Raw genomic sequence first — 54,602 nt, forward strand, 5'->3', positions numbered from 1 at the left:
GCCGCCGCCCGCCGCCACGCCGCCGCCCGCTGCCGCGCCGCCGCCCGCCGCCACGCCGCCGCCCGCTGCCGCGCCGCCGCTGTCCGGCCCGTTGCCCTCCGGCCCGTTGCCCTCCGAGCCTCCGCCGCTCTCGTCGACCCGGCAGTCCGCCGCACCGGCCCCGTCCGGGCCGTCGCGCCGCCGCTTCCTCGCCTGGGCCGCCGCGAGCGCGGTCATCGGCGTGCTCGCGACCGGTTTCGCCGCCGCAGGTCGGGCCGGATCCGTCGCCGCCGGGGCCGCGCGCCGGGCGCTGCGACTGCCGTCCCCGGCCACCCCGGCTCCGGCGATCCCGGCAGGCGCGTCGCTGAGCGGCGCACCGGGCCTCACACCCGTGATCACGCCGAACGCCGACTTCTACCGCATCGACACCGCACTCGTCGTGCCGTCGATCGATCCGTCCTCGTGGCGGCTGCGCATCCATGGCATGGTCGAGAACGAGGTCACGCTGACCTGGGACCAGCTGCTCGCGCTGCCGCTCGTCGAGGCCGCCGCGACCCTGTCCTGCGTGTCGAACGAGGTCGGCGGAGACCTCGTGGGCAATGCGGTCTGGCTGGGCTACCCGATCCGCGAGCTGCTCGCGCAGGCGCACCCGTCCGCCGACGCCGACATGGTGCTGTCCACCTCCGTCGACGGCTTCACCGCGGGCACCCCGCTGGAGACGCTCACCGACGACCGGAACGCCCTGCTCGCGATCGGCATGAACGGCCTGCCCCTCCCCGAGGAGCACGGCTTCCCGGTCCGGATGGTGGTGCCCGGGCTCTACGGCTACGTCTCGGCGACCAAGTGGGTCACGGATCTCGAGGTCACCCGGTTCGACAAGGCGACCGCCTACTGGACGTCGCGGGGCTGGTCCGCGCGCGGTCCGATCAAGCTCGAGTCCCGGATCGACGTGCCGGGCGGGAACCGGTCCGTGACCGCCGGCGACACGATCATCGCCGGCGTCGCGTGGCAGCCGCACGTCGGGGTCTCGGCCGTCGAGGTCCAGGTCGACAACGGACCGTGGCAGGCCGCCGAGCTTGCGGCGGCGATCTCCGACGACACCTGGGTGCAGTGGCGGCTGCCCTGGCACGCCACCGCCGGCCATCACCAGATCCGCTGCCGGGCGATCGGCAAGGACGGCACGACCCAGACCGGCACCGTCGCCCCGCCGGCCCCGGACGGGGCGACCGGCTGGCACACGATCACCGTGACCGTCGGGGCCTGATCCGCCCTCACTCTCCCGGCGCTGCCCGGTTTCGAGGCGCAGTTCGATGTTTTGGGGCGCGCCCCGGCAGGAATTCGGCACATCTGACGCCCCAAAACGACAGAAGGCGCCCCAAAGCGACAAGAAGGTCTCCTCACGGGATCCTCACGGAACCCATGCGCTTCACTTACTTCACGAATTTGTGAAATCGGCGTAGCATCGCCGCCATGAACACGATCATCCGCACCGACGGCCTCACCAAGCACTACGGCCGCGTGCATGCGCTCGACGGGCTTGACCTCCGTGTCGACGCGGGTCAGGTGCACGGCTTCCTGGGCCCGAACGGCGCCGGCAAGTCCACCACCATCCGGATCCTGCTGGGGCTCGCCCGCAAGACCGGCGGCTCGGCCACGGTCTTCGGCGAGGAGCCCTGGCACTCCGCCGTGCAGATCCACCGCCGCGTCGCCTACGTGCCCGGCGACGTCAGCGTCTGGCCCAACCTCTCCGGCGGGGAGTCGATCGACTTCCTCGCGCGCCTGCGCGGGGCGAAGACGAAGGATCCCGCCTACCGCGCCGAGCGGGAGCGGCTGATGGCCGCCTTCCAGTTCGATCCGCGCAAGAAGGGCCGCGCCTACTCGAAGGGCAACCGGCAGAAGGTCGCCCTCATCGCCGCGTTCGCCGTCCCCGCCGACCTCTACATCCTCGACGAGCCGACGAGCGGCCTCGACCCGCTCATGGAGGTGGTGTTCCGCGACGAGATCCAGCGGCTGCGTCGTGACGGCGCGACCGTCCTGCTGTCCAGCCACATCCTCTCCGAGGTCGAGCTCCTCTGCGACCGGGTGAGCATCATCCGCGCCGGGCGGATCGTCGAGTCCGGCACGCTCGCGGAGCTGCGCCACCTCACCCGCACCGAGGTGTCGTTCGAGGCGACCGACGGCTCCGTGCTCGCCGGGATCCCCGAGGCGCACGACGGGTCGATCGACGAGGGCCGCGCCCGGTTCACCGTCGACAGCGACGCGATCCCCTCCGTGCTCCCGGTCCTCGCCCAGCGCAACGTGTCGGGCCTGCGGATCGAGCCGCCCTCGCTCGAGGAGCTGTTCCTGCGGCACTACGGCGACGACCTCGCCGCCCTCCGCGCCGCCGAGGAGGAAGGCGACACCCGCGCGTCGCGGCGCGTCGCCGTGAAGGAGTCGAGATGAGCGTCCTGCTCCGCCAGCGCCTGCGGCGCGACTGGCTGCAGGTGCTCCTGTGGATCCTCGCGACCGTGCTCATGGCCTACGCCGGCTACGCGGGCGTGACCCAGTCCTACGCGACGACCACCGACCGCGTCCAGGTCCTCGCCGCGGTCATGGCGAACCCCGTCATCATGATGTTCCGCGGGCTCCCGTCCGGCGCCTCGGAGGGGCAGTTCCTGTCGTTCGAGATCCTGCCCTGGCTGACGATGCTCGCCGGTCTGATGAGCACGTTCCTCGCCGTCCGGCACACCCGCGGCGACGAGGAGGCCGGGCGGTCCGAGCTCGTCGCAGCCACGCCCGCCGGGCGCGCACTCCCCACCGTCGCGACGATCATCCACGGCGTGGGCGCCAACGTGATCCTGGGTGTGCTCGTGGCACTGGCTCTGATCGGATCGAAGCTCGACCCCGCCGGATCCTGGCTGATGGGCGCGACCTCCGCGACGACCGGCATCGCGTTCCTCGGAATCGGCCTGATCGCCGCACAGCTCATGCGCACCTCGCGCGGGGCCAACGCGCTCACCGTCTGGATCCTCGTCGGCACGTTCCTCGTCAACGGGATCGGCAACGTCGCGGGCACCCCGAGCAACGACCTCACCCGGATCACGAGCTCGGGGCTCGTCTGGCTCTCGCCGTTCGGCTGGGCCGAGCAGGCGCGCCCGTACGACGCGAACGACGCCGGACCCGCCCTGCTCGGGCTCGTCTTCGGGCTGGTCCTCGCGGTCGCCGCGGTGGCCCTGCAGTCGGTGCGCGACATCGGCGAGGGCTTCATCCCCGCCCGCCCCGGACGGACCCATGCACGGCCGGCGCTCTCCTCGCCGCACGCGCTCGTGTGGCGGCTGACGAACGGCGCCATCATCGGCTGGGCCGTGGGCGGGGCGCTCACCGGCGTCCTCGCGACCAAGCTCTCGGGGCTCGCCGGGCAGATCTCCGGGCAGAACCCCGCGGTCCAGCAGATCCTCGACAAGATCGGCAAGGCGGGCAACCTCGAGGAGACGGTCGTGTCGGTGTTCTTCACGATGATGGGGATCCTCGCCGCGTGCGCCGCGGTGCAGATCCTCGCGCGGGCGCGTCAGGAGGAGGCGCACGGCACGGCGGAGAACGTGCTGTCGCGTCCGGTCGGCCGGGTGCGCTGGCTGCTCGACTACCTGCTCGTCGCGACCTTCGCGATCGCGATCATCGTGGCCGCCGCGATGCTCGCCGCACTCGGCGGGCTCTCCGGGAACGCGCACGCGTCGTCCCTGTCGAAGGTCGTGATGGTGGTCGGGCTCGGACAGGGGCTCGCCGCGTGCGTGTTCACGGTCGTGACCGCGCTCGTGTTCGTGCTGATCCCCCGCGGGACCATCGCCGTCGCCTGGTCGCTCCTGCTCCTGGCCACGATGTTCGGCCTCTTCGGCCCGCTGTTCGGGCTGCCGGAGTGGACGACGCGGTTCTCGCCGTTCGCGGTCACCCCGATCGTGTCCAACGGGACCGCGGACCTGCGCGGAACGTGGTGGCTCGTGCTCGTGGTCGCGGTGGGTGCCGTGGCATCGCTCGTGCTGATGCGTCGCCGGCAGCTGCAGACGTCGTCCTGACCGGGTGCGCGGGATGGCCGCCCGGATCCGCGAGAAACCACTCCCGGCGCGAGACACCATCACAGGGCAGGTGTCTCGCACGGCAAATGGTTTCTCGCGGGAACCCGGCGGTGTCTCTGTGAGGGGCGGCAGTGGCGAAGCCGCGATGATGGAACAGGAAGGATGGCCGATGACGAAGGATCCGGATCCCGTGCCGCGTCCGCATCGCGGCATCGACGCCGCGGAGGAAGCCGCCGCGATGATCGCGGGCGTCGGGTTCCCCCGCATGCCCGGTCGCGTGCTGATGGCGCTCATCGCCGCCCCCGCGGACGGCTACTCCGCCGCGGAGCTCGCCGAGCGGCTCGGGATCAGCCCCGCCGCCGTCTCGGGCGCGGTGCGCTACCTGCAGACGATCCAGGTGATCCGCCGGGTCGCCCGGCCCGATCGCCGACGCGACCACTACCTCATCGTCCCGGACACGTGGTACGGCCTGATGACGAACAACGGCCCGATCTACGACAGCCTGGCCGCGCACATCGAGGCGATCGGTGCCGAGCACTCGGACGACGACGCCGCCCGCGCCCGCGCCACCGAGATGGCTGACTTCTTCCGCTTCATGGCCCGCCGCATGCCGCAGCTGGTCGAGGAGTGGGAGGCGCACCGCGCGGGGCTCGACGCACTCTGACGCCTGCCCTCCGCTCTCGCCTCCCCCCCTCTCCCCCAACGCGAGAAACCACTTCCTGCGTGAGAAACACCGCCGGGCCTGGTTTCTCGCGCGGGAACTGGTTTCTCGCGGAGGAACTGGTTTCTCGCGGAGGGCGGAGACGGATCCCGTCAGCCCCCGAGCACGTGCCGGAGCTGCTCCAGCGCCCAGTCCAGCTCGGTCGCGCGCACCACGATGGGCGGCGCGATCCGGATGGTCTGACCGTGCGTGTCCTTCGCGAGGACGCCGCGCTCGAGCAGCCGCTCCGCGATCTCGCGCCCGGTCCCGCGGGCCGGGTCGATGTCGATGCCGGCCCAGAGTCCGGCCACGCGGACCGCGGTCACCCCGTGGCCGAGGAAGGCCTCGAGGCCCTCGCGCAGATGCGCGCCGAGCGCCTTCGCGCGCTCCTGGAACTCGCCCGACTCCAGCATCTCGACCGCGCGCAGTCCGACGGCCGCGGCGAGCGGGTTGCCGCCGAACGTGGATCCGTGCTCACCGGGACGGATGACCCCGAGCACGTCCTCGTTCCCGACGACCGCGGAGACGGGCAGGAGCCCGCCGCCGAGCGCCTTGCCGAGCAGGTACAGGTCGGGCACGACGCCCTCCCGGTCGCAGGCGAAGGTCTCGCCGACGCGGCCGAGGCCGGACTGGATCTCGTCGGCGAGGAACAGCACGTTGTTCTCGGTGCAGATCTCGCGGATCCGGCGCAGGTAGCCCTCCGGCGGGATGATGACCCCGCCCTCGCCCTGGATCGGCTCGACGAGCACGGCGACCGTGTCGTCCGTGATCGCCGCGGCGATCGCATCGGCGTCGCCGTACGGGACCGGGTCGAAGCCGGGCGTGAACGGGCCGAACCCGTCGCGGGCCGACTCGTCGTCGCTGAAGCCGACGATCGTGGTGGTCCGGCCGTGGAAGTTGCCCTGCGCGACGACGATGCGCGCGGCGTTCGGGGTGACGCCCTTGACCCGGTAGCCCCAGGCGCGGGCGACCTTGATGCCGGTCTCGACGGCCTCGGCGCCGGTGTTCATCGGCAGGACCAGATCCTTGCCGCACAGCCGCGCGAGCGCGGCGGCGAACGGCTCGAGGCGGTCGCTGCGGAACGCGCGGCTGGTCAGCGCGACCCGGCCGAGCTGCTCCTCGAGCGCGGCGACGAGCGCCGGGTGGCGGTGACCGAAGTTCACCGCGGAGTACGCCGCCAGCAGGTCGAGGTAGCGCTTGCCCTCGACGTCGGTGACCCAGGACCCCTCGGCGCGGGCGATCGTGACGGGCAGCGGGTGGTAGTTGCGGGCGACGTGCGGCTCGACGTCGGCCCGCTCCGGTCCCTGGGCCTGTCGAAGGACGGCCGTCACTTCGCGCCCCGCAGTTCGAGGGTGCAGCACTTGATGCCGCCGCCGCCGAGCAGCAGCTCGCTGAGGTCGACCGTGATCGGGTTGTAGCCGCGCTCGCGCAGCTGCTTCTCGAAGCCCTTCGCGCGCGGCGAGATGATCACGTTGTAGCCGTCGCTCGCGGAGTTCAGGCCGAACACGGCGCCGTCCTCGTCCGAGACGAGGATCGCGTCGGGGAAGCGCTCGGCGAGGATCCGCTGCGAGGCCTCGTCGAAGGCGTGCGGCAGGTAGGCGATGTTCGCCGCGGCCGGTCCGCCGTTCTCCACGCCGACGACCGGGTCGAGCACGGCGAGCGCGGTGTCCAGGTGGTAGAAGCGCGGGTCGACGAGGGTCAGCGAGACGACCTCGCGGCCGAACACCTCGCCCACCTCGCGGTGGCTGTCGCCCGTGGAGCGGAATCCGGTCCCGGCGAGGATCACGTCGCCCGCGAGCAGGAAGTCGCCCTCGCCCTCGTTGACCTCCTCCGGCATGACGGTGTCGAAGCCGTTCGCGCGGAACCAGTCGGCGAACGCGGGCGCCTCGCCCTGGCGCTCTACGAAGCGGAACTCCGGGACGTACGCGCGGCCGTCGATCACGAAGCCGCCGTTGGCGGTGTAGACCATGTCGGGGTAGCCGTCGAGCGGGTCGATGAGCTCGACCTCGTGGCCCAGCTCCAGGTACAGGTCGTACAGCTTCTGCCACTGCGCGAGGGCCTTCGCGGTGTCGGTGGGGTTCGCCGGCTCCATCCACGGGTTGATGCTGTAGTTCACCGTGAAGTGCTCGGGGCGGCACATCAGGTAACGGCGGTGGTGGGCGGTCCGGGCCGGGACGGTCACGGTGGCGGTCTCGGGCGTCGACATGGGTGGCTCCTCGAAAGGCAGGTGCGGCGGACGCTGTCCTCGGGCCCGGCGGTCCTTCGATCCGGGCATCGGGGATGCGGGGAGAAGATGCGACACGGGCACGCCGATATCCATTCTCTCATCCGAGGCCGAACAGTGCCAGGATCAGCGCGATCGGGCGACGACACCCCGGCGCCGCGGCGTCCGTCGAAGATGGTTTTCGTCGCCGCGCGCGTCCTCCGCGCAACGTTTTCCATCCGCCCGGATCCGGCCGCGCACGTCGGAGATGCTTTTCGCCTCCCGGTGCGTCCCGCGCGCAGCGTTTTCCATCTCTGACGTGCGCGCCGCTCAGATCACCTCCGCGCTCCAGTCGTCCGGGTTGCCGTATCGGTGCGCCGTGATCGCGATCGCCTGCTCGTGCAGGAACGGGAGCAGCTCGATCCGGCCGACGGTGGTCACCTCGCCGGCGTGGATCGCGAGGTCCGGATCGCCGTGCACCGCCTCGGCGAGCGCGAGATGCAGGGTGGCGACGTCGTCCGCGGTTCCGACGATGCGCACCCGGTTCGGCCGCGGCGGGGCCTCCTGGGCTGGCTCGTCCGCGCCGTCGGCGTCCTCCGTGGTGCGGGGCGTGAAGCGCTGGATCCACTCCGCGTCGCTCTCCACGAACACCGGGATCTCCGTCTCGCCGAGCACGCGCCGCACCGCCGCCGGAAGCCCGGTCGACGTCGACAGCATGAACTCGCCGCCGGCGCGGATCGCGGCGATCGCGACCCGCAGCAGCTCCCGCAGCGGCGCCTCGCCCGTGGCCCGCACCGCGACCGGGACCGATCGGTAGCGGAAGAGATTGCGCTCGATGCCGAGCCGCGACACATCGCGCACCCGGCCGAACTCCTTGTCCCAGGCGAGGGCGTCGGAGAGCGCGGCGCGGCGCAGCCACTCGAACGCGGTGTAGTCGAGCGAGGGCTGGGCCGCCTCGATGAGCGAGGTGATCCGGGTGTCGAGGCCGCGCAGGTGCAGCGTGGTCGATCCGCCGGCACCGCCGGTGCTCCGCCACGACCCGAGCCCGACGAGGTAGTTCGGGCCGCCGGCCTTCGTGCCCGTGCCGACCGAGGAGCGCTTCCAGCCGCCGAACGGCTGCCGCTGCACGATCGCGCCGGTGATCCCGCGGTTCACGTAGAGGTTGCCCGCCTGCACGCGCTGCAGCCACAGCGCGAGGTCGGCCGGATCCTGCGTGTGCAGCCCCGCGGTGAGCCCGTAGTCGACGCCGTTCTGCAGCTCGATCGCCCGGGCGAGGGACGGCGCGTGCATGATGCCGAGCACCGGCCCGAAGAACTCCTCGCGGTGGAACCGGGATCCGGCCTGCACGCCGGTGCGGATCCCCGGTGTCCACAGCCGCCCGTCCGGCCCCTCGAGCGGCTGCGGCTCGAGCAACCACTTCTCGTCGCGGTCGAGCTCGGTGAGCGCCCAGCGCAGCTTGCCCTGCGGGGGTTCGATCACCGGCCCCATCTCGGAGAGCGGATCCGCCGGCCAGCCGACCTTCATCGACCGGGTCGCGTCGACGAGCTGCCGGGCGAAGCGGTGCGATCGGGCGACCGGGCCGACGAGGATCGCGAGCGACGCCGCCGAGCACTTCTGCCCGGCGTGCCCGAAGGCGCTCTTCACGAGGTCGGCGACGGCGAGATCGAGATCCGCCGAGGGCGTGACGATGAGGGCGTTCTTGCCGCTCGTCTCGGCGAGCAGCGGCAGGTCGGGGCGCCAGCCGCGGAACATCGCCGCGGTGTCCCAGGATCCGGTGAGGATCACCCGGTCCACGTCCGGGTGCGCGATGAGCTCACGACCGAGATCCCCCTCGAGCTGGACGAGGGCGAGCAGGTCGCGCGGGATCCCGGCGTCCCAGAGGGCGGCGGCGATCACGGCGCCCGAGCGGCGCGCCTGATGCGCGGGCTTGAACACGACCCCGGACCCCGCGGCGAGCGCGGCGAGCACCCCGCCGGCCGGGATCGAGATCGGGAAGTTCCACGGCGGCGTGACCACGGTCAGCCGCGACGGCACGAACGCGGCACCGGGCACGGCGTCGAGCTCGCGGGCCTTCGCGGCGTAGTACCGCGCGAAGTCGACGGCCTCGCTCACCTCCACGTCGCCCTCCGCGACGACCTTGCCGGTCTCGGCGGCGGCGACCTCGATGAGGTCGGCGCGGCGCGACTCCAGCACGGTGGCGGCGCGCAGCAGCACCTCGGCGCGCTCCGCGGCGGGCCGCGCACCCCAGAGCGCGGCGGCCGCGCGCACCCGGGAGATCGCCTTGTGCAGCGCCTCGGGATCCTCGATCCGCGCGGTCTGCAGGATCCCCTCCCCCGCGACGGATCCGGGGATCTTGGCGAGGATCCCGCGCGCCCACTCCCGGTTCGCGGGCAGCGCCGGGTCGGTGTCCTCGGCGTTTCGGAAGCCGGGCGCCCCGACGGCGACCTCGGACTCGTCCTCACGGATGGCGAACACGGCGGTCTCGACGTAGGTGTCGTCCTGGTGCCCGGGCCCGGAGATGCCGAGCACCGCCTGGGTGAGCGCGCCGTCGGCGTCGTCGGGGTCGGCGCGCAGCGCGGCGGACTCGTGCACCGGGGCGAGCCGGTTCTGGCGGCGGCGCGGTGACCGGCGCAGCGACGGATCCGCGGAGCGCTCGAGAGAGGAGGCGAACCGCCCGACCTCGCGGTCGAGCAGATCCGGGTCGTCGTGCAGCCGGAACGCGGCGGACAGGTAGTTCTCGCTCGACGCGTTCTCCTCGAGCCGGCGCACGAGGTAGCTGATCGCGACGTCGAACTCGGCGGGCCGGACCACGGGCACGTAGAGCAGCACGTGCCCGACCGCGCGGCTCACCGCCTCGACCTGGCCCTGCGCCATGCCGAGCAGCATCTCGAACTCGATCGGCGACGACGCGTCGGGCGATCCCGCCTCGGGCCGCACCCCGCGGTCCCCGGCGAGCAGCCAGGCGTAGGCGATGTCGAAGAGGTTGTGCCCGGCGATGCCGATCCGCACCGCGCGGATCGCCTCGGGCTGCAGCGCCTCGTTCAGGCAGCGCAGGTAGTTCGCGTCGGTGTCGACCTTGGCGTCGTAGGGCGCCGGGGTCCAGCCGTGCATGGCCGCCTCGACCCGCTCCATCCCGAGGTTGGCGCCCTTCACCATGCGCACCTTGATCGGGGCGCCGCCGCGGTCGACGCGGTCGCGCGCCCAGGCGGTGAGCTCGCGCAACGCGGGCAGCGCGTCGGGCAGGTAGGCCTGCAGCACGATCCCGGCCTCGAGGTGCTCGAGCCGCGGATCCTCCAGGATCCGGGTGAACACCGCGATCGTGAGGTCGAGGTCGCGGTACTCCTCCATGTCGAGGTTGATGAACGTTCCGCCCCCCGAGCCGGCCGAAGGGCCGGCCGCCGTCAGATACAGCGGCAGCAGCCGTTCGGCGACCTTCGCCACGACCTCGTCGAAGGCCCACATCGAGATGCGGCTGACGACGGCGGAGACCTTGACCGAGACGTAGTCGACGTCGTCGCGACGGATGAGCTCGTGGATCCCGTCGAGCCGACGCAGCGCCTCGGCCTCGCCGAGCACCGCCTCGCCGAGCAGGTTGAGGTTCAGACGCGCGCCGCCCTCGCGGAGCTTCGCGATCGTCGGGCCCAGCTTGGCCGGCCGGGCGTCGGCGACGAGGTGTCCGACCATCTCCCGCAGCACCCTCCGCGCGATCGGCACGGTCGGGGTGGGCAGGCCGGGGGCGACGACGCCGCCTGCGCGCACGGCGGCGCGGAGATACCAGGGCAGGAAGCCGGGAACGAGAGGAGCGACGCGGTTGAGGCTGGCGGCCGCCGCGCCCAGGCTCTCCGGCCGCATCACGCCGTCGACGAAGCCGAGGGTGAACGGCAGCCCGTCCGGATCCTGCAGCACGGCGGCGAGACGTTCGGCCGCGGGATCCGCGTGCGCCTCGGCGGCCTCCTCAATCCAGCGCTGGGCGAGGTCGACGGCCCTGCGGGCCCGTTCGGTCTCCTCGTCGGTCAGCCACTGCGGCATCGGCATCGCCTCTCTGCTGCGCCCGTCGGGTCGGGCGTGGAATCCACCTCCTCCCAGCATGCCGTCGTCTGCCGAGCAGGGCTCCGTGCCACGCCCTTCACGGGCCTCAGCGACAGCCTCTGCGGGGCTCGCCCGCCCCGCTCAGTCCGACCAGACGCTCGGTGCGGGGGCCTTCGTCGGCGGGAGGGCCGAGGCCGCGGCCCAGTCGTGGATCCAGTCCTCGACGCCGGGCACGTCGCCCGGGTGCCCCAGCGCGCCGAAGAACTCCTCATGCGAGACCCGCCCGCCGGAACGTCGCAGGATCCGCGCCCGCACGATCACCTTCGCGTACACCTCGCCGTCCACGACCGCGCGGTGCTCCATGAACATCGCCTTGTGGTCGTGCCCGGTGAAGCGCGACTCGACGTCGAAGCGCTGCCACAGCTCGAGGGACTTGCGGAACGTGACCGTCTCGCTGGACACCACCGCGTACCAGCCCCGCTCCTTCATCGCGTCGAACAGGCCGGTGCGGATGAGCAGATCCCAGCGTCCGAGATCGAACAGGGACAGGTACCGTCCGTTGTTCATGTGCCACAGGATGTCGAGATCGGTGGGCAGCGTCGTCAGCCGGATCGTGCTCACGGCGGTCTGATCGAGGCCCTGTCCGCGACGGAGCCGACGGCGGGCGGAGAGGATCACGAGGATGGTGCGCCAGATCACATTCACACCGGGGAGCGTAATGAATCCGGCACGGGAGACGCGGATCGATTGTCGGATCCGCACAGGTACGGCACGACGTGTCAGGCCCGGAACGAGGCCGGTGACGCTCGATTTCTCCTCAGCGCACCTCACGCGTAGAGTCGCGAACATGAGCGCCGATGCCCTTCTCAACGTCACCGTCCGACCCGTTCGCGATGTGGACGCCGAAGCGCTCGGCCGTGTGCACGCGAAGTGCTGGCACGAGACCTACGACCACCTCATCAGCACCGCGGTGCTCGAGGCGGTCTCCCCCCGGCGCCTCGCCGAGCTGTGGACGCACTGGGCCTCCCAGGGCGAGGAGTACCGCATGAGCGCGGCTCTCGTGGACGGCGAGATCGTCGGCTTCGTCGGATCGGGCCCTGCCCGCGACGAGAACCCGCCGGCGGAGCGCGAGCTCTACTTCATCTACCTGCTGGACGCCTGGCACGGCACCGGCATCGGCCAGCGCCTCTTCGACGCGGCCGTCGCCACGGACGAGGCCTGCTACCTCTGGGTCGCCGAGGACAACCCCCGTGCGCACCGCTTCTACGTCCGCAACGGCTTCACCCTCGACGGCACCTCGCAGCAGGAGCCGTTCCTCGGCGAGACCATCGAAGAGGTCCGCTTCGTCCGCTGAGCCGGACCCCTCCCGTCGAGGCCCCCTCTGAGCGTCCGCGCCCCCTCCTGGTGACGCTGCTCAGAGGGGGCCTCGACGTTGCGAGGGGGCGTCGACGGGTCTCTCGGCGGCAGGATCCGTCAGCGGCCGGAGACCTTGCCGAACAGCCTGGCGATCGGGGCGAGCACGAGCGGGCGGGCCGCGATCCAGCCGACGGCGACCACGACCATCGCGAGCACGAACACCCAGAACCCGGTCCAGGTGACGGCATCCTGCGAGGCGAACATGTGGTTCAGGTTGCGGAGCATGCCGGTCAGGAACACGAGCGCGACGTGCACGACGATGAACGCAGAGAAGAACAGCATCGTCGGGAAGTGCACCGCACGCGCCCACTCGACCGGGTAGGCCTTCGAGAGGCTCTCCGCCTTCTTCGGCCACACGCTCGACATCCGGAAGCCGGTCACGATCGCCACGGGCGCGGCGAGGAACACGATCGTGAAGTAGGCGAGCTGCTGCAGGCTGTTGTAGTTCACCCAGCCGTTCTCGGTCGGCCAGTCGAACGAGACGTACTGCAGCAGGGCCGAGAGGGCGTTCGGGAACACCTCCCAGCTCGTCGGCACGATCCGCACCCACTGGCCGGTCGCGAACAGCAGCACGACGAAGATCGCGCCGTTCACGATCCAGAGCAGGTCGAGCGCCTGGTGGAACCACAGCGTCAGGCTGATCTTGCCCTTGGCCACCTTGTGCGGGGTCCAGAACACGGTCGGCCGCTTCTGCGTGCGCACCTGCAGGCCGGATCGGATGATCAGCGTCATCAGGAAGATGTTGAAGAAGTGCTGCCAGCCGATCCAGCCCGGGATGCCGACCGCGGTGCCGGCCGGCAGGCGGTACTCGCCCGGGAACGCGGCGAGGAAGTCGTGCATGAACGGCAGGCTGAGGAACGCGCGCACCAGCGCGACCCCGGCGCCGGCGAGGATCGCGAGCCCGGCCGCGGCGAAGAGCCCGCTCAGGGCCTGCGGCCAGGTCGGGCGCAGGCGGGACGGCGCGGGCGCGACGGCAGCGGCGTGCCGCGGCGCGACGCCCTGCCACACCGTGCGCGTGAACGGCAGCGGGGCGGAGACATCGGGGCGGGGCGCGACGGCGGATCCGGGGGGCGTCGCCGCGGCGGTGGCGGTCGCGGCACTCGTCACGAGCTGGGTGTCGTCCCGCTCCGCTCGGTCGACCACCGGGACGGTCGGTACTGCGGCGGCGGTCCCGGCCGGGGGCCACGGGTCTCCCCCGGCGACGCGCGGCAGGCCGCGGCGCAGGGCGGATCCGGGTGCTGCGGCGGCTGCGCCGGACGGCGCGGTCGCGGTCGCGGTGGCCGGGGCCGCGTCGAGCACCTGCGCCGTCTGCGGGATCATCCCTTCGACGGGCTCGGAGACCGGAGCGGGGGCCGCAGCGGTGATCGCGGGCGCGGCGGCTGCCCCGGCCGGGGGCCAGGGTTCGCCGCCGGCGACGCGGGGCAGGCCGCGGCGGAGGACGGATCCGGATCGGGATCGTCCGGGGTCGTTGAGCGACGCCGCCGCAGCCGACGGCGACGAAACGCCGTCACCGACGGGCGACACCGACACCTCGCCCGCAAGGGACCGCGTTTCGTCTCGCTCCGGCTCCGCCGGGGCTCGCTCAACGACCCCGGCCGCGGCACCGGCCTCGATGACCCCGGCGGGGGGCCAGGGGTCGCCGCCTGGGGTGCGGGGCAGTCCCCGTCGCAACGTGACCACGCTCAGGCCTTCCGGGCGCGCAGCTGTTCGATCAGCTGCGGCACGACCGTGAACAGGTCCCCGACGATCCCGAAGTCCGCGACGTCGAAGATCGGCGAGTCCGGGTCCTTGTTGATCGCGACGATCGTCTTCGCCGTCTGCATCCCCGCACGATGCTGGATCGCCCCCGAGATCCCCACCGCGACATACAGCTGCGGCGACACCGACACCCCGGTCTGCCCCACCTGATGCGCGTACGGGATGAACCCGGCATCGACCGCCGCCCGGGACGCGCCGACCGCACCACCGAGCACGTCGGCGAGGTCCTCCACCAGGGAGAAGCTCTCCTTCGATCCCAGACCCCGCCCCCCGGACACGACGACCTTCGCACCCCGCAGCTCCGGACGCGACGACGTCGCCTCCACGGCCTCGACCGGCTCACCGGTCGCCGCCGGGGCACCGGACGCAGTCACCTCCAGCGGCTCCACCCGCGCATCGACGGCGTCGGCGCGCGCGTCGATCGCGCCCTGCCGCACCGTGATCACCGGGACACCGAACGTCGGCGCCGAATCCGTCAGAAACGCACCCCCGAACACCGAGTGATGCGCCACAACACCCTGGTCGTCCCGGGACACACCCACCGCGTCGACCGACAGGGCCAGGCGCTCCCGCACCGCGAGCCGGCCGGCGACATCACGCCCCGCGATCGAGTTCGACACCAGCACCGCATCCGGGCGCACCACCCGGAACGCGGCCTGCAGTGCGTCCACGACCGGGACCGTGACCGGCCCGCCGTCGACGTCCGCGGTCAGCACGACCTGCGCCCCCGCGGCCGCGGCCGCATCCACCGCCGCCTGCGCCGTCCCGGCAGGCGCGGCGACCACCGCGACCGGGGACCCCAGCAGCGCCGCCGCACCGATCAGGCCCGCCGTCGACGGCGCCGCGGACCCCGTCGGGGTGACATCGACGAGGACGAGGATCGGGTTCACCGGGTACGCCATGTCACACCAGCCTGTTCTGCGCGAGGAACTCGACCAACTGCCCGGCCGCGTCCCCCTCGTCCGTGATCTTCACACCCGCCGCCCGCGGCGGCTTCTCCGACACCGCCGTCAGAATCGACTGCGGCACCCCGCCCGGATCGACATCCACCCCCAGATCGGAGAGGGACAGCACCTCCAACGGCTTCTTCTTCGCCGCCATGATGCCCTTGAAGTTGGGGAACCGCGCGTCCGGCAGCGCCTCCGTGATCGACACCACCGCCGGCAACGGCACCGTCACCCGCTGCGACCCGAAATCCGTCACCCGACTGCCCGCGACCTCGGTCTCCCCGATCGTGACACTGCTCATCGCACTCGCCAGCGCGAACCCGAGATGCTCCGCAAGCATCGCCGGCATCATGCCGCCGGAGCCGTCCGTGGAGAGATTGCCCGTGATCACCAGGTCCGGCTCGCCGCGACGGATGGCCGCCGCGAGCACCGCAGCGGTGAGCCCGAGATCCGCCCCGCGCAGCGCCTCGTCGGAGACGTGCACCGCCGACCCCGCCCCGATCGCGAGCGCCCGACGGATCGACGCGGTCGCCGACTCGGGTGCCATCGACAGCACCACGACCTCCGTGCCGGGGTGTGCGTCGGCGTGGCTCAGAGCGACCTCGAGGGCACGCTCCGTGATCTCGTCCAACACGACCTCACCCGCGCCGCGGTCGGCGAGACCCGTCACCAGGTCGAGCTTGCGGTCCCCGTAGGTGTCGGGCACCTCTTTCACCAGGACGAAGATCTTCATCGAGCCTCCTCACGCGAGGGTCCGTGCGGCCGCACGACCGCACAGGCGTCGCCCGGTTACCGGGCGATAACGTGGTGCCAGCGTACCTCAGCGCGGGCCTCCGAGCCGACCGTCCGGTCGTCCGCGAACGGCTCGTGACGCCACCCTCCCACCGCGGTCCGACGGCTAGCGGAGAGCCACGGCGCCGTCGCCTTCCACCGCGCAGACGCGGTCCCGTTCCGCGGATCCTGTCCCGTTCCGCCGAGGAATCCGCCGCATCGGTCAGCGGATCGGGACATCGGCGGCGGATCGGGGCGGAGAGGGCGCGGATCGGGACGGAACCGCCCGGCAGGCCGCACCGGGAGAGCCGCGATCCGATCGGTAACGTAGGGGAATGGTCCGACCGCATCCGCTGCCCGTCGATCCGCTCGCCGAGGCGAAGCGGCAGTGGCTCGCGCACGGCTGGACCCACGCCGCCGACGGCATGTCGGTCGTCACCTCGGTCATGCGCGCCCAGCAGCTCCTGCTCGCCCGTGTGGACGCCGCCCTGCGCCCGTTCGCGCTCTCCTTCGCCCGGTACGAGGTGCTGCGCCTGCTCGCGTTCAGCCGCACCGGGACCCTGCCGCTGTCCAGCGTCGTCGCCCGCCTGCAGGTGCACGCGACGAGCGTCTCCAGCACCGCCGACCGGCTCGTGCGCGACGGCCTGATCGCCCGGCACCGGGATCCGCACGACGGCCGCGCCGCCCTGCTCGAACTGACCGAGACCGGCCGGGCGCTTGTCGAGAGCGCGACGGACGCCCTGAACGACGAGGTGTTCACGGATCCGGGGATCGACAGCTCGGACGCCGCCGATCTCGTCGCGATCGTGGCGCGCATGCGCAAGGCGGCCGGCGACTTCGCCGATCCGCGCCCGCAGCCGGATCCGCTCTGATGCCGGCGTTCGCGCTGGAGCGGCTCATCCCCGCTCCGGTCGAGCGCGTGTTCGCGCTGTCGCTGGACGTCGCCGTGCATGTGGAGTCGATGACGGCGCACGACGAGCGGATCGTCGGAGGCGTCGGCTCCGGCCTGATGCGCGAGGGCGACACGGTGACCTGGGACGCCCGGCACTTCGGTGTCCGGTTCCGGATGACCTCGCTCGTGTTCGACGTGGACCCGCCGCACGGCTTCTCGGACCGGCAGCTCCGCGGGCCGTTCGCCGAGTTCCGGCACCGGCACACGTTCACGCCGAGCGGGGACGGCACGCTCCTACGGGATGAGATCGAGTTCCGCTCGCCGTTCGGCCTGCTCGGCCGGATCGTCGACGCGCTCGTGATGCGCCGGCACCTGATCCGCCTGATCGAGCAGCGCAACGACACCCTGGAGCGGCGGTCCACCCGCCCGTAGGCTGACGGGATGAGTGAACTCCGGATCCGCACCGCCCTCGAGCCCATGGGACCGGCGGGCGCGATCGTCCTCACCGACGAGCAGGTCGCCGCGCTGAGCACGGCCAAGGCGTTCCCGGTCGCCGTGACGATCGGCGCGAGCACGGCCCGCCTGCGGCTGGCGCGCATGGGCGGCAAGAACCTCATCGGCTTCAGCAAGGCGAACCGCTCGGCGATGGGCGTGGAACTCGGCGCCGAGTTCGACGCGGTGATCGTCGCCGACACCGCCGAACGCACGGTCGAGGTGCCTGAGGCACTCGCCGCGGCTCTCGCCGACGCCGGCCTCACCGCGGTCTACGAGGGGCTCAGCTTCACCCGGCGCAAGGAGATCGCGGTCGCGGTCGCCGACGCGAAGCAGGAGACCACCCGCGACCGCCGGATCGCGAAGGCCGTGGACGAGCTGCGCGGCTGAGGCCCGGCCGTCCCCCGGTCGTTGAGCGAGCGCAGCGAGACGAATCGGCGTTCTCCGACGAACCGACCGCAGCCGCGCGTCGGGTCACCCCGTTTCGTCTCGCTCCTCGCTGCGCTCGGTGCTCGCTCAACGACCGGAACGACGGCGCTCAGTCCCCGTCGTACACGTAGGTGTCGAAGCGGGCGGGGATGTGCATGCGCTGCCAGGCGAGCTCCTCGTCGCGGCGCGAGCGGTCGCCCGGGAAGGCCCGGGCGGTGTGCCGCGGCACCTGACGGCTGTGCCCGGCGAGGTGCGCGACCGCGACCGCCTGACCGCACACGCGCGCGGCGGCGACGGCGTTCGGATCCTTCGCCTCGCGTGCGGCCTCGTGGCAGGCGAACGCCTTCTCCCTGACGGCGTCGATGTCGATCTCGCCGCGCAGGAACGCCTCGGCTGCGGCGAGCGCCTCACGCGGACGGTCGTCGTCGGGGCGCTCCTCCTGGAACAGCGGCAGCAGCCGCTCGGCGCAGGCGATCGTCCAGCCGACGAGCTCGCGCCGGTCCTCCTCGGACAGGCGCAGATCCGTGACATCGGGAAGGCCGTCGTCGCCGGGCTCGATGAGCGACGGTTCGACGGGACGCATGTCGACCATGACCGTCACCGGTTCACGAACTGCGGCGGACGCTTCTCGCGGAAGGCGGCCATGCCCTCCTTCTGGTCCGCGGTGTCGAACAGCGCGGCGAACGCCTCCCGCTCCACGTCGAGGCCGACGGCGAGGGTCGTCTCCAGGGCGGCGTCCAGCGTCGCCTTGGCCGAGATGATCGAGGGCAGCGACTTCGCGGCGATGGACTCGGCGAGCGTCGAGGCCTCGGCGAGCAGGTCGGCGGCGGGCACGATGCGGGACACGAGCCCCGCGCGCTCCGCCTCCTCGGCACCCATGATCCGCCCGGACAGGATGAGCTCGGCGGCCTTGTAGTAGCCGACCGCGCGGATGAGCCGCTGCGTGCCGCCCATGCCGGGGATCACGCCGAGGTTGACCTCGGGCTGGCCGAACTTGGCCGTGTCGGCGGCGAGGATGATGTCGCACATCATGGCGAGCTCGCAGCCGCCGCCGAGGGCGAAGCCGGAGACCGCGGCGATGACGGGCGTGCGCACGGCGGCGAAGTCGCGCCAGGCGCCGAAGTGGTCGGTCGCGGTCATCTCCGCGGCGGACATCGCCTCCATCTCCTTGATGTCGGCACCGGCGGCGAAGGCCTTCTCGGATCCGGTGACCACGATCGCGCCGATCCCCTCGTCGACGTCGAAGGCGGTGGCCGCGGCGGTGACCTCCGCGGCGACCTGGGAGTTCAGTGCGTTGAGCGCCTGGGGCCGGTTCAGGGTGATCCAGCCGACGCGTCCTCGCTGCTCCGTCAGGATCGTCTCGTACTCGGCCATATGCTTCCCTTCACCGCTTCGTCGTGGCCTCTCCAGTATCCCCCGGATCCTCGGAGGGGTTCGTCCCCCTGGGGATGGATCCCTCGCGCCGGCTCACCCCGTCACTGGCCGTGAGACCGAACCGGGGGCGCGAGACCGAGGAAATGACGCACGGTCTCGCGACGCAGGTTCGGTCTCGCGGTCAGCAGCGGCGGGGCGGATCCGGCTCGGTCAGGACGCGTCGCGGATGTCGGTGATGATCCCGGAGAAGTCGCGCGCGGCGCCGGGGCCGTCGGCGAATGCGGAGTAGATCTCCTGCGCGAGCCGGCCCATCCGGGCGTCGGTGCCGGTGCCCTCGATCGCCTGCACCGCGAGGCCGAGGTCCTTGGCCATGAGCGCGCCCGCGAAGCCGGGCTGGTAGTCGCGGTTGGCCGGGCTCGTCGGCACGGGGCCGGGCACGGGGCAGTTCGTGGTGAGCGACCAGCACTGGCCGGATGCCTGCGACACCACGTCGTACATCGCCTGGTGCTCCAGACCGAGCCGCTCGGCCAGCACGAACGCCTCCGCGACGACGATCTGCGAGACGCCGAGGATCATGTTGTTGCAGATCTTCGCGGCCTGCCCGAGACCGGGTCCGCCGCAGTGCACGATCCGCTTGCCCATCGCCTCGAGCAGCGGCAGCGCCTCGGCGAAGTCCTCGTCGGATCCGCCCACCATGAACGCGAGCGTCGCGTTCTCGGCGCCCACGACGCCGCCGGAGACGGGGGCGTCGACGCTGCGATGTCCGGCCTCGATCGCCAGGGCATGCGCGGTGCGCGCCTCGTCGACCGCGATCGTGGAGGACTCGATGAACAGCGTGCCGGGCTCGGCCGCGGCCAGCAGCCCGTCCTGATAGGCGGCGATCACATGCTTCCCGGCGGGGAACATCGTGATGACGACCTCCGCGCCGGCCACGGCGTCCACGCCGAACGACGCGACGGGGATCCCGGCAGCACCAGCGGCCTCGACCGCGGCGGGCACCAGGTCGAAGCCGACCACGTCGTGCCCCGCGGCGATGAGATTCTTCGCCATGGGCAGGCCCATGTGCCCGAGCCCGAGGAACCCGATCCGCGTCATGACGCGCCCCGCATCGAGGCGGATCCGGAGGGGCGCAGCATCTCGCGTCCGACGATGAGTCTCATGATCTCGTTCGTCCCTTCCAGGATCTGATGCACCCGCAGATCACGGACGACCTTCTCGATCCCGTAGTCCTGAAGGTACCCGTACCCGCCGTGCAACTGAAGAGCCCTGTTCGCGACGTCGAAGCCGGCGTCCGTCGCGAACCGCTTGGCCATCGCGCAGCGCATCGTGGCGTCCGGCGCCTTCTCGTCGACGGCCTGCGCACCGTCGTGCACCATGAGGCGCGCGGCCTGCAGATCCGTGCGCATGTCGGCGACCGCGAACAGGATGGACTGCTTCTCGGCGAGGGGCTCGCCGAACGCTTCGCGCTCGTGCACGTACTGCACGGCCCGGTCGAGCGCCCACTGCGCGCCGCCGATCGAGCAGGCGGCGATGTTCAGCCGGCCGCCGTTGAGCGCGCTCATGGCGATCGCGAAGCCCTGCCCTTCGGATCCGAGCAGGCTCGTCGCGGGCACCCGCACCCCGTCGAGGATCACCTGGCGGGTGGGCTGGGCGTGCCAGCCCATCTTCTTCTCCGGGGCGCCGAAGCTCAGCCCCGCGGCGTCGCCGGGGACGAGGAAGGCGGAGATGCCCTTCGCGCCGGGGGCCCCCGTGCGGGCCATGACGATGTAGACGGCGGCCTCGCCGGCGCCGGAGATGAACTGCTTGACCCCGGTGAGCACGTACTCGTCGCCCTCACGGGTCGCACTGGTGGCGAGCGCCGCGGCGTCGGATCCGGCCCCCGGCTCGGTGAGGCAGTAGGAGCCGAGACCCTCCATCGACGTCAGCTCGGGCATCCAGCGCTCGAGCTGGGCGTCGGTGGCGTAGGTGTCGATCATCCAGACGACCATGTTGTGGATCGAGATGTAGGCGGCGACGGTCGGATCGCCCTTCGCGAGTTCCTCGAAGATGGCGACGGTGTCGACGCGGCGCAGGCCCGTGCCGCCCCAGTCCTCGCGGACGTAGATGCCGCCGAGGCCGAGCTCGCCGGCGCGGTGCAGGGTGTCGCGGGGGAAGATGTGCTTCTCGTCGCGCTCGGCGGCGAACGGGGCGAGCTCGGTCTCGGCGAACTCGCGGACGGCGCCGAGGATCGCGGCGCGCTCCTCCGTGGTGGTGGTGACGGTGGTCATGGGGTTCTCCTCGTGGGATCCGGTCGGTGAAGATGCGTCGACTCGCCGCGTTTCGTCTCGGTCGCTGCGCGTCCTCGCTCAACGACCGGAAGAACGGTCAGTGCATCGTGGGGATGACGAAGCTGGCGCCTTCGCGGATCCCGCTGGGCCACCGGCTGGTCACGGTCTTGGTCTTCGTGTAGAAGCGGAACGCGTCGGCGCCGTGCTGGTTGAGGTCGCCGAAGCCGCTGCGCTTCCAGCCGCCGAACGTGTAGTACGCGATCGGCACGGGGATCGGCACGTTCACACCGACCATGCCGACGTTGACGCGCTCGACGAAGTCGCGGGCGGCGTCGCCGTCGCGGGTGAAGATGCCCACGCCGTTGCCGTACTCGTGCTCGGACGCCATCCGCAGCGCCTCCTCGTAGTCCTTCGCGCGTGCGACGACGAGAACCGGGCCGAAGATCTCCTCGAGGTAGATCGACATGTCGGTGGTGACCCGATCGAACAGGGTCGGGCCGAGGTAGAAGCCGGACTCGTGACCGGGCACGGTGAAGCCGCGGCCGTCGACGACGAGCTCGGCGCCCGCGTCGATGCCCGCCTCGATGTACCCCGTCACGCGGTCGACGGCCGCGCGGTTCACGAGCGGGCCGTAGTCCATGCCGGGCTCGAGCGACGGACCGACCTTGAGCTTCGCGATCCGCTCCACGAGCTTCGCGGTGAGCGCGTCCGCGGTCTCCTCGCCGACGGGGACGGCGACCGAGATCGCCATGCAGCGCTCCCCCGCCGAACCGTAGCCGGCGCCGATGAGGGCGTCCGCGGCCTGGTCGAGGTCGGCGTCGGGCATGACGACGAGGTGGTTCTTGGCGCCGCCGAAGCACTGCGCGCGCTTGCCGTGCGCGTTCGCGGTGCTGTAGATGTACTCGGCGATCGGGGTGGATCCGACGAAGCCGATCGCGCGCACGCGCGGGTCGGTGAGCAGGGTGTCCACGGCCTCCTTGTCGCCGTGCACGACGTTGAGGACACCGGCGGGCAGGCCGGCCTCGAGGAACAGCTCGGCGATCCGGACCCCGACGGAGGGGTCGCGCTCGCTGGGCTTGAGGATGAACGCGTTGCCCGAGGCGAGCGCGGGGCCCATCTGCCAGAGCGGGATCATCGCGGGGAAGTTGAAGGGCGTGATGCCGGCGACCACGCCGAGCGGCTGGCGCAGCGAGTAGACGTCGATGCCGGTGCCGACGCCGGTGGAGTATTCGCCCTTGAGCAGGTGCGGGGCGCCGATGCAGAACTCGATCACCTCGACGCCGCGCTGGATGTCTCCGCGGGCGTCGTCGAGGGTCTTGCCGTGCTCCTGCGAGAGCAGGGTGGCGAGGTCGTCCATCTCGTCGCGGATCAGCTCGAGGAAGCGCATGAACACCCGGGCGCGCTTCTGCGGGTTGGTCGCGGCCCAGCCGGGCTGCGCGGCCTCGGCGTTCGCGATCGCGGCGCGCACCTCGTCTGCGGAGGCGAGCGGGACCCGCGCCTGCACGGATCCGGTGGAGGGATCGAAGACGTCCCCCCAGCGCTCGGACGTCCCGGGGGTCGGGGTTCCCCCGATGAAGTGGGTGATGTCACGGACCATCGTGTGCTCCTTCTTCGGCGTCGTCGTCGACGCTGCTTCCAGATTACGTGGCCATCCATTTAGTTACTAGGACTTCCATGTACTTCATCGGCAATTCACGGCCCGGATGCGTTTCGAAGAGCGCAAAGTGCTGCATCCGCGCGTCGCGGACAGCACTTTGCGCTCTTCGAAACGGGAAGGAGCAGGGCTCTCGCGACTACGGCGTCGGCACGTGCCGCTCGTCGACGCCGACGTAGGCCGACAGCGGGCGGATCAGGGCGTTCGCCGCCGCCTGCTCCATGATGTGCGCGGTCCAGCCGGTGACGCGCGACGCCACGAACAGCGGCGTGAAGGTGAGCGTGTCGAAGCCGATGAGGTTGTACGTCGGGCCGGACGGGTAGTCGAGGTTCGGGTAGATCCCCTTGCGCGCCACGAACTCCCTCTCCAGCGTCGCGTACAACTCGGCGACGTCGGGACGGTCGTAGTGCTCGACGAGCGTGTCGAGCGCGGCCTTCATGGTCGGAACGCGGGAGTCGCCGTGCTTGTAGACCCGGTGTCCGAAACCCATGATCTTGCGCTTGGACGCGAGGGCCTCGTCCAGCCACGGGACGACCTGATCCGCCGTGCCGATCTCGTCGAAGATGTGCAGCACGGCCTCGTTCGCACCGCCGTGCAGCGGCCCCTTGAGCGCGCCGATCGCACCCACGACCGCCGAGTACAGGTCGCTGAGGGTCGAGGTGATCACGCGCGCGGCGAAGGTCGAGGCGTTGAAGGAGTGCTCGGCGTACAGGATCATCGACCGGTTGAACGCGTCGACGACGACCGGATCCGGCTCCTCGCCGAAGGTCATCCAGAGGAAGTTCGCCGAGTAGTCCAGGTCGTCGCGCGGCGGGACGATGTCCAGGCCGTGACGGCGGCGCTGACCGTACGCGACGATCGCGGGCAGCGCCGCGAACAGCCGGACGCTGCGGTCCAGGTTCTCCTCGGGGCTGCCGCTCGCGTCGAGGACGGATCCGGCTCCGGTGAGGTCGTCGGAGCCGAGGAGGCTGACGGCGCTGCGCACCTCGTCCATCGGGTGCGCCTCGCGCGGCGTGAGGTCGATCACGGCCTTGACGTTGTCGGCGAGCGCGCGGTACCTGCGCTCCGTCGCCCGGAGCGCGGCGAGCTGCTCGGCGGTCGGGAGCTCGCCGTTCCAGAGCAGGTATGCGACGGCCTCGAACGGCTGGGTCGCGGCGAGCTCCTGCACGGGGTAGCCGCGGTAGAGCAGGCTGTTCGTGTCCGGGTTGACCTTCGAGATCGCCGTCGTGTCGACGACCACGCCGGCGAGGCCCTTCTTGATGTCGGGGTCGCTCATGTCGTTCTCCTTCTGCAATGCCGTGGTCGTTGAGCGAGGAGCGAAGCACCGAGACGAAACGCGCGCGTTTCGTCTCGCTCCGCTCGCTCAACGACCGGAGGTGTCGATGGTGAAGTTGAAGATGCTCGTGTCGAAGCGGTTGTACGCCTCGTAGTCGATGAGGTCGTACAGGTCGGCGCGGTGCTGCATCTCGCCGAGTTTCGAGGTGAGATGCCCCTCGTCGTTCAGCGTATCCAGCGCGCGCGAGGTCGCACCCATCGCGATCCGGAGCATCGACACCGGCCAGATCACGATCTGCACGCCCGCGCTGCGCAGCTGCTCGGTGGTGAACAGCTCGCTCTTGCCGAACTCGGTCATGTTCGCGAGGATCGGCACGTCGAGCGCGGAGGCCATCCGCTCGAACTCGTCGAGGGTGCGCATAGCCTCGGGGAAGATCGCGTCGGCGCCGGCGTCGACGAGCGCCTTGGCCCGGCCGACCGCGGCGTCCATGCCCGCCACGGCGCGGATGTCGGTGCGCGCCATGATGAGGAAGTTGGGATCGCGCCGGGCATCGACCGCGGCACGGATCCGCTGCGCGGCGGTGAACTCGTCGACCACCTCCTTGCCGTCGAGGTGGCCGCAGCGCTTCGGGTTGACCTGGTCCTCGATGTGGGTGCCGGCGAGCCCGGCGTCCTCGAGGGTCTGGATCGTTCGGGCGACGTTCATCGGCTCACCGAAGCCGGTGTCGGCGTCGATGATCGCGGGCAGCTCCGTCATCCGGGCGATCTGCTGGCCGCGCCCGGCGACCTCGGTGAGCGTGGTCAGGCCGATGTCGGGCAGGCCCAGGTCGGCGGACAGGACCGCGCCGGAGATGTAGACCCCGTCGAAGCCCTTCCGCTCGATGAGCCGGGCGGACAGCGGGTTGAACGCGCCGGGGAAGCGCAGCAGCTCCCCCGCGGCGAGCCGCTCCCGCAGGATCCGCCGCTTCTCCGCGGCCGGAGTGGTGGCGTACAGCATCAGTTCCTCCTCAGCTCCTCACCGTGTCCCACTTTCGGCTCTCGAAACCCTGGTCTCGGAGCAGAAAGTGGGACATGCGATGCGGAAATCGGGACACGGTCGGTCAGAACAGGCCCTTGGGGGCCGGGGCCGTGGCGAGCACGCCGGGGGCGGCGACGATCGACAGCGCGGCGACCTCCTCCGCGGTGAGCTCGGGCAGGCGCTGCACGAGCTCGAGGAAGCGCTCGATCTCGGCCTCCTCCAGCACGGGCTCCGCGAGCGTGCGGAACTTGCGGATGTAGTCGGCGCGGGCGAACGGCCGGGCGCCGAGCGGGTGCGCGTCGGCGACGGCGATCTCGTCGACCACGGTCTCGCCGTTCGTCAGGGTGATCTCCACGCGGCCGCCGAACGCCTTCTCCGCGGGGTCGATCGAGTGGTAGCGGCGGGTCCACTCCGCGTCCTCGGCCGTGGTGATCTTGTGCCACAGCGCCACGGTGTCCTCGCGCTGCGCGCGCTCGGGCGCGTAGGAGTCGACGTGGTGCCAGGCGCCGTCCTGCAGGGCGACCGCGAAGATGTACGGGATCGAGTGGTCGAGGGTCTCGCGGGACGCCTGCGGGTCGTACTTCTGCGGGTCGTTCGCGCCGGATCCGATCACGTAGTGCGTGTGGTGGCTGGTGTGGATCACGATGCTGTCGATGTTCGCCGGGTCGGCGAGCTCGGGACGCTCGTCGTGCAGCTTGCGGGCCAGGTCGATGAGCGCCTGCGCCTGGTACTCGGCGGAGTGCTCCTTCGTGTACGAGTCGAGGATCGCGCGCTTGGGCTCGCCGGCGACGGGCAGCGGCACCTCGTAGGAGGCGTCGGGGCCGTCGAGCATCCAGGCGATGACGCCGTCCTCGCCCTCGTAGATCGGGCTCGGAGAGGTCTCGCCGCGCATCGCCCGGTCGACGGCCTCGATCGCCGCCTTGCCGGCGAACGCGGGGGCGTACGCCTTCCACGTGGAGATCTCGCCCTTGCGGCTCTGCCGGGTGGCGGTCGTCGTGTGCAGCGCCTGGCCGACGGCCTGGTAGATCGTCGGCACGTCGAGGCCGAGCAGCGTTCCGATGCCGGCGGCCGCGGACGGGCCGAGGTGGGCGACGTGGTCGATCTTGTGCGCGTGCAGGCTGATCGCCTTGACCAGGTCGATCTGGATCTCGTACCCCGTCGCGAGCGCGCGGGTGAGCGCACGGCCGTCGGATCCGACGTGCTGGGCGACCGCGAGGATCGGCGGGATGTTGTCGCCCGGGTGCGAGTACTCCGCGGCGAGGAAGGTGTCGTGGTAGTCGAGCTCGCGCACGGCGACGCCGTTCGCCCACGCCGCCCACTCCGGGCTGGTGCGGCGTTCGAGTGCGCAGCCGAAGATCGTGGATCCGGATCCGTCGACCGACACGGGGTGGTCGAGGGCCTGCTGCCGGGCCGCGCTGACGGGGGCGCGGGTGAGCGAGGCGGCCGCGACGGAGGCGTTGTCGATGATCCGGTTGATGATCATGTCGACGACGTCGGCGTCGACCTCGACCTCGTCGGCGGCGATCTCGGCGATCCGCCAGGCGAGCTGCCCCTCGCGGGGGAGCTCCTCGTCGCTGCGGTGCACGCGGAGGTGGTGGTTGACGGTCATGCTCTGGCCTTTCCTTCGGTCGTTGAGCGAGCGCCGGCGGAGCCGGAGCGAGACGAAACGGGGGCATCCGACGCACTCAGCGAATCGAGGATGCTCGCAAGCGCGTTGTGCAGGTGGACGTGGGTGGCGTGCGCGGCCAGATCGCCGTCGCCGGATCCGATCGCCTCGGCGATGAGGCGATGCTCGTTTACGGAGGCGACGAGCCGGGCCGGATTGTCCCGGGCCATGCGGCGCACGCGGACGAGGTGCGTGCGCACCGTGCGCAGCGCCGCGGTGAGGTAGTCGTTTCCGACGGCGGCGTCGAGGGCCTCGTCGAAGCGGGCGATGAGGGCGTAGTACCGGGCCCGCCCGGCATCATCGTCGAGCGTGCGGGCCGCGGCGGCGAAGGCGGCGGCGAGCACGGCGAACTCCGCCCGGTCGGAGGCCGCGGCGGCGGTGCGCGCCGTCGTCTCCTCGAGCGCCCGCCGCAGCGCGAACAGGTCGCGGATGTCGCCGGCGTCGATCCGGGCGACCACGGTGACCCGGGGCGACACCTGCTCGACGAGCCCGTCAGCGGCCAGCCGGCGCAGCGCCTCGCGCAGCGGCGTGCGGCTCACGCCGATCCGTTCGGCCTGCTCGACCTCGGCGAGCACGGTGCCGGCGGCGAGGGATCCGGACTGGATCTCCTCGAGCAGCGTGAGGTACGCGAGCTCCCCCGCCCGCATGCCCTCCCCGACCATGGTCATGGGGTTAGTGTATGCACAAAACGAGGCCATGGGCCAGTCTCCCGCGAAAGTACGGCGGTTCGTATACATTGGTTCGCCGTCCGGACAGATCCCCGGACCCGGTCCGCCTCGCGCCCGAACCACCGCGCACCCGATCCGCCGGCATTGTCCCGATCCGCGGACCTCTCCGCCGCGATCCTCGGCGGATCGGGACCGGATCGGCGGAACGGGACCGGTCAGACGGGCGAGACCGGCTCTGTCACGGGCTCGGGCGTCGCGGCGAACTCCTCGGCCACTGCGGGCTCGCCGAGCTTGACCAGCACGACGCCCGCGAGCACGAGCAGCCCGCCGCACGCCTGGAGCAGATCCGGCAGCTGACCGAGGAAGATCCACCCGAACAGCAGCGCGGCGATCACCTCGGAGAGCGCGACGAACGAGGCGACGCGGGACCCGAGCTTGCGCGTCGACACGATGCCGAGCGTGTAGGCGAGGGCGGTGGCGACGACGCCGATCGCGAGCACCGGGACGAACCACGGCACGCTGCCGAAGCGGTAGACGACGTCATGCGTGTTCCACGCCATCGGCAGGATCCCGACGGCACCGGCCACGGTGAGGCCGAGCGCGCCGACGAGCAGGCCGAGCCCGGCGAGGGCGATCGGCGGCAGCCCGGTGTCGCTGCGCGCGGAGAGCAGGAAGTACGTCGCGGCGCCGACCATGGCTCCGAGCGCCCATCCGATTCCGCCGAGATCGACCCTCGCGCCGGTGACGATGTCGAGCATGAGCACGAGCCCGACGAGCGCGACGACGGCGCCGATCATTCCGCGGGCGCCGGGGCGTTCTCCGCGCCGGGCCCAGAGCCAGAGGACGACGGCGATCGGCGCCGTGTACTCGATGAGCAGCGCGATCCCGACGTCCATGACCGCCACGGCCTGGAAGAAGCACAGCTGGGCGGCCGTGACGGCGAGCAGACCGTAGGCGAGGATCATGCCGGCGTTCTTGCGCACCGCGGTCCAGCGGCCGCGCAGCGCGAGCAGTGTCGGTACGAGCAGCACGAGCGCGGCGACCCACATGCGGGCCGTGACCGCGGCGCCCGGTGTCCAGCCGGCATCCATGAGCCCCCGGGCCCAGGCGCCGCTCATCCCGAACGAGAGCGCGGCGCCGAGCGCGAAGACGAGGCCGAAACGTGCGGTGCTCCCGCGCCTGTCATTGACCACACTGCTCATGACATGTGACGCTACTCGCGGCGGATGTAAGATGTCAATATGACCTTCGCCGATGACACCCAGGAGGCGCTGCGCTCCGCGGTCTGGCTCGTGAACTCGGCGGAGGATCCGGAGACGCTCGCGACCCTGGACGACGAGGCCGCGTTCCTGCGCGAGTTCCCGTACACCGGTCGGATGGACCGGGACGAGGCCGAGCTGCAGGCGCTGCGTGCGCTGCGCCCCCGGCTGCGCGCGATGCTGCTCGCCCCGCGCGACGAGATGGCGGCGCTCGTGAACGACGCCCTCGCCTCGATCCCGCTGGCTCCTCGCCTCGCCCGGCACGACGCGGCGGACTGGCACCTGCACGCCGTCGACGACGACAGCCCGCTCGCCGGGCGGATCCTCGTCGAGACCGCGATGGCGCTCGTCGACGTCATCCGCGCGCACGAGGGATCCCGCATCTCGATCTGCGCCGACGACACCTGCGAGGCGCTCGCGCTCGACCTCTCCCGCAACCGCTCGAAGCGCTACTGCTCGACCGTGTGCGCGAACCGCAACGCGGTCGCCGCGTACCGGGCGCGCCGCGCGGAGGGCTGAGGACGAGGCCGGTCCGTCTCCGGTTGCCCCCGGCCCGGCTCAGGCCGACGCGTGCCCGACGACGCCCTTGCGCAACAGCGCGTTGCCGTACTTGCGCGTCTCGCCCGTGCGGACCATGACGTACGCGGCCTTCGCCACGTCGTAGTAGGCGAACCGCTCGACGAACCGAGTGGTGCGCTCGGTGGTTCCGGCGGCGGCCATCAGCTCGCGCTGCACGTCGAGGACGGATCCGTCGGCCGAGGTCATGAGGTCGATGCCGGGGGCGTCGTCAAGGGGCAGGACCGATCGGATCGCGGCGACGACCTCGGGGGTCGTCGTGCCGGGCAGGTCGATCACGCGGGCGCCGAGCGCCCACGCGGGGAAGTGCGCATCGGCGACGACGACCGCGTCGGAGTGCCCCATCCGGTCGAGGTGCAGCAGCAGCTCGCCGGTGAGCAGCGGGTTGATTCCTTCGAGCACGGGGTCTCCTTCGGGTGTGCGGGGTCAGGATCCATCGTGTCCAGAATTCTGTCGCGATCCGGCCGGGATCCGGACAGAATTCGGGACACGGTCCTCGGGTTTCGGGACACGGTCGGCGGAATCCGGACCCGATCCTCGGTACTGGGCAGTCAGGCCGGGATGAGCCCCTCGGCGGCGAGCTCGCGCCAGAGGTCGGCGGGGATCTCGAGGGCGGCGAGCTCGGCGTTCTGCCGGAGCTGCTCCGGGCGGCTGCCGCCCACGACGACCGACTCCACGACCGGCGACTGCAGCGGGTACTGGATCGCGGCAGCGGGCAGCGGCACGTCGTGCTCGCGGCAGACGTCGGCGATCCGCACCAGGCGCTGCCACAGCTCCTCGGGGAGGGCGCCGTACTCGTAACGCCCGTCGCGGCGCGGCTCGCTCTGCGCGAGAAGACCGGAGTTGAAGACCGACGCCGCCACGATGCGCGTGCCCCGCTCGGCGCAGGCGGGGATGACCTCGGCCGCGGCCGGCTGCTCGAGCAGGGTGTACCGGCCGGCGACCATGATCGTGTCGAGGTCGGCGGAGCGGACGGCGGCGGTGAGCGCATCGACGGTCATCGATCCGATCCCGATCCGGCCGACCCGGCCCTCGGCGCGCAGCTCCTCGAGCGCGGGGAAGCCTTCGGCGAGCGCGAGATCGAGGTCGTAGCGCTCGGGGTCGTGCAGGTAGAGGATGTCGATCCGCTCGATGCCGAGCCGCTCGCGGGACTCGTCGAGGCTCGCCCCGATCCCGGCAGCCGAGAAGTCGCCGACCCGCAGCAGATCGTCCGGCACATGGAAGTCGTTGGCCGTGTCGAGGCCGCCCGCGACGTGATCCGGGTTCGGCCGGAGCAGGCGCCCGGCCTTCGTGGAGAGCACGTACTCGTCGCGCGGCTTGGTCTGCAGGAAGGCGCCGAGGCGGCGCTCGGACAGGCCGAGGCCGTAGTGCGGCGCGGTGTCGTAGTGCCGGATGCCGCTCTCCCACGCGGCGTCGAGCACCGCCCAGGCCTCGTCGTCGGTGAGCGCACGGAACAGGTTGCCGAGGTTCGCTGCCCCATAGCCGAGGGCCGGGATCGCCGGCCGCGGCGCGGAATCGACCTGCGTCGGCACGCGCCCCCGCTCAGACATGCGCGTCCGCCCCGCGGTGCTCGCCGGTCCAGGCGTATGCGGCGCGGCTGGCGTCCTTCATCTCCATGCCGTTGCCCGGGGCCGTGGGCGCCATGTACGAGCCGCCGCGGATGTCGGTCGGCACGACGAAGTGCTCGTGCAGGTGGTCGACGTACTCGATCATCCGGCCTTCGCGGCTGCCCGAGACCGCCACGAAGTCGAACATCGACAGATGCTGCACGGCCTCGCACAGGCCCACCCCGCCGGCGTGCGGGCAGACCGGCACGCCGAACTTCGCCGCGAGCAGCAGGTTGGCGATGTTCTCGTTCACGCCCGCGACGCGGACCGCGTCGATCTGCATGACCTGGATCGCCTCGGCCTGCAGCAGCTGCTTGAAGATCACCCGGTTCTGCGCGTGCTCGCCGGTCGCGACCCGGATCGGGGCGACGCCGCGGGCGATCTCGGCGTGCCCGAGCACGTCGTCGGGGCTGGTCGGCTCCTCGATCCACGCCGGGTGGAACTCGGCGAGGGCGTTCACCCATTCGATCGCCTCCGACACCTCCCAGCGCTGGTTCGCGTCGATCGCGATCGCGAAGTCGGGCCCGCACACCTCGCGCGCCTTGCGGAACCGGCGGATGTCGTCCTCCAGGTCGGCGCCGACCTTGAGCTTGATCTGGGTGAAGCCGTCGGCCATGGCCTCACGGGCGAGCCGCTCGAGCTTCTCGTCGCTGTAACCCAGCCAGCCGGGGCTCGTCGTGTAGCCGGGGTAGCCGGTGGCGAGGAGCTCCTGCTCGCGCTCGGCGCGGCCCGGGACGGCGGCGCGGAGGATCTCCCCCGCGTCCTCTCGGGTGAGCGCGTTGGTGAGGTAGCGGAAGTCGACGAGATCGACGATCTCCTCGGGCGTCATCCGGGCCAGCAGCTGCCAGAGCGGAAGCCCCGCGCGCTTGGCCTTGATGTCCCAGAGCGCGTTGATCACGGCGCCGATGGCCATGTGCATGACGCCCTTCTCCGGGCCGAGCCAGCGCAGCTGCGAGTCGCCGATGAGCTCGCGGAAGGTGCCGCCCATGTCGTCGAGCAGCGGTTCGAGCTCGCGGCCGACGAGATGCCCGGCGAGGGTGTCGATGCCGGCGACCTGCACGTCGTTACCGCGGCCGATCGTGAACACGAAGGCGTGCCCGGAGATGCCGTCCTCGGCGTCGGTGCGCACGATCACGTACGCCGCCGAGTAGTCGGGATCGGGGTTCATCGCGTCCGAGCCGTCGAGGCTGAGCGAGGTGGGGAAGCGGATGTCGCTGGTCTCCAGCGCGACGATGCGGCTCACGGTTCTCCTGTTCTGGGGCGGCCGGGCTGCGCAGAGCGATCGCGCCCGGCCGTCCGCCGCGGACAGTTGGAGTGTAAACATCCGATGTCTATACTGTCAACGCGGGTCCTCTGCGACGCACCCTGCGCGCGAGGATCCTCCCCGCATCCGCGAGAAGGCAGGAGAACCATGAAGTTCGCGCGTCTGGGCGAGTCCGGATCCGAGATCCCCGTCGTCATCGAAGAGGGCCGCACCTACGATCTGCGCCCCGTGACGTCCGATGTGGACGGCCCTTTCCTCGCCTCCGACCCCGCCGCACGCACGCGCGCCGCGCTCGACGCGGGTGCGCTCGCCGAACTCGACGGCGCCGACGCGCTGCGGATCGGATCCCCGATCGTACGGCCCGGTGCGGTCGTCTGCATCGGACAGAACTACGCGGCGCATGCCCGTGAGTCCGGATCCGAGCCGCCCACGGTCCCGATCATGTTCCTGAAGACGCCGAACACGGTCGTCGGCCCGAACGACACCGTGACCATCCCGCGCGGCAGCGAGAAGACCGACTGGGAGGTGGAGCTCGGCGTCGTGATCGGCGCGCGCACCGCCTACCTCGACTCCCCCGCCGAGGCCGCCGCGCACATCGCCGGTTACGTCCTGTGCAACGACGTCTCCGAGCGCACGTTCCAGCTGGAGATCTCCGGCGGGCAGTGGTCGAAGGGCAAGATCGCGTTCGGCTTCAACCCGACCGGCCCGTGGCTGGTCACCCCCGACGAGATCGACACGGAGACGCTGCGCCTGCGCAGCTTCGTGAACGGCGAGCCCCGGCAGGACTCGTCCACCGACGACATGGTCTTCACGGTCCCCGAGCTCGTGCATCACCTGTCGCAGGTCATGACGCTCGAGCCAGGGGACCTGATCCTCACCGGCACCCCGCAGGGCGTCGCGCTCAGCGGCCGGTTCCCGTACCTGAAGCCCGGCGACGTCGTCGAGGTCGACATCGACGGGTTGGGCAGCCAGCGTCAGGAGTTCGTCGCATGGGAGGCGCAGAGATGAGCGGTCAGGTCGAGGGTCTCGTCGCGATCGTCACGGGCGGGGCGGCCGGGATCGGCGCCGCGATCGCCGCGCAGCTGCACGCGCAGGGCGCGCAGGTGGCGGTGCTGGATCGGGATGCCTCGGGAGCGGATCCGCGTTTCGCCGCGTACACCGCCGACATCTCCGACCGGGCGAGCGTGGACGAGGCGGTCGCCGCGATCGCGGAGCGTTTCGGCCGGATCGACATCGTCGTCAACAACGCCGGGATCGGCGCGCAGGGCGACGTCGCCGCCAACGACGACGACGAGTGGGCACGGGTGCTCTCGGTCAATGTCACCGGCATCGCCCGGGTGACCTCGGCCGCGCTGCCGTGGCTGCGGAAGTCCCCGGCCGCCGCGATCTGCAACACGGCCTCGATCGCCTCGACCACGGGCCTGCCGCAGCGGGCGCTCTACAGCGCGTCGAAGGGCGCCGTCTCGGCCCTCACCCGGGCGATGGCCGCCGATCACCTCCGCGAGGGGATCCGGGTGAACGCGGTCAACCCGGGCACCGCGGACACCCCCTGGGTGGGCCGTCTGCTCGACTCCGCCGCCGACCCCGAGGCCGAGCGCGCCGCGTTGAACGCCCGTCAGCCGCACGGCCGCCTGGTCTCGCCGGACGAGGTCGCCGGCGCCGTGCTCTATCTCGTCAGCCCCGCGTCCGGATCCACGACCGGCACGTTCATCGAGGTCGACGGCGGTATGGCGCAGCTGCGCCTGCGACCGGAGTAGGCCGGCCGGGCGTTCCGCACTCAGCCGATCCGCGACCTGCCCGCACTGACGCGCGCGAACACGGGCGGATCGACTGAGTTCGACACGGCCTGGACCTCACCCGCGCCGTCCGCCGTGCTCAATCGTCGAGGGCGGCGAGGAGCACGGCCGACGGGGCGAAGAACACGGATCCGGTCTTCGCGGTGGACACGTCGAGGATCCGGTCGTGCAGGCCCTCGGGGACGCCGACGAACATGCGCTCGAGCATCCGCTCGATGATCTGCAGCCGGCGGGCGTAACCGATGAAATACGTGCCGTACTCGCCCGCGCCGGGGCGGCCGAACGGCATGTTGTCACGCAGGATGTCGTGCTCGCCCTCGGAATCCTCGATCGTGGCGAGCGTCTTGTGTGCGCGCTGCCCGCTCTCCGCGTCGGCGAGTTCGACGTTGTCCGCCTTGGTGCGGCCGATCACCGCCTCCTGCTCCTCGGTGCTCAGCCGCGCCCACGCGTCGAGGTCGTGCAGGTACTTCTGCACGACGACGTAGCTGCCGCCGGCGAAGGCCGGATCCTCGTCGCCGACGAGCGTGGAGGCGGGCAGGTCGGGGCCGATCGGGTTCGCGGTGCCGTCCACGAAGCCGAGGAGGTCGCGGGCGTCGAAATAGCGGAAGCCCGACACCTCGTCCTCGACCGCGACGGCGTCGCCGAGGGAGGCGAGCAGCAGCCGCTCGAACTCGAAGCACAGGTCCTGCCGGTCGGAGCGGATGTGGAACAGCAGATCACCGGGCGTGGAGACGGCGGTGTGCGTCGCGCCGGCGATCTCGCGGAACGGGTGCAGCTCGGCGGGCAGCGCACGTCCCGTCAGCGCCGGCCAGATCCGGGCGCCGATCCCGACCGTGCAGGTCAGGTGCGCGTCGAGGTCGCGGAAGCCGACCGTCTTGACGAGATCCTCGAGGCCGGCGGTCGCCGTCCGCGCCCGGTCGACCCGGTCATCACGCACGGTCACGACGAGGAAGACCGCCGATCCGGTGAGCGGCGCGTCGATGCTCTGCACCGCCAGGGGAACCCGTTCCGAAGCCATGCGCGCCTCCCGTCCGGCGCCAGGCTACACCGGCGGCCGGCTCCGCTCCTCAGGCCTGGGCGGCCTGGCGCAGCCAGCGTTCGACGCCGGCGATGTGCGCGGTCGCGAGTGAGGTCGCCAGGGCCGGATCGTGCTGGGCGATCGCATCGGCGATGGCCCGGTGCTCGGACAGCGTCCGCTCGACCGCGCCCTCCTCGGTGAGCCCGCGCCAGATCCGCGCGCGCACGGTCTGGCTGCTCAGGCTGTCGATGAGGCTGGCCAGGTAGCCGTTGCCGGTCATCCGCGCGATCTCGTGGTGGAAGCGCATGTCGTGCGCCACGAGGTCGTCGAGCGAGACGTCGGCGTCGACGGCGTCGATCTCCTGCTGCAGCTCGGCGATCGCCGCCTCGTCGCCGTGCGTGGCGGCGAGCCCAGTGGCCTGCGACTCCAGCATCCGCCGCACCGCGAAAAGCTCCAGCAGCGAGTCGTCGTCGTGCATGTCGACGACGAAGCTGATCGCCTCCAGCAGCAGGTGCGGCTCGAGGCTCGTGACGTACGTGCCGTCGCCGCGGCGTACGTCGAGGACCCGGATCACCTCGAGCGCCTTCACCGCCTCGCGCATGGAGTTGCGGGAGAGCCCGAGTCGCTCGGCGAGCTCCTTCTCCGGCGGGAGCCGGTCGCCCGGGCCGAGCTCACCGGACACGATCATCGCCTTGATCTTCTCGATCGCCTCGTCGGTGACTGCCATAGCGCACATCCTCGCAGATTCATCGGATGTCTGCACCCGCTCTCGGCGGACCTGAGAGAGGATGTCGTCATGCGCGTGCTCGACTCCCATCTGCATCTGTGGGATCCGTCCCGTCTCGACTACCCCTGGCTGGAGGGTCCGCTCGCCGCGCGGTTCGCCGGGGCCGAACTCGCGGAGACGGATACGGCCGGCGCCGCGGTCTTCGTGCAGGCCGAGTGCCTGGAGGCGCAGTTCCTCGACGAGGTGCGCTGGGTGGCCGAGTCCGCGCCCGCCACGGGCGTCGTCGGGATCGTCGCGGGTGCCCGGCTCGACCGTGGTGCGGAGACTGAGGCGCATCTCGTCGCCCTGGCGGAACTGGCGCTCGCCTCCGGAGCGCGGATCGTCGGCGTGCGCCACCTGCTGCAGGGCGAGCCGGACGGCACCGCCACGTCCGAGGCGTTCCTCGCCGGCGCGGCGTCCGTAGCCGCCCGCGGCTGGGCGTTCGATGCCTGCGTCCGCCCCCCGCAGCTGCCCGACGTCACGGCCCTCGCCGCGGCCCTGCCGGAGCTGCGGATCGTGCTCGACCACCTCGGCAAGCCCGCGGTCGGCACCGCGCCCGTCCCGCTCGTTCCCGACGCCGCATGGATCCGGGACATCGGGGATCTCGCGGTCCACGGGAACGTCGCGGTCAAGCTGTCCGGCCTGCCCGCGGAAGCGGGCGGATCCTGGGACGCCACGCAGGTGGCGCCGTTCCTCGACGTCGTCGCCGACGCCTTCGGACCGGACCGCCTGCTCTGGGGCAGCGACTGGCCCGTCTCCGCGGTCGGCCCGGAGGGGTACCGCGCGGGCGACCGCACCGCCTGGCTCGACGCCGTCGCGGGCTGGGCCGAGGATCGAGGGCTCGACGTCGACGCGGTCCTCTGGCGCAACGCCGCCCGGGTCTACGGCCTGGCCTGAACACCGCCGTCCGGCGGACAGGCGGATCCCTCCGTTCGACGTGCGCAACCGGCCGGATCCGACCCGGGAACCGAGACAGTTGAGCGCTTCGAACAGAACACCGCGCCGGTACCCTCGGTACATGACCGCCGACTGGACCGGATCCGCCATCGCCATGCTCGAGGCGGATGCGAACCGCAGCGCCGACACGCATCTGCACGTCTTCCCGCTCCCGGCGGAGTGGGGCATCGACCTGTACCTCAAGGACGAGTCGGTGCACCCGACCGGATCCCTCAAGCACCGCCTCGCGCGCTCGCTGATCCTGTACGCGCTGGTGAACGGGCGGATCCACGACGGCTCCACGCTCGTCGAGGCCTCGAGCGGCTCGACGGCGGTGTCCGAGGCGTACTTCGCGCGCATGCTCGGGCTGTCGTTCGTGACGGTCGTGCCGCGCTCGACGAGCCAGGAGAAGATCGACCTCATCGAGTTCTACGGCGGGCGCTGCCACTTCGTCGACGCCGCGTCCGACATGTACGCCGAGGCGGAGCGGCTCGCCGCCGAGTGCGGCGGGCACTACCTCGACCAGTTCACCTACGCCGAGCGCGCGACGGACTGGCGCGGCAACAACAACATCGCCGAGAGCGTGTTCAGCCAGCTGAGCCGCGAGCGGCACCCGATCCCGAGCTGGATCGTCGTCGGCGCCGGCACCGGCGGCACGAGCGCCACGTTCGGCCGGTACGTGCGCTACCGCCGGCACGACACCCGGATCGCGGTCGTCGACCCGGAGGGCTCGGCCTTCTACGGCGGCTGGGCGAACCAGGACCCGTCGTTCACCACCGGCACTCCGAGCAGGATCGAGGGCATCGGCCGCCCGCGCGTCGAGCCGTCGTTCGTGCCGGGGATCATCGACGAGATGATCCCGGTGCCCGACGCCGCGTCGATCGCCGCGATCCGGCTGCTCAAGCAGCGCACGCTGCACTGGGCCGGCGGATCGACCGGCACGAACCTGGTCGGCGCGTTCCAGCTCATCGCGCGGATGCTCCGGGACGGCGAGCGCGGCAGCGTGGTCACGCTCATCTGCGACGGCGGCGCGCGCTACCTCGACACGTACTACTCCGACGACTGGGTGGCGGAGCGGGGCTGGGACCTCGCCCCTCACCGCGCGCGGATGGAGCACTTCCTCAGCAGCGGGGAGTGGCGCGAGGAGTGAGATCCTCGGTCCGGCGTTTTCCGTGACCGCGGCGGCCGCGCTCGCTACGCTGGCGGCATGACCACGCTCATCCTCACCGTCGTCGGATCCGATCGTCCGGGCCTCGTCGCCACCGTCGCCGACGTCGTCGACGCGCACGGCGGGAACTGGGAGAACAGCCGTCTCGCCGAGCTCGCGGGCACGTTCGCCGGGGTGATCGAGGTGTCCGTTCCGGCCGAGCGCGTGGACGCCCTGCGCGGCGAGCTCTCCGGCCTCGACGGACTGCTCACGATCGCGGTGCAGCCCGGCACGGCGGCGTCCGAGGACGCGTCGCCCGTGCGGCTCACCGTGCACGTGCTCGGCAACGACCGCCCGGGCATCGTGCGCGAGGTGTCCGGCGCGCTCACCGCGCACGCGCTGACGATCGGCAGCATGACGAGCGAGGTGCGCGACGCGGCGATGGCCGGCGGGCGCCTGTTCGAGGCGACCGTGGTCGCGACCGTGCCCGCGTCGGCGGACCCCGATGCGCTGCGCGCGACCCTGGAGCGGATCGCGAACGACCTGCAGGTCGACATCACGATCAACTGAGGCATCGCCGCCAGCGGGGTCGTTGAGCGAGGACGCCGCGTTTCGTCTCGCTTCGCTCGCTCAACGACCCCGAACGGGCTCAGACCAGGCGGTGCTTCGGCGACACCTCGTACGTGTCGGCCGGGTCGGAGTGCACGACCGAACCCAGCGCCGCGTCGATCGCGGCGAGGGTGTCGGCGTCCAGCACGACGCCGGAGGCCTTGACCGTGTCGGCGAGCTGCTCCGGGCGGGAGGCGCCGACCAGCGCGGCGGCGACGTTCGGGTTCTGCAGCACCCACGCGATCGCGAGCTGCGGCATCGTCAGACCCGCCTCGGCGGCGATCGGCTTCAGCCGCTGCACGGCCTCGAGGATGTCGTCCTGCAGGAGTTCCCGGATGAAGTGCGCCCCGGAATGCGGATCCGTCGCGCGCGAGCCCTCCGGAACCGGCTGACCGGGCAGGTACTTGCCGCTCAGCACGCCCTGCGCCATCGGCGACCAGACGATCTGCGAGATCCCCAGCTCCTCCGACGCGGGGACGACCTTGCCCTCGATCACGCGGTGCAGCATCGAGTACTGCGGCTGGTTCGAGATGAGCTGCACGCCCAGCTGCTTCGCCAGCGCGTGGCCCTCGCGGAGCTGCTCCGCGGTCCACTCGGAGACGCCGATGTACAGCGCCTTGCCCTGACGGACGACGTCGGCGAACGCCTGGAACGTCTCCTCGAGCGGGGTCTCGTAGTCGAAGCGGTGCGCCTGGTACAGGTCGACGTAGTCGGTGCCGAGGCGCTGCAGGGATCCGTTGATCGACTCGAAGATGTGCTTGCGGCTGAGGCCGGTGTCGTTCGGGCCCTTCGGGCCGGTCGGGAAGTAGACCTTCGTGAAGATCTCCAGGCTCTCCCGGCGCTGGCCGGCGAGCGCCTTGCCGAGCACGACCTCGGCGGCGGTGTTCGCGTAGGTGTCCGCGGTGTCGAACGTGGTGATGCCGGCGTCGAGCGCGGCCTGCACCGTCTTGATCGCGGCGTCGTCCTCGACCTGCGAGGCGTGGGTGACCCAGTTGCCGTAGGTGATCTCGGAGACCTTCAGACCGCTGTTGCCCAGGTATCGATAGTTGACCATGGCTCCAGGCTAGGGCCGGCCGGCGACGTCGGGGGCCACGGCCTCCTCGGCCATCTGCTTGCGCAGCCAGTACTCGGTCTGCGCGACGTGGCCCGCGGCGGCCGCAGAGGCCGCTGCCGGATCCCGGGCGACGAGTCCCCGCGCTATTGCGCGGTGCCCGGCGTCCGAGAGATCCTTCAGCTGCGCGGCGTCCTCGTCGTCGAAGATCCGGTACTGCCGGGTCCGTGAACGCAGCACCTGCAGGAGGCTGGTGAGCGCGGCGTTGCCGGCGAGGTCCGCGATGCGCATGTGGAACTCGTGATCGAGCCGGGAGGCCTCGTCGTCGTCCGTGCAGTCCGCGATCCGCTCCACGAGCTCGGTGAGCCCCGCCAGGGTCTCGTCGTCCGCGCGGGCCGCGGCGATCGCGGCCGCGTGCGCCTCGAGCGGGCGACGGATCTCGACGAGTTCCAGGATCGCGTCGAGCGGCAGCAGGTCGACGGTCAGCGAGAGCCCCTGGATGAGATCCGCGGGCCGCAGGGTGCTCACGTAGCTGCCGGATCCGTGCCGGGTCTCCAGGACGCCGAGCGCGGCGAGCATCCGGATCGCCTCGCGCACCGAGCCGCGGGAGACGCCGAGCTGATCGCACAGCTCGCCCTCGCTGGGGAGCTTGTCGCCCGGGCGCAGCGCGCCGTCGGCGATCAGCGCACGCAGCCCGTGCAGTGCGGTGTCGAGTGCGCTCATGCTCCTCCTCCTGCGCCATCCCCTCCGAGTGTGGGGCACCAGGCCCGTCCGACGATAGTTGTATAACGACTCGGCACGCAAAAGCCGAAAAGATGGCCATTTGCTTCCTTGTGTGGCAAAGTTGTGCGACAAGTCAGACATCACTCCCTGAACTCTCGAGGATGAGCACGCCCATGGACGACCCCCGCACGGCCGCCCGCACCGCCCCGGTGCGCCTGGAGTCCTACGACCGGGCCCGCAACGCCTGGCCGCTCGACCCGACGATCGTGCACTTGAACCACGGGTCCTTCGGCGCGGTGCCCAGCGAGGTCGTCGCCGTCCAGGACCGGCTGCGGCGCGAGGCCGACCTCGGCCCGATCGGCTGGTTCCCGCGGATCGCTGAGAAGGTGGCCGAGGCGCGCGCGCTCACCGCCCCGTTCGTCGGCGCCGCCCCGCAGGACTCCGTCTTCGTGCCCAACGCCTCCGCCGCCGCGACCGTCGTCTACAACGCGCTGCGCCTCGACGCCGACGACGAGATCCTCGTGACCGACCACGGCTACGGCGCGGTCACCATGGGCGCGGCACGGCTCGCGCGGCGCTTCGGCGCCCGCGTGCGCACGGTAGGGCTCGGCCTCTTCGACGACGAGGACGCCGTCCTCGCCCGGTTCGCCGAGGCGATCGGCCCGCGTACCCGCCTCATCGTCGTCGATCAGATCACCTCCCCCACGGCCCGGCGCCTCCCCACCGCCGAGATCACCGCGCTCGCGCACGCCAGGGGCGTCCGCGTGCTCGTCGACGGCGCGCACGCGCCGGGGCTCGTCCCGGACGCCGCGCTGGCCGGCGGCGGGGACTGGTGGTTCGGCAACCTGCACAAGTGGCCCTGCGCGCCGCGCGGATCCGCCCTCCTCGTCACCCGCGCCGAGGATCGCGACGAGCTCTGGCCGCTGATCGACTCGTGGGCCGCGCACGAGGCCTACCCCGCCCGCTTCGACACCCAGGGCACGATCGACGCGACGGCGTACCTCGCCACGCCCGCCGCGATCGCCTTCGTGGAGCGGGAGTACGGCTGGGAACGCACCCGTGCCACGCTTTCGGAGATCGCCGACGCCGGCGCCCGGATCATCGCCGACGCCTTCGAGGCGCAGGCGGACGAGCCGGCGCTCGTGGACCTCCCGATGCCCGTGCCCTCCATGCGCCTGGTGCGCCTGCCCCGCGGCATCGGCCGCGGCCGCGAAGAGGCGGACGACCTGCGCATGCGGCTGTTCGACGAGCTGCGTGTGGAGACCGCGTTCACGAGCTTCGCGGGGACAGGGTACTTCCGCCTCTCCGCGCATCTGTACACCGAGGCCGCCGACTTCGAGGCGTTCGCCGAGCGCTGCGTCCCGCGGATCCTCGAACTCGCCCGATCCTGATCCCTTGCATCATCCCCCTGCAGTATCCACACAACGAAAGGAAGCCCCATGGTGAAGCGCACCCGACTCACCGCGATCGCCGGGGTGGGCACTGTCGCCCTCCTCGCGCTCACGGCATGCTCCGGCGGAGCGACGACCGGCAGCGGCTCGAACGGCAAGGTCACCCTCCAGATGGTGGAGAGCCTGACCAACCCCGACCGCACCAAGCTCATCCGCGGCTTGCTGGACGATTTCCAGAAGGCCAACCCGGACATCACCGTGAAGCTGGTCTCGCCGCCGACCGAACAGGCCGACACCACGATCCAGCAGATGCTGCAGTCGGGTAAGGGCATCGACGTGCTCGAGGTGCGCGACATCACCGTCGGCCCGTTCTCGAACAACCACTGGCTGTACGACATGTCCGGCGACCTGAAGAGCTGGGACGGCTGGAAGGAGCTCACCGACAACGCCAAGTCCGCGGCCGACTCGAAGGGCAAGAGCTGGTTCGTGCCGTACGGCTTCTACGGGCTGTCGCTGTTCTACCGCACGGACCTCGTCAAGCAGGCCGGCTTCTCCGCACCCCCGCACTCCTGGACCGATCTGCTCGAGCAGGCGTCGAAGATCCAGGATCCCGCCAAGAACCAGTTCGGCTACGCGTTCCGCGGCGGCAAGAACGCCAACTCGAACGTCGTCGCCGCGATCGAGGCCTACACGATCGACGACCTCGACGTGAAGAACGCCTTCAACCTCAAGGACGGCAAGACGATCTTCTCGTCGCCCGCGGCGCAGAAGGCGGTCGACGACTACTTCGCCCTGTTCAAGAAGGCCTCCCCGCCGTCCGCCGTTTCCTGGGGGTACCCGGAGATGGTCGCCGGCTTCACGAACGGCACGACCGGCTTCCTGCTGCAGGACCCCGAGGTGATCGCCACGGTGTCCGCCTCGAGCCTGAAGCAGGACCAGTGGAACACCGCGCCGCTGCTCGTCGGACCGTCCGGCAAGGCCGCGCAGCCGCTCGCGGTCGCCGGCTGGGGCGTCGCGCAGTCCAGCGCCCACAAGCAGGCCGCGGTCAAGCTCGTCGAGTACCTGTCGTCGGCGAAGCCTGCCACGACGTTCGCGCAGAAGAACAGCCTCGTGCCGATCATCGCGGCCGCCGCGAAGGACCCGTTCTACTCGACCGGGCCGTGGAGCAGCTACGTGACGATGACCCAGCACCCGGACACCTACGTCAACGTGCAGCAGCCGCGCGGCGTCAGCTGGTGGACCGAGTGGATCCAGAAGTCCGACCAGGACGTGCAGAGCGTGCTGCTCGGCAACATGAGCACCAAGGATCTGCTGAAGTCCTGGGACCAGTACTGGACCGACAAGCAGAAGAAGGGCTGATGTCGTGACCTCGACCTCCGCCCCCGAGCGCCCGGCCGGCACCGCCGGCCGGGCCGCTCCGGCGCGCCGCCCCGCTGCCGGCGGCGCGCCCCGGACGTCCGCCGGCGGGCGTCGACGCACGACGTTCCGCTCCCGGCACGCGCTCACGATCCTGGCCTTCCTGGCTCCCGCGATCGTGTTCGTGTGCTGGTTCACCTATTTCCCGATGCTCCAGGGCGCGCGCATGGCGTTCCTGGACTACAACCTGTGGGACCTCACCTCCACGCCGTTCGTCGGCGTCGACAACTTCGCGAAGGTCCTCTCCGATCCGGTCTTCCCGACGGTCGCCGTCAACACCGTGCTGTGGGTCGTCGGCTCGCTCGTGCCGCAGTTCGTGATCGGGTTCCTGATCGCTCTCGCGCTGCGCCGGCGGTTCCGTTTCCGCGGCGTGTACCAGGCCCTCGTCTTCTTCCCCTGGGCCGTGTCGGGCTTCCTCATCGGGATGCTGTTCCGCTGGATGTTCAACGCCGAGTTCGGGGTCGTGAACGACCTGCTGATGAAGGCGCACCTGATCTCCGCGCCGCTGCCCTGGCTGGCCGATCCGAAACTGGCCATGTTCGCCGTGATCGTCGCCAACGTCTGGTACGGCGTGACGTTCTTCGCGATCATGATCCTCGCGGCGCTTCAGTCCGTGCCGGACGAGGTCCTCGAGGCGGCGAGCCTCGATGGCGCCGGCAAGGCGCGGCAGCTGTTCTCGATCGTCATCCCGTACATCTCCACCACGCTGTTCCTCACGGTGCTGCTGCGGGTGATCTGGATCTTCAACTTCCCGGACATCATCTGGGCGATGACCGGCGGCGGCCCGGCGAACCGGACGCACATCATCACCACGTGGATGATCAACTTCACCCAGCAGGGCAACTACGGCACCGCGAGCGCGATCGGCCTCATCGTCGTGGCCGTCCTGTTCGTGTTCTGCGCGTTCTACCTCTTCGCGATGCGGAAGGCCACCCGATGACCGCGACGATGACCCTCACGACCGGGCGGACCGGATCCTCCCGCCCCGTCCGCCCCGCGCGCTCGCGCGTCAGCGCCGGCGGGGTCACGAAGGCGATCGGCCTGGCGCTCTGGCTGGTGATCACCCTGTTCCCGCTGTACTGGATCGTGCTGACCTCGTTCAAGTCGCCGCAGACGGTGAACCGGTTCCCGATCGACTACTGGCCCTCCCAGCCGTCGGTGCAGAACTACGCGAAGCTCTTCGAGGACGCGAACTTCGGGGTGTTCCTGGCGAATTCCGCGACCGTCTCGCTGCTGGCCGGGGCGACGTCGACGCTGATCGCGCTGCTGAGCTCGTACGTCATCTCGCGGTTCGAGTTCCGCGGCAAGGGGGCGGTGCTCATCGCGTTCCTGCTCACGCAGATGATCCCCGCGTTCATCGCGCTGGGACCGCTGTACACGATGATGACCGACCTGGGTCTCGTGGACAACCGGTTCGGCCTGATCCTCGTCTACGTGGCCGTGTGCATCCCGTTCTCCACGGTGATGCTGCGCGGATTCTTCGAGAACGTGCCCGACGCGCTCGAGGAGTCGGCGATGATCGACGGGTGCTCCCGGCTCGGCGCGCTGTTCCGGATCCTCGTGCCGGTGATGACCCCGGGCATCATCGCGGCGTTCATCTTCAACTTCGTGAACTGCTGGAACGAGCTCTTCCTCTCCGTCGTGCTCATGCAGTCCGAGGAGAACCGGACCGTCCCGGCCGCGCTGAACGGCTTCATCTCGACGTTCAACGTCGACTGGGGCTCGATGTCGGCCGCGGCCGTGCTCACGATCCTGCCGACGATGGTCCTGTTCGCCGTCGCCAGCCGCTGGATCGTGGCGGGCCTCACCGCGGGGTCGGTGAAGGAGTAGACCACCCTCCGCGATGCCCGTACGACAGCGCCCCCTCCGGCCACGAGCCGGAGGGGGCGCTGTTCTGCGGTCAGACCCGAGCGGTCCCGGGCCGGGCGGGCACGCGGCCCGGGTGCGCGGACGACGGGGCGGGATGCGCGGATCCGACGCCGGGATGCGCCGGCACGGGCCACGACGGGGCGGGCGGCGCCGGGGCGAACGCCGGCGCGTGCGGCGCGTCCGCGGCCGGAGCAGCCTCCGCCGCCGCGACCGGCAGGACCGTCGTGGGCGCCTCGGGAACCGGATCCGGGTTCACCGCAGCACGACCGGCGGCGATGTCCGCGTCGTGCGCGTCGGCGAAGGCGCGGTCGCGGGCCTCGGCGGCGATGATCGCCGCGCGGTCGCGGTAACCCTTGGAGGTGACGCGGTCGAGCTCGACCTGCTTGGCGATCGCCTCGGCCTTCTCGTACAGCGACGGGTCGCCCCAGCTCGTGAGCACCTTCACGATCACCGGCAGCAGCTCGATCATGAAGAACAGCGCGGCGATGAGCCAGTGCGCGAAGCCGAGAATGGGCTCCTTGGCCGAGAGCCGGTCGAGCGCCGTGATCTGGCTGAGCAGGCCGACCGCATTCGCGTTCGTGCCGGCGACGGACGCCGCCCGGGCGTTGTACGCGTCGAGGGCGGACTTGTAGGCCTGCTGGGCGGCGGGCAGCTGGTCCTTGGCCTGCTGGCGGTTCTGCGCCTCGGTCGCCATGGTCGCGGTCTTCGAGGAGGCGTCGGCCTTGTCGAGGTCGGTGTTCGCCTGGCGCAGCTGCGCGGCGAGCGCGTCGTAGGTCTGCTGCGCCTGATCGAGCTGCGCCTTCGCCGCGTCGGAGCTCGCGCCGGATCCCTGCACGCCCGTGCAGCCGGGCACGGTGCCCGCGCCCTGGCCGGTCAGCTCGCACTGGTAGAGCGCGCGGGCGGAGTCGATGACCTTCTGCTGGTCGGCCATCTGGCCGGTGACCTTGGTGACGGTGTCCTGGGCGGCCTTCTGCGAGGCGGAGTCGCTGGACGTGCCCTTGACGATGCCCGTGGACTCCTGGTTCTGCAGGTCGGCGAGACGCGCGGAGGCGGCATCGAGCGCCTTCTTCTCCGGCCCGTCGGCGACGGCCTTCTGGTCGCCCTGCGCCTGGGTCAGGTTGGTCGTGGTGACCTCGCGCGCGATGTCGTTGTGGAACGCCTGCAGCACGATCGGCTCGGCGACGACGAAGCCGATGATCGCGGCCATCAGGATCCGCGGGATCGCGAGGCCGATGAGCCGGCCGACCTTGCGCGTCGAGCGCATGGTCGAGGTGAGGAAGCGGTCGAGGTTGAAGATCAGCAGGGCCCACACGATCGCGAGCGGCGCGGCGATCCAGGCGAGCACCTGCACACCCGTGGTGAGCGCGAAGAACATCGACAGCGCCGAGACCAGCGCGGTGCCCGCGAGCACGAAGAACATCTGCACGAAGCGCGGCTGCTCGCTCGGCACGCGGTCCAGGATCAGGCCGTCGGCGCCGCCCAGCACCGCGAGGCGGCGCAGGAACCACCCTTCGGGGCGCGGCTGCTTCCGGGGCTTCGACGCACGGGGCTGCTTCGGAGCGCGGCGCGGGAGCGGGGCGGGCTCGGGGAGCGCCACCGGTTCGGGCAGCGCCTCGGTCACGGCGGGCTCGGGCTCGGCTTCGGCCACCGCGGGCTCGGGCTCGGCTTCGGCCACGGCGGGCTCGGGCTCGGCTTCGGCCACGGCGGGCTCCGGCACCGGCGGGCGCGGCGGCACGACCGGGGCGACCGGCGCGGTCGGCGCGGTCGCGGTCTCGTGGATGAAGGGCTCGTCGATCGGCAGGGTCTCCGCGGATCCACCGCCCTCGGGCGTGTAGTCGCGGACGAAGTAGAGAGGCTCCTCGACCGGGGTCTCGGGGTCGTTCTGTCCGTCGACGTCGAAGGAGATCCGGCCCTGGGAATCCATGCGGCCGGGTCTGTGGGCGGAGTAGGACATCCCTCAAATCTACGAAAACCCGCCTGTAAGACCCGTGCACGATCCCTGGACGCGACCCCAGGAGAACATGGGCGCCGGCTATGGACGCGTCCACGACCGCCGGCGAGCGCACCGCGCCTTCGACGCCCCCTCCCCTCGTCGACGCCCCCTCGCAACCGCGTCACCCCGAGGGGGCGCGGGCGCGGGGAGGGGGCCTCGACGAGTCCGCCGCGTCGTGACAGGCTGAGCGCCATGAAGACGCTGCTGCTGGCCCGCCACGCGAAGTCCGACTGGGACGTCGACGGTCTGCACGACCACGACCGGCCGCTGAACGCCCGCGGCCGCCGCGACGCGCCCGCGATGGCCCGGCGCCTGGCCGGCGAAGATCTCGGCGTACAGCGGATCGTGTCCAGCACCGCCACCCGCGCCCGCAGCACGGCCGCCGCCTACGCCGCGGCGCTCGAACTGCCGGTGATCGAGGATCCCGCGCTCTACGCGGCGTCCGCGCGCACGATCCTGCACGTCGCCGCCGCCCTCCCCGACGGCGTCGACGTCGCGATGCTGGTCGGCCACAACCCCGGGATGACGGACGCCCTGGCCGAACTCACCGGCTCGTACGCGGAGTTCCCCACCTGCGCGGTCGCCGAGTGCGCGGTCGACGTCGGCTCCTGGGCGGAGCTGGTCGAGGGATCCGGCCGGCTGCTGCGGCTGCGCACTCCGGGCGACTGAGGATCCGGGTCGGCGGCGGAGGCTCAGGCCATCGCGGCGGCGGCCGCCTCGTCCTCGGTCGTGGCGACGAGCTGACCGCAGGCGCCGTCGATCTCCTTGCCGCGGGTGTCGCGGAGGGTCGTCGGGATGCCTGCGTCGTTCAGGCGGCGGACGAACTCGTCCTGCACGGACTTGTCCGAGGCGGTCCAGATCGACCCGGGCGTCGGGTTCAGCGGGATCGGGTTCACGTGCACCCAGCCGCGGCCGCGGGCGTTGAGCTTCTCCGCGAGCAGGTCGGCACGCCAGGCGTGGTCGTTCATGTCCTTGATGAGCGCGTACTCGATCGAGACGCGGCGGCCGGTCTTCTCGAAGTACTCGCGGGCGGCGTCGAGAGCCTCGTCGACCTTCCACCGGGAGTTGACCGGGATGAGCTCGTCGCGCAGGTGGTCGTCCGGCGCGTGCAGCGAGAGCGCGAAGGTGACCGGGATGTTCTCGTCGGCGAGCTTGTGGATCGCCGGGACCAGGCCCACGGTCGAGACCGTGATGCCCCGCGCGCTCATGCCGAGGCCGTCGGGCTGCGCCGCGACCATGATCCGCACCGCGTCCATCACGCGCTTGTAGTTCGCGAGCGGTTCGCCCATCCCCATGAACACGATGTTCGAGACGCGCTCCATCGAGTGGTCGTCGGCCTTCTTCCCGCCGAGGCCGCCCTCCGCGATGAGACGGTTCGCGCGCACGATCTGGTCGACGATCTCCGCCGTCGACATGTTGCGGGTGAGACCGGCCTGGCCGGTGGCGCAGAACGGGCAGTTCATGCCGCAGCCCGCCTGGCTCGACACGCACAGGGTGATCCGGCCCGGATAGCGCATGAGCACCGACTCGACGAGCGCGCCGTCGTGCAGACGCCAGAGGAACTTGATCGTGTCGCCGCGGTCGGTCTCCAGCCGGCGCACCTCGGTGAGCAGCGGCGGCAGCATGCCGGCGACGAGCTCATCGCGCTGCGCGGCGGGCAGATCCGTCATGTGCGCGGGATCCGACGTGTAGTGCGTGAAGTAGTGCGTGGCCAGCTGCTTGGCGCGGAAGCCGGGCAGGCCCAGCTCCTTCACCTTCTCGACGCGCTCGGCGGGCGTGAGGTCGGCGAGGTGCACCGGGGGCTTGCCGCGGCGAGGGCTGGCGAACTGCAGGAGCGGGCGCCCCTCGGCGTCCTTCTTCTGCGTCCAGCCTTCAGTGGCGGGGCGCACCTGGGCGCGCTTCGTGGGCGCGCCGGAGCGGGCGGACGCAGGAGTCTCGGACATGGTTCCAGGGTAGGGCCTCGCAGGTGCGAACAGCCTGGACGGATCCCGCGCGACCCGCGGCCGCCGCCGGCCCGGGAACAGCGCCGTTCCGGGGCCCGGGGCCGTGCACAATGGGAGCAATCCCCGATCCGAAGGAGCCCCATGAGCGACCGCCTCGCCCGCACCCGATCCACCGGAGTCCTCGCCGTGCTCCGCGCCCCCTCCCCCGAGGCGGCGCTGCAGACCGCCGAGGCGCTCATCCGCGGCGGCGTCACCGGGATCGAGGTCACCTACTCCACCCCCGACGCCCCCGCCGTGATCCGCGAGCTCATCGCCCGCCACGGTGACGCCGCGTACGTCGGCGCGGGCACCGTCACCACGGACGCCGAGGCACACGCCGCAGCCGAGGCCGGCGCCGCGTTCCTCGTGAGCCCGGGCACACTGCCCGACCTCACCCGCACGATGCAGGACACCGGCGCGGTCGTGATGACCGGGGCGCTCACCCCGACCGAAGTGATGACGGCCCTGCGGCTCGGGGTCGACGTGGTGAAGATCTTCCCGGCATCGCTCGGCGGGCCGTCGTACCTGGGCGCGCTGCGCGGGCCGTTCCCGTCCGCGCCGCTCATGCCGACCGGCGGGGTCACCCCGGGCAACCTCGCGGACTGGTTCGCGGCGGGAGCCGTCGCGGTCGGCGCCGGCGGGGACCTCGCCCACAGCGCGTCGATCACGGCCGAGGACTGGGCCGACATCGAGGCCCGCGCCACGCGGTTCTCCGCCGCGCTCGCAGACCTGCGGAAATGAGGAATCCGGATCCCCTACGCCCAGGGGATCCGGATTCTGAAATGGTATACCAATTTCGGGACCTCTCGCCACTCCGATTTCGTCGGGCGAGCGCTCCCCCGTCGAGCCGCCCGGCGACCGCGCCGCGTTCCGCTGAACCCACTCCCACCAGAACGGATGCCGAAATGACCGCCCTCAACTCCCGCCTCTACGACGCCGCGGTCACCGGCGACGCCGCCGCGATCCGCGCCGCGATCGCGGAGGGCGCCGACATCGAGTCGCGCGGCGCCGGCGGGATGACCCCGCTCCTCGCCGCGACCAAGGGCAACAGGGTCGAGGCCGCACTGGCCCTCATCGACGCCGGGGCCGACGTGAACGCCAAGGACGACATCGTCGACTCGACCTACCTCTACGCCGGGGCCCGCGGCCACAACGAGATCCTCCAGGCGGCGCTCGCGCACGGCGCCGACCTGCGCAGCACCAACCGCTACGGCGGCACGGCGCTGATCCCCGCCTCCGAGCGCGGTCACCTGAGCACCGTGAAGATCCTGCTCGAAGCCGGCGTGGACCCGAACCACATCAACAACCTGAACTGGACCGCGCTGCACGAGGCGATCGTGCTGGGCGACGGTTCGCAGAGGTACGCCGACATCGTGCGCGAGCTCATCCGGGGCGGCGCCGACATCACGATCCGCGACGGCGACGGTGTGCTGCCGCGCGACCTCGCGTCCTCCCGGGGCTACGCCGCGATCGTCGCCGAGATCGACAAGGCCTGACGAAGAAGCGGGGCCGCGACCCTCCCGTCACGGCCCCGCAGTCGATGGATCCCCGATCGGGGATCAGTCCCGGACGATCAGTCCAGGAAGATGTCCGGGTACATCCGGTCGTCCGGGGTGCCGGGCACGGCCGCGTAACCGGAGAAGTCGGTGACGCCCTCGGCCTCGAGCACGTCCTCCACCACGAGGGTCTGCCCGGTCAGCTCGCGGGCGGACTTCGTGATCACCGCGTAGGCGGCGTCGGCGTAGATCGCCGGGGTGCGGCTCACGGCCATCAGCCGGTCGCCGCCGATCACGTTCTGCACGGCCGCGGTCGCGATGGTCGTGCGCGGCCAGAGCGTGTTGGCGGCGATGCCGTCCTTGCCGAACTCGGCCGCCATCCCGAGCGTCGCCATCGTCATACCGTATTTCGCGAGCGTGTAGCCGGTGTGCGCGCCGAGCCAGCGCGGGGTGACGTTCAGCGGCGGCGAGAGCGACAGGATGTGCGGGTTCGGGGAGTCCTTCAGGACCGGGACCGCCGCGCGCGACAGCATGAACGTGCCGCGCACGTTGACGTCCTGCATGAGGTCGTACTTCTTCGCCGCGAGGTCGAGGGATCCGGACAGGTCGATCACGCTCGCGTTGTTGACGACGATGTCGATCCCGCCGAACTCGCCCTGCGTCTTCAGCACGGCCTCGGTGATGCTCTCGTCGTCGCGCACGTCGCCGAGGATCGGCAGAGCCCGTCCGCCCGCCGCCCGGATCTGCTCCGCGGCGGTGTGGATCGTGCCCTCGAGCCTCGGGTGCGGGGTGTCGGTCTTCGCGAGCAGGGCGACGTTCGCGCCGTCGGCGGCGGCGCGCAGTGCGATCGCGAGGCCGATGCCGCGGCTGCCGCCCGACATCAGCATGGTCTTGCCCGCGAGGGGCTTGTTCTCGGTCATGGGATCCTCGGTTCTCACAGGTGTGTCTCACTGCTCCCGTCGCGTTTCCTGTCGCCATCCGCCCGTCAGAGCGACAGATTTCGCGACGGGAATGGGAGTGGCTCGGGGCGAAGCGCGTCTGGTCGTCGCGGGCGGATCAGGTCAGCGCGGCGCCATGCGGATCGCGCCATCGAGGCGGATCGTCTCGCCGTTCAGGTAGCCGTTCTCGACGATCTGCTGCACGAGCGAGGCGTACTCGTCGGGGCGGCCGAGCCGAGCCGGGTAGGGCACCTGCTCGCCGAGCGAGTCCTGCGCCGCCTGCGGCAGGCCCGCGAGCATCGGGGTCTCCATGATGCCCGGGGCGATCGTGCACACCCGGATCCCGTACCGGGCGAGCTCGCGCGCGATCGGCAGCGTCATCGCGTGCACGCCGCCCTTCGACGCGGAGTACGCGGGCTGGCCGATCTGGCCGTCGAACGCCGCGACGCTCGCCGTACTCACGATCACGCCGCGGTCTCCGCTCTCCGATGGGTCGTTCGCGGCGATCACGGCCGACGCCTGCGAGATGACGTTGAACGTGCCGACCAGGTTGATCCGGATGATCCGCTCGAACGCGGCGAGGTCCGTGGGGTTGCCGTCGCGGTCGAGCACCTTCGCGGGCGGGGCGATGCCCGCGCAGTTCACGACGATGCGCAGCGGGGCGGCGGCCTGCGCGGCGGCGACCGCGGCGGCCACCTCGTCGGGGCTGGTCACGTCGGCCGGGGCGAAGACGCCGCCCAGCTCGGCGGCGAGCTCGGCACCCTTCGAGGAGGGCAGGTCGACGATCGTCACGGTCGCGCCCGCGGCGGCGAGGCGTCGCGCGGTGGCGAGGCCGAGCCCCGAGGCGCCGCCCGTGACGAGGGCACCCGATCCTTGGATCTGCATGCTGTTCTCCTTCGAAACCTGCAACCGAGTCTCAGCCTACGTGACGCTGCGTCTCAACGCGTCCGAAAAGTCGGAGCCGGAGATGCGGATCGGGTGTTTGCTGGAGACATGGATCTTCGTCGCAAGCGAGCCTATGACACCGCCACCGCGGACGACGGCTTCCGAGTGCTGGTGGACCGCCTCTGGCCGCGCGGCGTCTCGAAGCAGAACGCCGCGATCGACCTGTGGGCGAAGGACACCGCTCCCTCCCCCGAACTGCGCCGGGACTGGCACCATGCGCCGCCCGGCGACTGGGGACTGTACTCGGACCGCTACCGAGCCGAGCTCGCCCACGAGAGCGGCCCGGCCCTCGCTGCGCTCGCCGACGAGCTGCGCCCTCATCCGGTCGTCACGCTCGTCTACGCCGCGCACGATCCGGTGCACAACCACGCGGTCGTGCTGGAGCAGGCGCTCCGCGCCCGGCTCGGCGCCTGATCCCGATCCGGATCCCTCGGTTTCTCCCCTCCACTCCGCTCGCTGGTCGCGAATCGTCGCATGGAGGCCCGAATGAGGGCGTGTCGCGACCAGCGAGCAGTGGTGGATCACCCCGGGTGGCGAGGATGCTGGAGGTCAGGAGGCGATGATGCACGCGACGACGCGACGGAGGATCGCCCGCGTCGCGGCCGGCCTGGTCCTGGCCGCGCTCGCGCTCACCGCCTGCACGCCGTCGACGGCCCCGCGGCCGAGCACCCCTGCGCCCATGATATCGCCGTCGACCGCCCCGGCCGCTCCCACCGTGCTCGCAAGCGGTCTCGCCGCGCCGTGGTCGATCGTGCCGATCGGGACCGGCGCCCTGATCTCGCAGCGCGACGACGCACGCGTGCTCGAATGGACGCCGGGCGGCGGCCTGCACGAGGTCGGCGTCGTGCCCGATGTCGTCTCGGGCGGCGAGGCCGGGCTGAACGGTCTCGCCGTGCGCGACGACGCCGGAACCCGCTGGCTCTACGCCTACCACGCGACCGCGGACGACAACCGGGTGGTGCGGGTCCCGTTGACCGGAAGCCCCGGAGCGCTGCGGTTCGATCGCCGTGCCGTCGAGGTCGTGTTCCGCGGGATCCCCCGGGCCCGGTTCCACGACGGCGGTCGGATCGCGTTCGGCCCGGACGGCATGCTGTACGTGGGCACCGGGGACGCCGAGCAGCGCGACAGGGCGGGGGATCGGAACGACCTGGGCGGCAAGATCCTGCGGCTCACCCCCGAGGGACGGCCCGCTCCGGGCAACCCGTTCGGCACCGCCGTGTACAGCCTCGGGCACCGCAACGTCGAGGGCCTCGCCTGGGACGGCGCGGGACGGCTGTGGGCGAGCGAGTTCGGACAGGACACCTGGGACGAGCTGAACCTGATCCGGCCGGGCGGGGACTACGGCTGGCCCGAGCACGAGGGCAAGGCCGGCGACCCCCGCACGATCGATCCGGTGGTGCAGTGGCGTCCGGCCGACGCCAGTCCGAGCGGCATCGCGATCGTCCACGACGTCGTCTACCTCGCGGCCCTGCGCGGGGAGCGGCTCTGGGCGGTCGACATCGGGGCGGCGGATCCGACGCCCCGAGACGCGTACGTCGGAGAGTTCGGGCGGCTGCGCGACGTCGTCGCCGCGCCGAACGGCACGCTCTGGGTGCTCACGAACAACACCGACGGCCGCGGCTCGCCGCGCCAGGGCGACGACCGGCTGCTGCAGCTGCCGGTGCCGCGCGGCTGACCGCGGCTCAGTCCGGCGCGCTCTCCCCCGGCGCGCGGAAGACGGCGCGGACCCGCCCCATCGCGGCCATGGCGCGCGGCCAGCCCGTGTAGAACGCGAGGTGCGTGATCGCCTCGACGAGCTCCTCCTCAGTGGCGCCGTTGTCGCGGGCGAACGCGAGGTGGAAATCGAGCTGCTCGACCGCGCCGAGCGTCACGAGCGCGGCGACGGTGACGAGGCTGCGATCCCGCTTCGCGAGCGCGGGACGCTCCCACACCTCGTCGAAGAGCACCGCGTCGGTGTAGTGCGCGAGCGCCGGGGCGATGTCGCCCACCGAGCGCTGTCCGCCGGTCCAACCGGTCATGCTCCCGCCCTGCCCTCGTACTCGGCGTCGGTGACGTGCTCTTTCCAGACCGTGGTCGTTGCAGGATCGTCGCCGGCCTCGAGCATCGCGAGGTGCTCCATGAAACAGCCGGGGGCGGCGGCGTGCCAGTGCTCCTGGCCGGGCGGTGTGTACAGGGTCTCGCCGGGATGCACCTCGATGATGTTGCCCTCCCGGTCGCCGAAGCGGGCGACGCC

At 71.5% G+C, this 54,602-nt stretch carries 53 protein-coding genes (1 of these 53 running past the window's edge); 23 read left to right on the plus strand and 30 right to left on the minus strand.

Going from position 1 to position 54,602, the window contains the following annotated elements; all coding sequences use genetic code 11:
• The 4 genes from RBR11_RS17485 to RBR11_RS17500 form a co-directional block, all read left to right on the plus strand.
• A partial coding sequence (locus RBR11_RS17485) for a molybdopterin-dependent oxidoreductase (protein ID WP_308490665.1) occupies positions 1–1,243 on the plus strand: 1,243 nt, incomplete at its 5' end.
• Between the two features lie 206 nt (positions 1,244–1,449).
• On the plus strand, positions 1,450–2,421 hold the full coding sequence (locus RBR11_RS17490) for an ABC transporter ATP-binding protein (RefSeq protein WP_308490666.1): 972 nt from the start codon (positions 1,450–1,452) through the stop codon (positions 2,419–2,421).
• Entirely contained in the window at positions 2,418–4,028 is a 1,611-nt protein-coding gene (locus RBR11_RS17495) for an ABC transporter permease (protein WP_308490667.1), read from the plus strand. The genes RBR11_RS17490 and RBR11_RS17495 overlap by 4 nt, the downstream gene beginning before the upstream one ends.
• A gap of 169 nt (positions 4,029–4,197) precedes the next feature.
• The gene (locus RBR11_RS17500) at positions 4,198–4,692 is read left to right on the plus strand and encodes a GbsR/MarR family transcriptional regulator (protein ID WP_308490668.1); all 495 of its coding nucleotides are present in this window, start codon (positions 4,198–4,200) and stop codon (positions 4,690–4,692) included.
• Positions 4,693–4,841: 149 nt separating this feature from the next.
• Here RBR11_RS17500 and rocD read toward each other — a convergent pair whose 3' ends face one another.
• The 4 genes from rocD to RBR11_RS17520 all read right to left on the minus strand — a co-directional run bounded on the left by rocD (position 4,842) and on the right by RBR11_RS17520 (position 11,665).
• On the minus strand, positions 4,842–6,059 hold the full coding sequence (rocD, locus tag RBR11_RS17505) for an ornithine--oxo-acid transaminase (protein ID WP_308490669.1): 1,218 nt from the start codon (positions 6,057–6,059) through the stop codon (positions 4,842–4,844).
• A complete protein-coding gene (gene ddaH, locus RBR11_RS17510; RefSeq protein WP_308490670.1) occupies positions 6,056–6,934 on the minus strand; it encodes a dimethylargininase in 879 nt (292 codons plus the stop codon). Before ddaH ends, rocD begins: the two co-directional genes overlap by 4 nt.
• Before the next feature lie 327 nt (positions 6,935–7,261).
• Positions 7,262–10,960 (minus strand): proline dehydrogenase family protein, encoded by a 3,699-nt coding sequence (locus RBR11_RS17515; RefSeq protein WP_308490671.1) that lies wholly within the window; start codon positions 10,958–10,960, stop codon positions 7,262–7,264.
• Positions 10,961–11,101: 141 nt separating this feature from the next.
• The gene (locus tag RBR11_RS17520; RefSeq protein WP_308490672.1) at positions 11,102–11,665 is read right to left on the minus strand and encodes an acyl-CoA thioesterase; all 564 of its coding nucleotides are present in this window, start codon (positions 11,663–11,665) and stop codon (positions 11,102–11,104) included.
• Positions 11,666–11,807: 142 nt separating this feature from the next.
• On the opposite strand from RBR11_RS17520, the gene RBR11_RS17525 reads away from it, so the two are divergent.
• Positions 11,808–12,314 carry a GNAT family N-acetyltransferase gene (locus RBR11_RS17525; protein ID WP_308490673.1) on the plus strand — a complete coding sequence of 169 codons (507 nt, stop codon included), beginning with the start codon at positions 11,808–11,810 and terminating at the stop codon, positions 12,312–12,314.
• A gap of 119 nt (positions 12,315–12,433) precedes the next feature.
• Here RBR11_RS17525 and RBR11_RS17530 read toward each other — a convergent pair whose 3' ends face one another.
• From RBR11_RS17530 to RBR11_RS17540, 3 genes are all read right to left on the minus strand, one after another.
• A complete protein-coding gene (locus RBR11_RS17530; protein ID WP_308490674.1) occupies positions 12,434–13,900 on the minus strand; it encodes a cytochrome b/b6 domain-containing protein in 1,467 nt (488 codons plus the stop codon).
• Between the two features lie 158 nt (positions 13,901–14,058).
• Entirely contained in the window at positions 14,059–15,036 is a 978-nt protein-coding gene (locus RBR11_RS17535; protein WP_308490675.1) for an electron transfer flavoprotein subunit alpha/FixB family protein, read from the minus strand.
• 1 nt (position 15,037) lies between these two features.
• Positions 15,038–15,814, minus strand: a complete 777-nt coding sequence (locus RBR11_RS17540; protein WP_308490676.1) for an electron transfer flavoprotein subunit beta/FixA family protein — start codon at positions 15,812–15,814, stop codon at positions 15,038–15,040.
• A gap of 373 nt (positions 15,815–16,187) precedes the next feature.
• Between RBR11_RS17540 and RBR11_RS17545 the strand changes: the two genes are divergently transcribed.
• The 3 genes from RBR11_RS17545 to RBR11_RS17555 are packed head-to-tail and all read left to right on the plus strand — an operon-like array spanning position 16,188 to position 17,626.
• Positions 16,188–16,724, plus strand: a complete 537-nt coding sequence (locus RBR11_RS17545) for a MarR family winged helix-turn-helix transcriptional regulator (RefSeq protein WP_308490677.1) — start codon at positions 16,188–16,190, stop codon at positions 16,722–16,724.
• Complete coding sequence (locus RBR11_RS17550; protein ID WP_308490678.1) at positions 16,724–17,176, plus strand: SRPBCC family protein; 453 nt, start codon at positions 16,724–16,726, stop codon at positions 17,174–17,176. Before RBR11_RS17545 ends, RBR11_RS17550 begins: the two co-directional genes overlap by 1 nt.
• A gap of 9 nt (positions 17,177–17,185) precedes the next feature.
• Entirely contained in the window at positions 17,186–17,626 is a 441-nt protein-coding gene (locus tag RBR11_RS17555; protein WP_308490679.1) for a YdeI/OmpD-associated family protein, read from the plus strand.
• Positions 17,627–17,774: 148 nt separating this feature from the next.
• Here the strand turns inward: RBR11_RS17555 and RBR11_RS17560 are convergent, their stop codons facing one another.
• The 10 genes from RBR11_RS17560 to RBR11_RS17605 all read right to left on the minus strand — a co-directional run bounded on the left by RBR11_RS17560 (position 17,775) and on the right by RBR11_RS17605 (position 28,789).
• On the minus strand, positions 17,775–18,257 hold the full coding sequence (locus RBR11_RS17560; protein ID WP_308490680.1) for a putative immunity protein: 483 nt from the start codon (positions 18,255–18,257) through the stop codon (positions 17,775–17,777).
• 5 nt (positions 18,258–18,262) lie between these two features.
• Positions 18,263–19,039 (minus strand): enoyl-CoA hydratase-related protein, encoded by a 777-nt coding sequence (locus RBR11_RS17565; RefSeq protein ID WP_308490681.1) that lies wholly within the window; start codon positions 19,037–19,039, stop codon positions 18,263–18,265.
• 210 nt (positions 19,040–19,249) lie between these two features.
• The gene (mmsB, locus tag RBR11_RS17570; RefSeq protein WP_308490682.1) at positions 19,250–20,134 is read right to left on the minus strand and encodes a 3-hydroxyisobutyrate dehydrogenase; all 885 of its coding nucleotides are present in this window, start codon (positions 20,132–20,134) and stop codon (positions 19,250–19,252) included.
• The gene (locus RBR11_RS17575) at positions 20,131–21,306 is read right to left on the minus strand and encodes an acyl-CoA dehydrogenase family protein (RefSeq protein ID WP_308490683.1); all 1,176 of its coding nucleotides are present in this window, start codon (positions 21,304–21,306) and stop codon (positions 20,131–20,133) included. Before RBR11_RS17575 ends, mmsB begins: the two co-directional genes overlap by 4 nt.
• 97 nt (positions 21,307–21,403) lie before the next feature.
• Positions 21,404–22,903: a CoA-acylating methylmalonate-semialdehyde dehydrogenase gene (locus RBR11_RS17580; RefSeq protein WP_308490684.1), complete on the minus strand. Its 1,500-nt coding sequence runs from the start codon at positions 22,901–22,903 to the stop codon at positions 21,404–21,406.
• Between the two features lie 196 nt (positions 22,904–23,099).
• Positions 23,100–24,236 (minus strand): bifunctional 2-methylcitrate synthase/citrate synthase, encoded by a 1,137-nt coding sequence (locus tag RBR11_RS17585; RefSeq protein WP_308490685.1) that lies wholly within the window; start codon positions 24,234–24,236, stop codon positions 23,100–23,102.
• A gap of 87 nt (positions 24,237–24,323) precedes the next feature.
• A complete protein-coding gene (prpB, locus tag RBR11_RS17590; RefSeq protein WP_308490686.1) occupies positions 24,324–25,232 on the minus strand; it encodes a methylisocitrate lyase in 909 nt (302 codons plus the stop codon).
• Between the two features lie 103 nt (positions 25,233–25,335).
• Positions 25,336–26,862 carry an MmgE/PrpD family protein gene (locus RBR11_RS17595; RefSeq protein ID WP_308490687.1) on the minus strand — a complete coding sequence of 509 codons (1,527 nt, stop codon included), beginning with the start codon at positions 26,860–26,862 and terminating at the stop codon, positions 25,336–25,338.
• Positions 26,859–27,566, minus strand: a complete 708-nt coding sequence (locus RBR11_RS17600) for a GntR family transcriptional regulator (RefSeq protein ID WP_308490726.1) — start codon at positions 27,564–27,566, stop codon at positions 26,859–26,861. The genes RBR11_RS17595 and RBR11_RS17600 overlap by 4 nt, the downstream gene beginning before the upstream one ends.
• A gap of 236 nt (positions 27,567–27,802) precedes the next feature.
• Positions 27,803–28,789, minus strand: coding sequence for an EamA family transporter (locus tag RBR11_RS17605; RefSeq protein WP_308490688.1), 987 nt, complete (start codon positions 28,787–28,789; stop codon positions 27,803–27,805).
• Between the two features lie 39 nt (positions 28,790–28,828).
• Here RBR11_RS17605 and RBR11_RS17610 point away from each other — a divergent pair, with 39 nt between their 5' ends.
• Positions 28,829–29,365, plus strand: coding sequence for a CGNR zinc finger domain-containing protein (locus tag RBR11_RS17610; RefSeq protein WP_308490689.1), 537 nt, complete (start codon positions 28,829–28,831; stop codon positions 29,363–29,365).
• A gap of 39 nt (positions 29,366–29,404) precedes the next feature.
• On the opposite strand, the gene RBR11_RS17615 is transcribed toward RBR11_RS17610, so the two are convergent.
• The 3 genes from RBR11_RS17615 to RBR11_RS17625 form a co-directional block, all read right to left on the minus strand.
• Positions 29,405–29,824 carry an RbsD/FucU family protein gene (locus tag RBR11_RS17615; protein WP_308490690.1) on the minus strand — a complete coding sequence of 140 codons (420 nt, stop codon included), beginning with the start codon at positions 29,822–29,824 and terminating at the stop codon, positions 29,405–29,407.
• A 149-nt stretch (positions 29,825–29,973) separates the two neighbouring features.
• Positions 29,974–30,972, minus strand: coding sequence for an aldo/keto reductase (locus RBR11_RS17620; RefSeq protein ID WP_308490691.1), 999 nt, complete (start codon positions 30,970–30,972; stop codon positions 29,974–29,976).
• Entirely contained in the window at positions 30,965–32,272 is a 1,308-nt protein-coding gene (locus tag RBR11_RS17625; protein ID WP_308490692.1) for an L-fuconate dehydratase, read from the minus strand. The genes RBR11_RS17620 and RBR11_RS17625 overlap by 8 nt, the downstream gene beginning before the upstream one ends.
• A 168-nt stretch (positions 32,273–32,440) precedes the next feature.
• On the opposite strand from RBR11_RS17625, the gene RBR11_RS17630 reads away from it, so the two are divergent.
• Positions 32,441–33,301: a fumarylacetoacetate hydrolase family protein gene (locus tag RBR11_RS17630; RefSeq protein WP_308490693.1), complete on the plus strand. Its 861-nt coding sequence runs from the start codon at positions 32,441–32,443 to the stop codon at positions 33,299–33,301.
• Positions 33,298–34,050 carry an SDR family NAD(P)-dependent oxidoreductase gene (locus RBR11_RS17635; protein WP_308490694.1) on the plus strand — a complete coding sequence of 251 codons (753 nt, stop codon included), beginning with the start codon at positions 33,298–33,300 and terminating at the stop codon, positions 34,048–34,050. Before RBR11_RS17630 ends, RBR11_RS17635 begins: the two co-directional genes overlap by 4 nt.
• Positions 34,051–34,168: 118 nt before the next feature.
• On the opposite strand, the gene RBR11_RS17640 is transcribed toward RBR11_RS17635, so the two are convergent.
• Both RBR11_RS17640 and RBR11_RS17645 read right to left on the minus strand, forming a co-directional pair.
• Positions 34,169–35,107 (minus strand): Dyp-type peroxidase, encoded by a 939-nt coding sequence (locus tag RBR11_RS17640; RefSeq protein ID WP_308490695.1) that lies wholly within the window; start codon positions 35,105–35,107, stop codon positions 34,169–34,171.
• Between the two features lie 49 nt (positions 35,108–35,156).
• The gene (locus RBR11_RS17645) at positions 35,157–35,834 is read right to left on the minus strand and encodes a FadR/GntR family transcriptional regulator (RefSeq protein WP_308490696.1); all 678 of its coding nucleotides are present in this window, start codon (positions 35,832–35,834) and stop codon (positions 35,157–35,159) included.
• Between the two features lie 69 nt (positions 35,835–35,903).
• On the opposite strand from RBR11_RS17645, the gene RBR11_RS17650 reads away from it, so the two are divergent.
• The 3 genes from RBR11_RS17650 to RBR11_RS17660 all read left to right on the plus strand — a co-directional run bounded on the left by RBR11_RS17650 (position 35,904) and on the right by RBR11_RS17660 (position 38,526).
• Positions 35,904–36,770, plus strand: a complete 867-nt coding sequence (locus RBR11_RS17650; protein ID WP_308490697.1) for an amidohydrolase family protein — start codon at positions 35,904–35,906, stop codon at positions 36,768–36,770.
• Positions 36,771–36,891: 121 nt separating this feature from the next.
• The gene (gene cds1, locus RBR11_RS17655; RefSeq protein WP_308490698.1) at positions 36,892–37,959 is read left to right on the plus strand and encodes an L-cysteine desulfhydrase Cds1; all 1,068 of its coding nucleotides are present in this window, start codon (positions 36,892–36,894) and stop codon (positions 37,957–37,959) included.
• A gap of 57 nt (positions 37,960–38,016) precedes the next feature.
• Entirely contained in the window at positions 38,017–38,526 is a 510-nt protein-coding gene (locus tag RBR11_RS17660) for a glycine cleavage system transcriptional repressor (protein ID WP_308490699.1), read from the plus strand.
• A gap of 79 nt (positions 38,527–38,605) precedes the next feature.
• On the opposite strand, the gene RBR11_RS17665 is transcribed toward RBR11_RS17660, so the two are convergent.
• Both RBR11_RS17665 and RBR11_RS17670 read right to left on the minus strand, forming a co-directional pair.
• Positions 38,606–39,619 (minus strand): aldo/keto reductase family protein, encoded by a 1,014-nt coding sequence (locus RBR11_RS17665; protein ID WP_308490700.1) that lies wholly within the window; start codon positions 39,617–39,619, stop codon positions 38,606–38,608.
• A gap of 9 nt (positions 39,620–39,628) precedes the next feature.
• Positions 39,629–40,339 carry a FadR/GntR family transcriptional regulator gene (locus RBR11_RS17670; RefSeq protein WP_308490701.1) on the minus strand — a complete coding sequence of 237 codons (711 nt, stop codon included), beginning with the start codon at positions 40,337–40,339 and terminating at the stop codon, positions 39,629–39,631.
• Between the two features lie 173 nt (positions 40,340–40,512).
• On the opposite strand from RBR11_RS17670, the gene RBR11_RS17675 reads away from it, so the two are divergent.
• The 4 genes from RBR11_RS17675 to RBR11_RS17690 are packed head-to-tail and all read left to right on the plus strand — an operon-like array spanning position 40,513 to position 44,976.
• Positions 40,513–41,730, plus strand: a complete 1,218-nt coding sequence (locus RBR11_RS17675; RefSeq protein WP_308490702.1) for an aminotransferase class V-fold PLP-dependent enzyme — start codon at positions 40,513–40,515, stop codon at positions 41,728–41,730.
• Positions 41,731–41,778: 48 nt separating this feature from the next.
• Positions 41,779–43,089 (plus strand): ABC transporter substrate-binding protein, encoded by a 1,311-nt coding sequence (locus RBR11_RS17680; RefSeq protein ID WP_308490703.1) that lies wholly within the window; start codon positions 41,779–41,781, stop codon positions 43,087–43,089.
• A 4-nt stretch (positions 43,090–43,093) separates the two neighbouring features.
• Entirely contained in the window at positions 43,094–44,086 is a 993-nt protein-coding gene (locus RBR11_RS17685) for a carbohydrate ABC transporter permease (protein ID WP_308490704.1), read from the plus strand.
• Positions 44,083–44,976, plus strand: coding sequence for a carbohydrate ABC transporter permease (locus RBR11_RS17690; RefSeq protein WP_308490705.1), 894 nt, complete (start codon positions 44,083–44,085; stop codon positions 44,974–44,976). The genes RBR11_RS17685 and RBR11_RS17690 overlap by 4 nt, the downstream gene beginning before the upstream one ends.
• Positions 44,977–45,046: 70 nt before the next feature.
• Here RBR11_RS17690 and RBR11_RS17695 read toward each other — a convergent pair whose 3' ends face one another.
• The gene (locus tag RBR11_RS17695; RefSeq protein ID WP_308490706.1) at positions 45,047–46,969 is read right to left on the minus strand and encodes a DUF4407 domain-containing protein; all 1,923 of its coding nucleotides are present in this window, start codon (positions 46,967–46,969) and stop codon (positions 45,047–45,049) included.
• Positions 46,970–47,200: 231 nt separating this feature from the next.
• Here RBR11_RS17695 and RBR11_RS17700 point away from each other — a divergent pair, with 231 nt between their 5' ends.
• Positions 47,201–47,677, plus strand: coding sequence for a SixA phosphatase family protein (locus tag RBR11_RS17700; protein WP_308490707.1), 477 nt, complete (start codon positions 47,201–47,203; stop codon positions 47,675–47,677).
• 23 nt (positions 47,678–47,700) lie between these two features.
• Here RBR11_RS17700 and rlmN read toward each other — a convergent pair whose 3' ends face one another.
• The gene (gene rlmN / locus RBR11_RS17705; RefSeq protein ID WP_308490708.1) at positions 47,701–48,951 is read right to left on the minus strand and encodes a dual-specificity RNA methyltransferase RlmN; all 1,251 of its coding nucleotides are present in this window, start codon (positions 48,949–48,951) and stop codon (positions 47,701–47,703) included.
• 141 nt (positions 48,952–49,092) lie between these two features.
• Here rlmN and RBR11_RS17710 point away from each other — a divergent pair, with 141 nt between their 5' ends.
• Both RBR11_RS17710 and RBR11_RS17715 read left to right on the plus strand, forming a co-directional pair.
• Complete coding sequence (locus RBR11_RS17710) at positions 49,093–49,731, plus strand: bifunctional 4-hydroxy-2-oxoglutarate aldolase/2-dehydro-3-deoxy-phosphogluconate aldolase (protein ID WP_308490709.1); 639 nt, start codon at positions 49,093–49,095, stop codon at positions 49,729–49,731.
• Positions 49,732–49,895: 164 nt separating this feature from the next.
• Complete coding sequence (locus RBR11_RS17715) at positions 49,896–50,486, plus strand: ankyrin repeat domain-containing protein (protein WP_308490710.1); 591 nt, start codon at positions 49,896–49,898, stop codon at positions 50,484–50,486.
• Positions 50,487–50,563: 77 nt separating this feature from the next.
• Here the strand turns inward: RBR11_RS17715 and RBR11_RS17720 are convergent, their stop codons facing one another.
• Both RBR11_RS17720 and RBR11_RS17725 read right to left on the minus strand, forming a co-directional pair.
• Positions 50,564–51,406 (minus strand): SDR family oxidoreductase, encoded by an 843-nt coding sequence (locus RBR11_RS17720; protein ID WP_308490711.1) that lies wholly within the window; start codon positions 51,404–51,406, stop codon positions 50,564–50,566.
• A gap of 141 nt (positions 51,407–51,547) precedes the next feature.
• A complete protein-coding gene (locus tag RBR11_RS17725; RefSeq protein ID WP_308490712.1) occupies positions 51,548–52,309 on the minus strand; it encodes an SDR family NAD(P)-dependent oxidoreductase in 762 nt (253 codons plus the stop codon).
• 108 nt (positions 52,310–52,417) lie between these two features.
• On the opposite strand from RBR11_RS17725, the gene RBR11_RS17730 reads away from it, so the two are divergent.
• Positions 52,418–52,783, plus strand: a complete 366-nt coding sequence (locus tag RBR11_RS17730) for a DUF488 domain-containing protein (protein WP_308490713.1) — start codon at positions 52,418–52,420, stop codon at positions 52,781–52,783.
• A gap of 145 nt (positions 52,784–52,928) precedes the next feature.
• Positions 52,929–54,044 (plus strand): PQQ-dependent sugar dehydrogenase, encoded by a 1,116-nt coding sequence (locus tag RBR11_RS17735; RefSeq protein ID WP_308490714.1) that lies wholly within the window; start codon positions 52,929–52,931, stop codon positions 54,042–54,044.
• 7 nt (positions 54,045–54,051) lie between these two features.
• Here RBR11_RS17735 and RBR11_RS17740 read toward each other — a convergent pair whose 3' ends face one another.
• Entirely contained in the window at positions 54,052–54,387 is a 336-nt protein-coding gene (locus RBR11_RS17740; RefSeq protein WP_308490715.1) for a carboxymuconolactone decarboxylase family protein, read from the minus strand.
• Positions 54,384–54,602: the 3' portion of a (R)-mandelonitrile lyase gene (locus tag RBR11_RS17745; RefSeq protein WP_308490716.1), read on the minus strand. Its footprint extends 192 nt past the window's final position; the window shows 219 of its 411 coding nt (coding positions 193–411); the start codon falls outside the window, past its right edge; it ends in the stop codon at positions 54,384–54,386. Before RBR11_RS17745 ends, RBR11_RS17740 begins: the two co-directional genes overlap by 4 nt.

The sequence above is a fragment of the Microbacterium capsulatum genome, from assembly GCF_030865425.1.
Taxonomy (GTDB): Bacteria; Actinomycetota; Actinomycetes; order Actinomycetales; family Microbacteriaceae; genus Microbacterium; species Microbacterium capsulatum.

What these genes read in the sequence shown, in the direction of transcription:
- RBR11_RS17640 (WP_308490695.1), bottom strand. Translation starts at nt 35,107, where the DNA reads ATGGCTTCGGAACGGGTTCCCCTGGCGGTGCAGAGCATCGACGCGCCG.
- RBR11_RS17735 (WP_308490714.1), top strand. Translation starts at nt 52,929, where the DNA reads ATGATGCACGCGACGACGCGACGGAGGATCGCCCGCGTCGCGGCCGGC.
- RBR11_RS17600 (WP_308490726.1), bottom strand. Translation starts at nt 27,566, where the DNA reads ATGCGGGCGGGGGAGCTCGCGTACCTCACGCTGCTCGAGGAGATCCAG.
- RBR11_RS17700 (WP_308490707.1), top strand. Translation starts at nt 47,201, where the DNA reads ATGAAGACGCTGCTGCTGGCCCGCCACGCGAAGTCCGACTGGGACGTC.
- RBR11_RS17690 (WP_308490705.1), top strand. Translation starts at nt 44,083, where the DNA reads ATGACCGCGACGATGACCCTCACGACCGGGCGGACCGGATCCTCCCGC.
- RBR11_RS17650 (WP_308490697.1), top strand. Translation starts at nt 35,904, where the DNA reads ATGCGCGTGCTCGACTCCCATCTGCATCTGTGGGATCCGTCCCGTCTC.
- RBR11_RS17560 (WP_308490680.1), bottom strand. Translation starts at nt 18,257, where the DNA reads ATGGTCGACATGCGTCCCGTCGAACCGTCGCTCATCGAGCCCGGCGAC.
- RBR11_RS17675 (WP_308490702.1), top strand. Translation starts at nt 40,513, where the DNA reads ATGGACGACCCCCGCACGGCCGCCCGCACCGCCCCGGTGCGCCTGGAG.
- RBR11_RS17670 (WP_308490701.1), bottom strand. Translation starts at nt 40,339, where the DNA reads ATGAGCGCACTCGACACCGCACTGCACGGGCTGCGTGCGCTGATCGCC.
- RBR11_RS17540 (WP_308490676.1), bottom strand. Translation starts at nt 15,814, where the DNA reads ATGAAGATCTTCGTCCTGGTGAAAGAGGTGCCCGACACCTACGGGGAC.
- RBR11_RS17680 (WP_308490703.1), top strand. Translation starts at nt 41,779, where the DNA reads ATGGTGAAGCGCACCCGACTCACCGCGATCGCCGGGGTGGGCACTGTC.
- rlmN (WP_308490708.1), bottom strand. Translation starts at nt 48,951, where the DNA reads ATGTCCGAGACTCCTGCGTCCGCCCGCTCCGGCGCGCCCACGAAGCGC.
- RBR11_RS17635 (WP_308490694.1), top strand. Translation starts at nt 33,298, where the DNA reads ATGAGCGGTCAGGTCGAGGGTCTCGTCGCGATCGTCACGGGCGGGGCG.
- RBR11_RS17545 (WP_308490677.1), top strand. Translation starts at nt 16,188, where the DNA reads ATGGTCCGACCGCATCCGCTGCCCGTCGATCCGCTCGCCGAGGCGAAG.
- RBR11_RS17575 (WP_308490683.1), bottom strand. Translation starts at nt 21,306, where the DNA reads ATGACCACCGTCACCACCACCACGGAGGAGCGCGCCGCGATCCTCGGC.
- RBR11_RS17620 (WP_308490691.1), bottom strand. Translation starts at nt 30,972, where the DNA reads ATGTCTGAGCGGGGGCGCGTGCCGACGCAGGTCGATTCCGCGCCGCGG.
- RBR11_RS17740 (WP_308490715.1), bottom strand. Translation starts at nt 54,387, where the DNA reads ATGACCGGTTGGACCGGCGGACAGCGCTCGGTGGGCGACATCGCCCCG.
- RBR11_RS17550 (WP_308490678.1), top strand. Translation starts at nt 16,724, where the DNA reads ATGCCGGCGTTCGCGCTGGAGCGGCTCATCCCCGCTCCGGTCGAGCGC.
- RBR11_RS17565 (WP_308490681.1), bottom strand. Translation starts at nt 19,039, where the DNA reads ATGGCCGAGTACGAGACGATCCTGACGGAGCAGCGAGGACGCGTCGGC.
- RBR11_RS17715 (WP_308490710.1), top strand. Translation starts at nt 49,896, where the DNA reads ATGACCGCCCTCAACTCCCGCCTCTACGACGCCGCGGTCACCGGCGAC.
- RBR11_RS17730 (WP_308490713.1), top strand. Translation starts at nt 52,418, where the DNA reads ATGGATCTTCGTCGCAAGCGAGCCTATGACACCGCCACCGCGGACGAC.
- RBR11_RS17580 (WP_308490684.1), bottom strand. Translation starts at nt 22,903, where the DNA reads ATGGTCCGTGACATCACCCACTTCATCGGGGGAACCCCGACCCCCGGG.
- RBR11_RS17515 (WP_308490671.1), bottom strand. Translation starts at nt 10,960, where the DNA reads ATGCCGCAGTGGCTGACCGACGAGGAGACCGAACGGGCCCGCAGGGCC.
- RBR11_RS17660 (WP_308490699.1), top strand. Translation starts at nt 38,017, where the DNA reads ATGACCACGCTCATCCTCACCGTCGTCGGATCCGATCGTCCGGGCCTC.
- mmsB (WP_308490682.1), bottom strand. Translation starts at nt 20,134, where the DNA reads ATGACGCGGATCGGGTTCCTCGGGCTCGGGCACATGGGCCTGCCCATG.
- RBR11_RS17725 (WP_308490712.1), bottom strand. Translation starts at nt 52,309, where the DNA reads ATGCAGATCCAAGGATCGGGTGCCCTCGTCACGGGCGGCGCCTCGGGG.
- RBR11_RS17710 (WP_308490709.1), top strand. Translation starts at nt 49,093, where the DNA reads ATGAGCGACCGCCTCGCCCGCACCCGATCCACCGGAGTCCTCGCCGTG.
- RBR11_RS17585 (WP_308490685.1), bottom strand. Translation starts at nt 24,236, where the DNA reads ATGAGCGACCCCGACATCAAGAAGGGCCTCGCCGGCGTGGTCGTCGAC.
- RBR11_RS17665 (WP_308490700.1), bottom strand. Translation starts at nt 39,619, where the DNA reads ATGGTCAACTATCGATACCTGGGCAACAGCGGTCTGAAGGTCTCCGAG.
- RBR11_RS17610 (WP_308490689.1), top strand. Translation starts at nt 28,829, where the DNA reads ATGACCTTCGCCGATGACACCCAGGAGGCGCTGCGCTCCGCGGTCTGG.
- RBR11_RS17595 (WP_308490687.1), bottom strand. Translation starts at nt 26,862, where the DNA reads ATGACCGTCAACCACCACCTCCGCGTGCACCGCAGCGACGAGGAGCTC.
- RBR11_RS17490 (WP_308490666.1), top strand. Translation starts at nt 1,450, where the DNA reads ATGAACACGATCATCCGCACCGACGGCCTCACCAAGCACTACGGCCGC.
- RBR11_RS17645 (WP_308490696.1), bottom strand. Translation starts at nt 35,834, where the DNA reads ATGGCAGTCACCGACGAGGCGATCGAGAAGATCAAGGCGATGATCGTG.
- ddaH (WP_308490670.1), bottom strand. Translation starts at nt 6,934, where the DNA reads ATGTCGACGCCCGAGACCGCCACCGTGACCGTCCCGGCCCGGACCGCC.
- RBR11_RS17605 (WP_308490688.1), bottom strand. Translation starts at nt 28,789, where the DNA reads ATGAGCAGTGTGGTCAATGACAGGCGCGGGAGCACCGCACGTTTCGGC.
- RBR11_RS17495 (WP_308490667.1), top strand. Translation starts at nt 2,418, where the DNA reads ATGAGCGTCCTGCTCCGCCAGCGCCTGCGGCGCGACTGGCTGCAGGTG.
- RBR11_RS17525 (WP_308490673.1), top strand. Translation starts at nt 11,808, where the DNA reads ATGAGCGCCGATGCCCTTCTCAACGTCACCGTCCGACCCGTTCGCGAT.
- RBR11_RS17500 (WP_308490668.1), top strand. Translation starts at nt 4,198, where the DNA reads ATGACGAAGGATCCGGATCCCGTGCCGCGTCCGCATCGCGGCATCGAC.
- RBR11_RS17555 (WP_308490679.1), top strand. Translation starts at nt 17,186, where the DNA reads ATGAGTGAACTCCGGATCCGCACCGCCCTCGAGCCCATGGGACCGGCG.
- RBR11_RS17630 (WP_308490693.1), top strand. Translation starts at nt 32,441, where the DNA reads ATGAAGTTCGCGCGTCTGGGCGAGTCCGGATCCGAGATCCCCGTCGTC.
- cds1 (WP_308490698.1), top strand. Translation starts at nt 36,892, where the DNA reads ATGACCGCCGACTGGACCGGATCCGCCATCGCCATGCTCGAGGCGGAT.
- RBR11_RS17535 (WP_308490675.1), bottom strand. Translation starts at nt 15,036, where the DNA reads ATGGCGTACCCGGTGAACCCGATCCTCGTCCTCGTCGATGTCACCCCG.
- RBR11_RS17695 (WP_308490706.1), bottom strand. Translation starts at nt 46,969, where the DNA reads ATGTCCTACTCCGCCCACAGACCCGGCCGCATGGATTCCCAGGGCCGG.
- RBR11_RS17720 (WP_308490711.1), bottom strand. Translation starts at nt 51,406, where the DNA reads ATGACCGAGAACAAGCCCCTCGCGGGCAAGACCATGCTGATGTCGGGC.
- prpB (WP_308490686.1), bottom strand. Translation starts at nt 25,232, where the DNA reads ATGCTGTACGCCACCACTCCGGCCGCGGAGAAGCGGCGGATCCTGCGG.